Raw genomic sequence first — 55,812 nt, 5'->3', positions numbered from 1 at the left:
TTGCTTCAATTGTTATTGGACTAATTCGCCCTGACGGTCTTTCCTTAGCGTCCCACGCCCCGGAGAGCCCCGCCATGCATCTCACCCGCCGGACCCTGATCGGCATCAGCCTCTCGCTTACGATTGCCCTCACGCCGTCGACCATTGCCTTCGCCGCATCGCCCGCCCCCGCCAAGGGCGAGCACGGCATGGTGGTGACCGCGCAGCATCTCGCCACCGAGGTCGGTGTCGAGGTGCTGAAGAAGGGCGGCAACGCGGTCGATGCCGCTGTCGCGGTCGGCTACGCGCTGGCTGTCGTCTATCCCAATGCCGGCAATATCGGCGGCGGCGGCTTCATGACCGTGCGCATGAAGGACGGCCGCACGACCTTCATCGATTTCCGCGAGCGCGCGCCGCTCGCCGCGACCAAGACCATGTATCTCGACAAGGATGGCAACCCGGTGAAGGGCGCCAGCCTCGACGGCTATCTGGCTGTCGGCGTGCCGGGCTCGGTCGCCGGTTTCGAGGTGGCGCGCGAAAAATACGGCACGCTCTCCAGACAGGATCTGATGGCGCCGGCAATTGGCTATGCCAAAGACGGCTTCGTGCTCAACCAGGGCGACGCCGCCTCTTTCGCCGGCAGCGCCGACCGGCTGGCGAAGGACCCGGCTGCGGCCGCCATCTTCCTGAAGAAAGACGGCAAGCCCTACGGCATCGGCGAGAAGCTGGTTCAGCCGGACCTCGCAGCCTCGCTGTCGGCGATCTCGGAAAAGGGCCCGGACGCCTTCTACAAGGGCGCCATCGCCGATGAGATCGTCAAGGCGAGCGGCGCCAAGGGCGGCATCCTCGCCAAGGGCGATTTCGAGCAATATGCGGTGCGCGAGCTGAAACCGGTAACTTGCGACTACCGCGGCTATGAGATCATCTCCTCGCCGCCGCCAAGCTCGGGCGGCGTCATCATCTGCGAGATCCTCAACGTGCTCGAAGGCTATCCGCTGTCCTATCTCGGCTCCGGTTCTGCCGAGACGGTGCATGTCATGGCGGAAGCCATGCGCCATGCCTATGTCGATCGCAATTCCGCGCTCGGCGATCCCGATTTCGTCGACAATCCGGTCTCGAAGCTGCTCGACAAGAATTACGCGAAAGGCATCCGCGACAAGATCGATCCGTTCCGCGCCGGCGTCTCGAAGGATCTGATGCCGAAAGGTTTCGGCGAGTCGAAGGAAACAACCCATTATTCGATCATCGACAATGACGGCAACGCGGTCGCCGTCACCTATACGCTGAACGGCTCCTTCGGCGCCGGCGTCGTCGCCGATGGCACCGGCATCCTGCTCAACAACGAGATGGACGATTTCACCCAGAAGCCCGGCGTGCCCAACCTCTACGGGCTGGTCCAGGGCGAGGCGAACGCCATCCAGCCGAAGAAGACGCCTCTATCCTCGATGAGCCCGACGATCGTCACCAGGGACGGCAAGCCGTTCATGGTCATCGGCAGTCCAGGCGGCTCGCGCATCATCACCATCACGCTGGAGGCGATCGTCAACGTCATCGATCACGGCATGAACATCCAGCAGGCGATCGACGCGCCGCGCATCCACCATCAATGGCTGCCGGACACGGTCTATGTCGAGCCGTTCGGGCTTTCCCCAGACACCGAGAGGCTGCTCGCCGGCATGGGCTACCATCTCGACTTGAGCGATCAGACCTGGGGCCAGGCGGCCGGCATTCTGGTCGGCGGCAAGAGCCTCAGCGAGATCGAGAAGGGCGGCGGTGCGCGCTACAACGGCGCCATCGACAGCCGCGCGGCCGCCGGCGAAGCGTTGGGATATTGATGGATTACACGACCAGCGTGATGGTCGAGGCGATCAGCATGACGGCGGCGATCGCGACGAACAGCGCATAAATGCGCGGCCGGTCGAGCAGCAGCGCATTGCCGGAAATCCAGGCCGCCGTGGCGCCGCCAAGAGCGAACAGGAAGCCGTTGCGGTGGCCGAACGACAAGGAGGCGGCCATCAGGCCGCCGATGATCAGCGCGCCGAAGACGATGATGACGGCGACCGCGTATTTCTCGAAATCATTGCCGCCGCCCATCGCCGGCCCCATCGCATTGAGATTGGACAGGTCGTCGGGGTCGAAAGGGCTGGTCGATCCGTATTCGTCTTGACCGAGGGATTCGCGCATCATTCGTTCTCCGCTGAGCGGCAACAAACCATCAACGCCTGCCGAGCGCAACCCGGCAACGCCGCCACGGCGATGCGTTCGCCGCCCGGCTGATGCCCGCTTGCCACGGTTTCCCGGCCGGTCTTAACGGCATAGGGGCATTGCGGTTCCCAGAGCATGATGCCGAAAAGTGAAAGCGGTTTTCGGGCGACATCATGCTCTATCTCTTTGATTTTAGAGCCGGATGATTTCAGGTCGATTCGACCTGAAATCATCTCGGCTCTAGGCTTGTTCTATCTGGAAAAATCGCTGCGCACGATGCCGTGCCGCTGCAGCTTGTCGTAGAAAGTCTTGCGTGGAATGCCTAGCGCCTCGATGGTGCGGCGAACGTCGCCGTCATTGCGACCAAGTGTCTCGCGGATGATCTCGGCCTCGTAGCGATCGAGCCGTTCCGGCAAGGGCGCGGAGGCGTCGCTTGCCGCTGCCGCAGGGGAATGCGCTTCGGCAATGTCCTCCAGCCCGAGCACGAAGCGCTCGGCGAAATGGGCGAGCTCGCGCACATTGCCCGGCCAGTCATGTTCCCTCAGATGGCGCTGGACTACGGCCGATGTTGCCGGCACGGCGCGCCGGAAGCGGGATGCGGCGCGCTCGGCGAAATAGCCGAACAGCAGCGGCACGTCGGCCCGCCTTTCGCGCAGCGGCGGGATCGAAAGCGTCACCACATTGAGCCGGTAATAGAGGTCCTCGCGGAAATTGCCGCGCTGGCTGGCATTGCCGAGATCGACCTTGGCGGCGGCGACGACGCGCAGGTCGACCGGTCGGATTTCATTGGTGCCGAGCGGCGTCACCTCGCGCATTTCCAGCACCCGTAGCATCTGCACCTGCGTCGAGGCCGGCATGCTTTCGATCTCGTCGAGGAACAGCGTGCCGCCGCTCGAATGCTCGATGCGGCCGACGCGCTTTTTCTGCGCGCCGGTGAAGGCGCCGGCCTCATGGCCGAACAGCTCGCTTTCGATGACCGTCTCCGGCAACGTGCCGCAGTTGAGAGCAACGAAATTGCCCTTGGCGCGCCGGCTCCAGCGGTGCAGCAGGCTTGCAACCACCTCCTTGCCCGAGCCGGTCTCGCCGGTCACCAGCACGTCGACATCGGTGTCGGCGATCTGCCGCAGAGTCCGGCGCAGCCGCTCCATGGCCGGCGTCTGGCCGATCAGCGGCAGCCCTTCCTGCGCCTGCTCCGCCGCCTCGCGCAAGGCGCGGTTTTCCATCACCAGCCGGCGTTTTTCGGCGGCGCGGGCAACGCTCTGCGCCAGCCTGTCGGCGGCAAAAGGCTTGGTGATGAAGTCGTAGGCGCCATCCTTGATCGCCTTGACGGCCATCGCGATGTCGCCATGGCCGGTGACGAGGATGACGGGGATGTCCGGATCGAGCCGCAGCACGCGGTCGAAAAGCTGCAGCCCGTCGATCTCCGGCATGCGGATGTCGGACACCACCACGCCGCCGAAATTTCTGTCGAGCGCCGCCAGCGCTTCTCTGGCGATAGAAAAGGCCGATACCGCAAAGCCGGCAAGCTCCAACGTCTGCCTTGTCGCCTTGAGCAGATCGCTGTCGTCATCGATCAGGATGACCGGCGCGGGATCGTCCTTCGTCATGCCGCGCCAGCTTTCGACAGATGGATGGTGAAGCGCGTGCCCTGGCCGCTACTCGACACTTCGATGCGTCCGCCATAATCGGCGACGATGTCCTTGGAGATGACGAGCCCGAGCCCAAGGCCCTTTTCCTTCGAGGTGTTGAAGGGCGTGAACAGGGATTTCAGGATTGCGGGCGGGATGCCCGGGCCGTTGTCGGAAACGATCAGCGCCACGTCCTCGGCGGTTTCAGCGGCGGTCACTTCCACCCGCGCGTCGTCGCGGCCATCAAGCGCCTCCAGCGCATTCTGGAACAGGTTGATCAGCACCTGTTCCAACCGCAGCCGATTGCCCATCACCTTGAGCGCCGGCGGCGGCAGCGTGATCGCCAGCGCGTCCAGCCGGCCGGCGAAGCGGCTCCTGAGCAGCACGACGGCGCCCTCGATCACGCTGCGCAATTCGACGGGCTCGGCCGCGGTGCGGCCCTTGCGGGCGAAGGCTTTCAGCTCCTCGGTGATGGAGCCGATGCGCTCGGTCAGCGCGGCGATCGCGCCGAGGTTTTCCTCGGCTGAGGAGTTCTGCCTGCGCTCCAGGAAGACGCGCGCATTGTCGGCATAGGCGCGGATCGTCGCCACCGGCTGGTTGATCTCATGCGCGACGCCGGCGGCGACCTGGCCAAGCGTCGCAAGGCGGTTGGCCTGCACCAGCTCCTGCTGCATCACCTGCAGCTTCGTCTCGGTGCTGCGATGGTCGGCGATCTCGGCCTGCAGCCGGTCGCGCGCCAGGCTCAGATCCTGCGTGCGCTCGACGACGCGGCGCTCGAGCTCGGCGCGCGCGGCCTGTTCGGCGGCAATCCGCATCTGGCCGGATTGCCGGCGCCACAAAAGATAGGCGGCCAAGGCGATGAGCGGGACGACGACGCCAAGCGCCAGCAGCCGCATTTCGCGCTGGGCCGAGGCAATAGGAACTTCGGCCGGAACGAGATAATCGAGCCGCCACGGCGTCGACGGCACCGCCGTCGAAAGCCGCAGATACTCCGCGTCGCTGCCTCCAGGCGTAAGGGCATGAACCAGCGCGACATCGGCGGAAAGCGCCTCCGGCTTCGTGATCGGCAAGGGCACCAGCGGCGCATCGCCGAATTGCTGGCTGGCGCGGATCTCGGCGAGCACTGGCCGGCTGAGCGGCTCCGTCGTCAGGAAGCGCCAGGAGGGCACGCTGGTGATCAGCACCACGCCATGCGCGTCGCTGACATAGGCCGGGCGGTTGGCCTCGCTCCAGTCCGCCTCGAGCTGGTCGAACTCCATCTTGACCACGACGACGCCGAGCGGTGCCGCAGCACTGCCCACGCGGCGGGAGATGTAGAGGCCAGGACGCTTGCTGACATTGCCGAGCGCGAAATACTCGGCGGTGCCCGACTGCATCGCGCCCGAGAAATAGGCACGAAAACCGTAGTCGTTGCCGACGAAGCTCACCGGCTCTCGCCAATTGCTGGAAGCGATCGCCAGCCCGTCGGTGCCGGTGACGTAGAGCACCGAGGCCTTCGTGCCCGACACCAGCCCTTCGAGCTTGCGGTTGAGCACGTCGATCGACGCGGGGCTGCGCTCGGTCAGCGCGTCATGTACCTGCTGGTCCTCCGACAGCAGCAGCGGCAGCGCGCGCGGATTTTCCAGCACCGCGCGCAGCAGCGCGACCTTGAGGTTTGCGTCGGTGCGGCCTTGCGTGGCTAAAGCCTCGACCTCGGTCGAACGGCCATAGAGGCCGGCGCCATAGAGCGCTGCGAGCACGATAAGCAGCGCCACCGCCGCGAACAGCAACCATGCGCGCCGTGCCCGCCCGGCAAGCAGTTCGGGCGTCGAGGCGAGGGCAGCGGCAGGGCGTTGCAGCATGCCGCATTTGTGCATGATTTCGCACAAAGCACAATTCGCCCTATGCGGATAACCGCACCTGTGGCCTGCAAGATGCATGTGTCGAGTTCGAAAAAGTCAGCAAAATCAACGACGCGAGGCCCCGGGCGCAATCTGGCACGCCCGTTGCAGATGCCTCTGCAGCAGCCGCAAGGCTGTGGAGGTCAACTGCCCCGGGAGGTCGAGTTTCTCGATCGGGGCCGAACGGAGGACATCATGCAGACAGCAATCGCTGCCGCCGAACCGCGCGGCAAGGTTCCCCTTTACCGGCATCTCTATGTACAGGTCCTGGCGGCGATCGCCGCCGGCATCGTGCTTGGCCATTTCTATCCCGATGTCGGCGCGTCGCTGAAGCCGCTTGGCGATGCCTTCATCAAACTGGTCAAGATGGTGATCGCGCCGGTGATCTTTCTGACGGTGGCGACCGGCATCGCCGGCGTCTCCGACCTGCACAAGGTCGGCCGCGTCGCCGGCAAGGCGATGATCTACTTCCTTATCTTTTCGACGCTGGCGCTCGTCGTCGGCCTTGTCGTGTCGAACGTCATCCAGCCCGGCGCCGGCATGCACATCAACCCGGCGACGCTCGATCCCTCGAAGGTGGCGACGTTCACCGAGAAGGCGCATGACACGACCATCGTCGGCTTCCTGATGAACATCATCCCCGACACCATCACCGGTGCCTTCGCGCAAGGCGACATCCTGCAGGTGCTGTTCTTCTCGGTGCTGTTTGGCATTGCGCTGGCGCTGGTCGGCGAACGCGGCCGCCCGGTGGTCGATTTCCTGCAAGCGCTGACGTCGCCGATCTTCCGCCTCGTCGCCATCCTGATGAAGGCAGCCCCGATCGGCGCTTTCGGCGCCATGGCCTTCACCGTCGGCAAATACGGCATCGGCGCGATCGCCAACCTCGCCTTCCTGATCGGCACCTTCTACCTGACCTCGCTGCTCTTCGTGCTCGTCGTGCTGGGCGCCGTCGCATGGTACAACGGCTTCTCCATCCTGGCGCTGATCCGCTACATCAAGGAAGAGCTGCTGCTTGTGCTCGGCACCTCGTCTTCGGAGGCCGCACTTCCTGGCCTGATGGCCAAGATGGAGCGCGCCGGCTGCAACCGCTCGGTGGTCGGCCTGGTCATCCCGACCGGCTATTCCTTCAACCTCGACGGCACCAATATCTATATGACGCTGGCCGCGCTGTTCATCGCCCAGGCGACCGACACGCCGCTCACCTTCGGCGATCAGATCCTGCTTCTGCTCGTCGCCATGCTGAGCTCGAAAGGTGCTGCCGGCATCACCGGCGCCGGCTTCATCACTTTGGCCGCGACGCTGTCGGTGGTGCCTTCGGTGCCGGTCGCCGGCATGGCGCTGATCCTCGGCGTCGACCGCTTCATGTCGGAATGCCGCGCGCTCACCAACTTCGTCGGCAACGCGGTCGCGACAATCGTCGTGGCGCGCTGGGAAGGCGAGCTCGACCAGAAGCAATTTGCCGCCGCCATGGCCGGTCAATTGCCGGAAGAGGCGGATCTCGCCCTGTCCGGCGGCTTGCAGCCCGCCTGACGGACCAAGCATCCTCCCAAGCTCGTGCAGGTCGCGGCTTTCGCCGCGGCCTGTTCTTTTTGCCGGACGCCGCATAGGGTGGCGCGCCGGCCCGGCGCTCCCGCCGGTGCAACCATTCAGCCGTGAGGGCGGTCGATGAGCAGTGCGTTTCCCGAAATCTACCTGGTTCGCCATGGCGAGACGGAGTGGAGCGCCTCGGGCAGGCACACCGGCCGCACCGACATTCCCTTGACCGCCAAGGGCGAAGAGGCCGCGCGCGGCCTGGCCGATCGTCTCAAGGGCCTGACTTTCCAGGCGGTCTGGTCGAGCCCGTCGCAGCGCGCCTTCGACACATGCCGCCTCGCCGGCTTCGGCGAGCGCGCGGTGAAAATGGCCGATCTGCAGGAATGGGATTATGGCGCCTATGAAGGCGTGACGACAAACGAGATACTGTCCAGGCGTCCTGGCTGGCAATTGTTTCGCGACGGTTGCCCGGACGGCGAGACGGTGGCAGATGTCGGCGCCCGGGCGGATACCATCATCGCCGGGCTGCGCGCGGTTGCCGGCAATGTGCTCGTCTTCTCCAGCTCGCATTTCCTGCGGGTGTTCGCCGCACGCTGGGTCGCTCTGCCGCCGGAAGGCGGCCAACATTTCGTGCTCGATACCGCCAGCCTCAGCATCCTTGGCTACGAGCATGATCTGACCGAGCCGGTGATCCGCAGGTGGAATCAGAAGTAGCGAGCGCGACTCCCCCTTATCCGGCCGCTTCGCGGCCACCTTCTCCCCGAGGGGAGAAGAGATTGGCGCCGCGCTGGCGAACTCCTCTCCCCTCGGGGAGAGGTCGGATTGCCCCGAATTGCCCTTCGCAATTCGGCTGGCAATCCGGGTGAGGGGCAGTCGCTGGCGCGTCAAGTCGCCAGGGTAGCCAGTTCTTCGGCCGTCAAATGCCGCGCCTTGCCCTTGGCGAGCTCGCCGAGCTGAAGGCCGCCGATCGCCACCCTGATCAGCCTCAGCACCTCGATATCGAAAGCGCCGAGCAGCCTGCGGATCTGCCGGTTGCGTCCCTCGTCGAGCACGATCTCCAGCCAGGCGGTGCGGCCACCGCTGCGCAGCAACTTGACGGAGCTTGCCGTCAGCAGCTCGCCATCCACCTCGGCGCCCTGGCCAAACCGCTCCAGCAGCGCCTCGTCGGGCGCGGAGGCGATCTGCACATGATAGGTCTTGGCAACATGCGAAGCGGGATCGAGCAGGCTGTTCGCCCAGCGCGTGTCGTTGCTCATCAGGAGCAGCCCTTCGCTCGCTTTGTCGAGCCGGCCGACCGGAGACACGAAAGGCAGGTCGAGCCCTGCCAGGCAATCATAGACCGTGCCGCGCCCCTCTGGATCGTCGCGGGTGGTGACCAGCCCGCGCGGCTTGTTGAGCATCAGATAGACCTTGCGCTCGGCAACGACGCGCTCGCCGTCGACGAAGATGCGGTCGCGGTCGGGATCGATGCGCAGCAAGGCATCGCGCACCGTCTTGCCGTTTACCTGCACACGTCCCTCGGCGACCAGACGCTCGGCCTGCGTGCGCGAGCAGAAGCCAAGTTTGGAAAGCGTTCGGGCGAGGCCAACCTTGGTGGCGGCAGATCGTCTGTCGGGTTGGCGTGCCAAGATACTGCTCTCGAACGAATGCCACGCGACTTGCGCCGCCATGTCGGCACAAGCTGGCTTGCGGCGACCTCTTATCCGCTGCAGTCACGGTCGTCCAATGTCACTGCTTTGGCGCGCTCAATCGCCGGTAGGAAACGCCGTCGAATGTGGCCGTCACGAAGCTCTTGACCGACATTTTGCGCTTGCGCCCGTCGCTGCAGGCGTAGAGCGGCCAGCCGGCTTCGCTGCACTCGTTGGCCATGCAGATGCGGCCCACGCAGTTCCCGACGGTCAACCGAAAACCACCCTTGCCGGCAAAGCCCTGCAGCAGGCTGCCATCCGAGGAGCGCCACGTCCGTTGCTGGAATTCAGGCCGCAAAGTCAGGGGTTCGAGCGGGGCAGCCAAGCCGGCTTCGGCCGGTTGGCTCGAATGCTGAAGCCGGTAGCGCGCCATGGCGGTCGCGTATGCGGTGACGAGGTCGGATCCGCCCGAATATGCCGTTGCCAGGTCGGAGCGGTCGAAAAGATGGGACACGCCTATGTCCGCCTCCGACGGCCTCGTCAGGGCAGCGACGGCGACAAGGGCCAGGCAGACGCGCAGCATCTCGATTTCCAGCAGCCATACCGATCCGGCGTGCCGGATTGCCCGGCTGCCTGGGCCTACAATCTTTCCAATTGGATTTTCGCGCAAGCCACCCGTTGTTCAGGGACGCGGCACGGACGGCCTCGCTTTCGTCAGCCGCTGGCGGCCGGCGGCAGCTCGAATAGGGTGGCGCCGTTCTCCCGCCCTCGGTCGATATAGCCGATCACGCGGAACCATTTCGCGACGTCGGGCGTGTCTAGCCAGCTGCGCGAATGGATGGGAAGGTTGCCGGCAAGCGCCTGGACGTGGCGGATGTGCCGCCCGCAGAAGCGGACCGTCGCGGCGTTGAAGAAATCCTCCTGCGCGGCAAACAGCGTATCGGCGGCATCCGCGTGCTCATGCCAGGCGATGATCGCGACGGTCGTGTCGCCTTGCACGAGCGCATGGGCTCGGCCTTCTTTCAAATTCATCATCAGATTGTCATAGGCGCTTTTGCTGTCCTTGCCGGCCGCCACATATTCGTCCGACATTCGCTTGGACAGGCCGCGGAAAACATCTTCCAGGTCTCCGACCGTCGCCGCGCGTGCTCTCATTTCGCCTCCTGACAGCCCGTTAGCAGTTTGCCCCAACGAAGGGGGATCACCAAGAAAAACAAATCCTCAATCTGGCCAATGCGGGCAATCTCATTACAAGTGGGCAGATCCGGCCCCTGCCAGGCTCGCACATAAGCGTTGGCTTGAGGTCGAGCTTCCGGTGTCGGATACTGGTGCCTCGGGGGCCCACCCGGCTCGCACCGCTCCTGTGGCAGCAATGATCGACCTGATTGAAACCATATACGAGGCGGCCTTCGTTCCTGAGCGTTGGAATGCAGTGCTGCAGAAGGCGAGCGGCTTGTCGAACTCGGCCAGCGCTCAGGTCTTCTTCTTCAGCGACGACGGCCCGCCGCGCGGGACGACGCTCGACAATCTGCGGCCGCTGTTCGACGAGTTCATCAAGGGCGATTTCTGGAAGTTCTGCGACAGCGTGCAGAAGATGTGCGGTTTGCAGCCGGCGAGCTTCGTGCGCGTCGATGACTTTATGAGCCCCGATGAGATCGAGCGCGATCCAGCCCGCATCATGCTGAGACAATTCGGCATAGGCGCGCATCTGTGCACGGCGATCCCGATGCCCACAGGAGAGCTGGCGACCTTCGTCTTCCAGAAATGGATCCGGGATGGCGGCTTTGCGCAAGGCGAGGTCGACGGGCTCGATGCGCTGCGGCCTCATCTTGCCCGCGCCAGCCTTGTCGCCGGCCGGCTGCGGGTGGAGCGGGCGGCCGCCGCCACCTCGGCGCTCGACCTGCTTGGGCTGCCGGCAGCGGTGCTGTCGGCGAACGGGCGTGTCGTGGCGACCAACCGGCATTTGGATCGGCTCGATACCGCTTTCCTGCCCGTGGCCTATGGCGGATTGGCAATAGCCGATCGCGACGCCAACCGGCTGTTCCAGCTGGCCGTGACCGGCATGAGCCGCGCCGAGGAGGCGGTCGGATCCATTCCTGTTCCGGGGATCGGCGGCGAGGCGCCTTTCGTCGTCCACCTGTTGCCGCTGCGGCGCTCCGCGCACGACATCTTCGGCAACGCCGACATCCTTGTCATGGCCACGCCCGTCAAGCCGAGCGCGCTTGTGCCTTCGGCAAGCCTGCTCAACGCCTTGTTCGATCTGACGCCGGCGGAAGCGCGGCTGGCAGCCGATCTTGCCGCTGGCCTCACCTTGGCGGAAACGGCCGCCCGGGGTGGCATCACCGTCAAGTCCGCCCGCACCTATCTCGAGCGCGTCTTCCAGAAAACCGGCACCCACCAGCAGAGCCAATTGGTCGCCATGTTGAAGACGTTGCAACCGCTGGCCCCAGTGCCTGCGCGATGACCGGGAGCTGCTTTGGAACGGCGGAAAACAGCGTATCGTTGAATTTATCGGCCGCCTGCCATAAAAGGCGCAAGTTTTTCGACCGGCCTGAGGAAAATCCGGACTTGCCCGAGCCTATCGCCATGATCGGCCTTGGCTGCGTTGGTCCGCGGGCTGTCGGTGAGCGGCAGGTCGGTGAACGGTTTGGCTACAACGTTAGGGGCATGCATTGACATCGAGCAGGCCGATCCTGATCACCGGCGCAGCCGGCTTCATAGGTTTTCACCTCTGCCACAGGCTGCTTGCCGAAGGCCGGCAGGTTGTAGGCCTCGATTCCATGAGCGAGTATTACGACATCGCGCTGAAGCAGGCGCGGCTCGAGCGGCTGAAGGTGTTCCCCAACTTTCGCTTCGAGCATGTCGATCTCACCGACCGCGACCGCATCTCGGCGCTCTTTGCGTCGGCCGCGCCGGAGATCGTCGTCAATCTCGCCGCGCAGGCGGGCGTTCGCTATTCGCTGATCAATCCGCACGTCTACGCGCAAAGCAATATCAACGGCTTCCTCAACATCCTGGAAGGGTGCCGGCAGGGCTCGGTCGGCCATCTCGTCTATGCATCGTCGAGCTCAATCTACGGCGGCAGCACGCGCATGCCGTACTCGGTGCATGATTCCGCCGACCATCCGCTCAGCCTCTATGCCGCCAGCAAGAAGGCAAACGAGTTGATGGCCCACACCTACAGCCATTTGTTCGGGCTGCCGACGACGGGCTTGCGTTTCTTCACCGTCTACGGTCCGTGGGGACGGCCCGACATGGCCTTGTTCATCTTCACCAAGGCCATCCTCGCCGGCCAGCCGATCGACGTCTTCAACCATGGAAATATGCAGCGGGATTTCACCTATATCGACGATATCGTCGAGGGGATGGTCCGTGTCATGCAGCATCCGGCGACGCCCAACCCCGATTGGACAAGTGCGGCGCCGGATCCCGCGACAAGCAATGCGCCGTTCAGCATCCACAACATCGGCGACAGTTCACCCGTTCAGCTGAACCGGCTGATCGACGTGCTGGAAGACGCGCTTGGACGCAAGGCAATCCGCAACATGATGCCCCTCCAGCCGGGCGACGTGCCGGCGACCTTCGCCGATGTCTCATCGCTCGAAGAGGTGACCGGCTTCAAGCCCGGGATCCCGGTCGAGATCGGCGTCCCGCGTTTCGTGGAATGGTATCGGGATTTCTATCAGGTCTGATTGGACGTTTGCGGCAAGCCTGCGTGAAGTGCTCGTGGCCCGTGCTGTTGACTTATCGGTCGCTCGCCGACGACCGCCTGTCGATCCAGAGCGCGATCAGCGTGCAGGCGGCGCCCGACAGCAGATAGGCGCCGGCGGCGATGAGGCCGAAATTGCCGGCCAGAAGCAGCGCGGCAAGCGGGGCGAAACCGGCGCCGAACATCCAGGCCAGGTCCGACGTCACAGCCGAGCCGGTATAGCGGTGCTGGCGCGAGAAGCTCGACGCCACGACGCCCGAGGATTGCCCGAAGCTCAGGCCGAGCAGGATGAAACCCAGCACCATGAACAGCGCCTCGCCGACGGTGCCGCCATTGAGAAGCTGCGGGGCAAAGCCGCTGAATGCGGCTATGGCGACGGCGGAGCCGCCGAGCAGGGCGCGACGTCCGACGCGGTCGGCCAGCGGACCCGATGCGACGATTGCGGCAATGCCAAACAGCGCGCTCACCGCCTCGATGACCAGGAAGCGCTCCGGACCCTCATTGGTGAACAGGAACACCCAGGACAGCGGAAACACCGTCACCATATGGAACAGGGCGAAGCTTGCCAGCGGCGCGAAGGCACCGACGACGACGTTGCGGCCTTCCGTCCTGACCATCTCCCTGATGCGCGTCGGCTGCAGATCGCCGCTCTCGTAGAGTTTCGAGAATTCGGGCGTGACGACGATGCGCAGCCTGGCAAACAGCGCCACGACATTGATGGCGAAGGCGACGAAGAAGGGGTAGCGCCAGCCCCAGGAGAAGAAATCGTCGGCCGAGAGGTTGGCGACGAAGAAGGCAAACAGCGAGCTTGCCACGATGAGCCCGATCGGCGCGCCGAGTTGCGGGATCATCGCGTAGATGCCGCGCCGGTTGTCCGGCGCATTCAGCGCCAGCAAAGAGGGCAGCCCATCCCATGTCCCGCCGAGCGCCAGGCCCTGCAGAAAGCGGGTAAGCGCGAGCAGCCAGGCAGCGACCACGCCAACATCGCCATAGGAAGGCAGGAAGGCCATGGCGACCGTCGAGGTGCCGAGCAGGAACAGCGCGATCGTCAGCTTGGCGCCGCGGCCATAGGCGCGGTCGACCGCCATGAACAGCACGGTGCCGAACGGGCGCGCGATGAAGGCTAGCGCGAAGATGGCGAAGGAATAAAGCGTCCCGGCCAGCGGATCATGCGTCGGAAAGACAAGCTTGGGGAAGACGATCACGGAAGCGATCGCGTAGACGAAGAAATCGAAGAATTCCGACGTCCTGCCGATGATCACGCCGACAGCGATATCGCCGGCGCTGACCTGGCCGTGATGCGAGCCGATCAGCCTGCTGTCAGTTTCGGCAGTCGAAGTTTCAGCCATCTTGTCCGTCGCCACCGCGCTCGGTTCGGGACGCGCCCGATCCGAGATGCGATTGTCGTCCCATTATGCGTGCGCAGTTTCGCCAAAGCCACCCCAGCTGGGCATTGGACAAATTGTCCAATGTCGTCGCGCTGCCAGCGGCAGTAGCCGTTGGTCCGTATCGCACCGCAACCTGCAAAGACCTGCTGCAGCGCCACCCGAGGGCCGCGTTTGATGAAACGATCCGGAGCCTTGCTTCTCTTTCCGCTGGCCGTGCTGCTGAGCGGCTGCGACCTGGTCGTGCTGGCTCCCGCGGGCGATGTCGCGGCGCAGCAGCGCGACCTGCTCGTCGTTTCGACCCTGCTGATGCTGCTCATCATCGTGCCCGTCATGGCGCTGACCGTGTTCTTTGCCTGGCGTTACCGGCAATCCAGCACCACGGCGACCTACACGCCCGACTGGGACCATTCGACCAAGCTCGAGCTGGTGATCTGGGCGGCACCCCTGCTCGTCATCATCTGCCTCGGCGCGCTCACCTGGCTCGGCACGCATCTGCTCGACCCTTATCGGCGCATCGACCGGATCGAACCCGGACAGCCGGTCACGCAAGACCACAAACCGCTCAAGGTCGAGGTCGTCGCGCTCGATTGGAAATGGCTCTTCATCTATCCGGATTACGGCATTGCCTCCGTCAATGAGCTCGCGGCGCCGGTCAACCAGCCGATCGACTTCCGCATCACATCGTCCACGGTGATGAACTCCTTCTACATTCCGGCCCTTGCCGGGCAGATCTACGCCATGCCGGGCATGGAGACGAAACTGCACGCCGTCATCAACCGGCCGGGGACCTATACAGGCTTCTCGGCCAATTACAGCGGCGCCGGCTTCTCCGGCATGCGCTTCGCTTTCCACGGCCTCTCCGACCAGGCCTTCGCCGACTGGGTGGCGCAGACCGGAAGCGCGCAGGCCACGCTAAGCCGCGAGACCTATCTCGAGCTCGAACGTCCGAGCGAGAACGAGCCGGTCCGCCACTATGCCTCCGTCGATCCCGACCTCTATGGCGCCATCCTCAATTTGTGCGTCGAGCGCGGCAAGATGTGCATGAACGAGATGATGTCGATCGACGCCAAGGGCGGCCTTGGTCTTGCCGGCGTGCGCAACACCCTGCCGCTGCAATATGACAAGCTTGCCCGGCGCGGGGCGGTGTTCGGCAACGACCCGTCCTATGTCGCAAGCATCTGCACGGCGGAGGAGGCGGCTGCAGCTTCGCGCGCGGCCAGCGATGCCGACGCGAAACATTGGCCGCTGCGCGATCTTTCCCCGTTGCGCGGGGCAGGGCTGCTCAGCCCCGGAACCGGCAGCCGCCGCGCCGACGCCGAGACGCCGTCGCTCGGCCTGCTGCGCTTCGAATTGTGAGGAATGGCGGATGCCTGAGACGCTGACCAAATTCATCTTCGGCCGCCTCACTCTGGAGTCGCTGCCGCTGCACGAGCCGATCGTCGTCGGCACCTTCATCGCGGTGGCGCTCGGCGGCGTCGCGGTTCTCGCCGCCATCACCTATTTCCGGCTCTGGGCCTATCTGTGGCGCGAGTGGTTCACCAGCGTCGACCACAAGAAGATCGGCATCATGTATATGGCGCTCGGCCTCGTCATGCTTTTGCGCGGCTTCTCCGACGCCATCATGATGCGCCTGCAGCAGGCCATCGCCTTCAACGGCTCCGAGGGCTATCTCAACGCCCATCACTACGACCAGATCTTCACCGCCCATGGCGTGATCATGATCTTCTTCGTGGCGATGCCCTTCGTCACCGGGCTGATGAACTTCGTCGTGCCGCTGCAGATCGGCGCGCGCGACGTCTCCTTCCCCTTCCTCAACAATTTCAGCTTCTGGATGACGGTCGGCGGCGCCATCCTGGTCATGGCCTCGCTCTTCGTCGGCGAATTCGCCCGCACCGGCTGGCTCGCTTATCCGCCGCTCTCAGGCATCAATTACAGTCCCGATGTCGGAGTCGATTACTACATCTGGGCGCTGCAGGTCGCCGGCGTCGGCACGACACTGTCCGGCATCAACCTGATCTGCACCATCGTCAAGATGCGTGCGCCCGGCATGACGATGATGCGCATGCCCGTCTTCACCTGGACCTCGCTCTGCACCAACGTGCTGATCGTGGCGTCCTTCCCGGTGCTGACGGCGGTGCTCACGCTGCTCGCGCTCGACCGCTATGTCGGCACCAACTTCTTCACCAACGACTTCGGCGGCAACCCGATGATGTATGTGAACCTCATCTGGATATGGGGTCACCCGGAGGTCTACATCCTCATCCTGCCGCTGTTCGGCGTGTTCTCCGAGGTCACCTCGACCTTCTCCGGCAAGCGCCTGTTCGGCTACACCTCGATGGTCTACGCCACGGTGGTCATCACCATCCTGTCCTATCTGGTCTGGCTGCACCACTTCTTCACCATGGGCTCCGGCGCCAGCGTGAACTCCTTCTTCGGCATCACCACGATGATCATCTCGATCCCGACCGGGGCGAAGATGTTCAACTGGCTTTTCACCATGTATCGCGGCCGCATCCGCTTCGAACTGCCGATGATGTGGACGCTGGCCTTCATGCTCACATTCGTCGTCGGCGGCATGACCGGCGTGCTGCTCGCCGTGCCGCCGGCCGACTTCGTGCTGCACAACAGCCTGTTCCTGATCGCGCATTTCCATAACGTCATCATCGGCGGCGTGCTGTTCGGCCTGTTCGCCGGCATCGCCTACTGGTGGCCCAAGGCCTTCGGCTTCAAGCTCGATCCGTTCTGGGGCAAGGTTTCGTTCTGGTGCTGGGTGCTCGGCTTCTGGTTCGCCTTCATGCCGCTCTACATCCTCGGCCTGATGGGCGTGACGCGCCGCATGCGGGTCTTCGACGATCCGTCGCTGCAGATCTGGTTCGTGATCGCCGCCTTCGGCGCGGTGCTGATCGCCTGCGGCATCGCCGCCTTCCTGGTCCAGATATTCGTCTCCATCCGCAAGCGCGCGGAGCTTGTCGACCTCACCGGCGATCCCTGGGACGGCCGCACGCTCGAATGGTCGACCTCCTCCCCGCCGCCGGCCTACAACTTCGCCTTCACGCCGGTCATCCGCGACAATGACGCCTGGTGGGATATGAAGAAGGCCGGCTACCGGCGCCCGCTCACCGGCTACAAGCCGATCCACATGCCGAGCAACACCGGCACCGGGGTCATCCTCGCAGCCTTCAGCGTCGCGCTCGGCTTCGGCCTGATCTGGTACATATGGTGGCTGGCGGCGCTGAGCTTCATCTGCCTGATCGCAACCGCGATCGGCCACACCTTCAACTATCACCGCGACTTCGACATTCCGGCGGCCGAAGTCGCGCAAACGGAAGAGGCGAGGACGACGCTCCTCGCCGCCCAGGGTTAGGGTTTGAGCATGGCATCGACGGCAATCACGGCCGGCGCCAAGCCGGTCTTCCACCTGGAAGAAGAGCACGCGCACGCCGAAGGCGGCAGCACCATGCTCGGCTTCTGGCTCTATCTGATGAGCGACTGCCTGATCTTCGCCATGCTGTTCGCCGCCTATGGCGTGCTCGGCGGCAATTACGCCGCGGGTCCGGCGCCGAAGGATCTGTTCGATCTCGGCCTGGTGGCGGTCAACACCACCCTGCTGCTACTCTCCTCGATCACCTACGGCTTTGCCATGCTGACCACGGACAAGGGCCGCGTCGCGGCAACGCAAGGCTGGCTCGTTGTGACCATGCTGTTCGGCCTCGGGTTCCTGTCCATCGAGCTCTACGAATTCGCGCACATGATCCATGAGGGCGCGACGCCGCAACGCAGCGCCTTCCTGTCGTCCTTCTTCACGCTGGTCGGCACGCACGGCCTGCACGTCACCTTCGGCATCGTCTGGATGGTGACGCTGATGGTGCAGGTCGCGAGACACGGGCTTATCGAGGCCAACCGCCGCCGGCTGATGTGCCTCTCGATGTTCTGGCATTTCCTCGACGTCGTCTGGATCGGCGTCTTCACCTTCGTCTATCTGATGGGGATGCTGCGATGAGCGCTCATGATCATGCCGATCACGGCCATACGCATGGCGGCGCCGCGCACGGGTCGTTGAAGGGCTACCTGATCGGCTTCGTCCTGTCGGTAATCCTGACCGCCATTCCGTTCTGGATGGTCATGACCGGCGCCATCGACAACAAGCAGGCCACGGCCGTCATCGTCATGGCCTTCGCGGCGGTGCAGATCGTGGTGCACATGGTCTTCTTCCTGCACATGAACCCCGCCTCGGAGGGCGGATGGTCGATGCTGGCGCTCATCTTCACGGTGATCCTCGTCGTCATCGTGCTGAGCGGCTCGCTCTGGGTGATGTACCATCTCAACGCCAACATGATGCCGGGGCTCCACGAGATGCGACAGATGCCATGAGCCTTGTGTCGGGCGTGAGAGTGTCGGGCGTGGGGCGGGCCAATTTCGAGGCAAAAGACATGATCGGCCGGGCAGATATTGGCTCCCACGCCGCGCCGTCGAAGGGCTCAACGTCGCGACTGTTCCTTGTCCTGCTTGGCCTTCTTGGCGTTCTGGTGTTTGTCGGCCTCGGCATCTGGCAGCTGGAAAGGCGGATCTGGAAGCTCGACCTGATTGCCCGCGTCGACCAGCGCATCCATGCTCCCGTCGTCGATGCGCCCGGCTCCCAAAGCTGGAGCGGCTTCAGCGCGCCTGAGTATGAATATCGCCATGTGCGCCTGACCGGTCGCTTTCAAGCTGGCGCCAACACGCTGGTGCAAGCGGTGACCGAGCTCGGCGGCGGCTATTGGGTGCTGACGCCGATGCGCAGCGACAGCGGTTTCACTGTGCTCGTCAACCGTGGCTTCGTTCCGCAGGAGCGCAAGGCGGAGTTCGAGCGCGAGAATGGCGGGTTCACCGCACCGTCGACGGTTGACGGGCTGCTGCGCATCAGCGAGCCCGGCGGCGGCTTCCTGCGCAGCAACGACCCAGCGGCCAATCGCTGGTATTCGCGCGACGTCGATGCGATCGCAAGGGCGCGCGGGCTAACGGATGTCGCGCCCTATTTCATCGACGCCGAAGCGTCCGGCGCGGATAGCTGGCCGCGTGGCGGGCTGACCGTCGTCAACTTCCGCAACAGCCACCTTGTCTATGCTTTGACCTGGTTTGCCCTGGCAGTGATGCTGGCAATCGCTCTCGGCGGCCCAATCCTCGCCGGCCGGCGGCAGCAGGGCGCCGCAAGATGAACATCCCGATCGCGCGGTTTCATCACGACAAGTCGTTCCTGACGGCTTCTCCTCCCGGCGTCGGAGGCACCGCCTCGAATTCCGACGTGACGAACAGGAAGAACCTGCTCCTGCTCATCCAACTTCGCTGGCTGGCGGTGGCGGGGCAGGTGCTGACCATCCTGGTGACGCAATACTGGTTCGCCATCCCGTTACCCTTGACCGAGATGGCCGGTGTGGTGCTGTTCCTCGTCGGGCTGAACATCTTCAGCCTGCTGGCCTTGCGCGGCAATCGCCGCATCTCCAACGCGCAGCTGTTCGTCGCGCTGATCTTCGACATGGCGGCGCTGACCACGCAGCTCTACTTGAGCGGCGGCGCCTCGAACCCGTTCGTGTCGCTCTATCTGCTGCAGATCACGCTGGGCGCCGCGCTGCTGGCGCCATGGTCGACCTGGATCCTCGTGGTGGCTGCCTCGGCCTGCTTCGTCTTCCTCATCTTCGTTTTCCAGCCGATCGCGCTCCCGCATCACGGTGGCAGCGATCTTCTGGCCTTGCATCTGCGCGGCATGTTCATCTGCTTCGTGCTGGCGGCCGGCCTGATCGTGATCTTCATGACGCGCATCAACCGCAACCTGCGCGAACGCGATGCCTATCTCGCCGATCTGCGTCAGCGGTCGGCCGAGGAGGACCACATTGTGCGCATGGGCCTGCTGGCCTCCGGCGCTGCGCATGAGCTGGGCACGCCGCTCTCGACCATCTCGGTCATCCTGTCCGACTGGCGCCAGATGCGCGGCGTCAAGCGCAACCGCGAGCTTTCCGAGGACGTGGCTGAAATGCAGGCGCAGATCGAGCGCTGCAAGAGCATCGTGACCGGCATTCTCATGTCCTCCGGCCAGGCGCGGGGCGAGGGCACGATCCGCACCACGATCCGTCACTTCCTCGACGATCTCGTCCAGGAGTGGCGTGGCATTCGCCAGCCTTTCAAACTGGACTACAGCAACGGTTTCGAGCCGGACGAGCAGATCGTGTCCGATACCGCGCTGAAGCAGGTGATCTTCAATGTGCTCGACAATGCGCAGGAAGCATCGCACGATTGGGTCGGCATCACTGCCGAGCGGCAGGATGAGAAGCTGGTGTTGACCGTCCAGGATCGCGGACCCGGTTTCGACAAGGATATTCTGGCCGCGCTCGGCCAGCCCTATATGTCGAGCAAGGGGCGGCCTGGCGGCGGCCTGGGCCTCTTCCTGGTGTTCAATGTGGTGCGCAAGCTCGGCGGCGACGTTTCGGCGCGCAACATGGCCGAGGGCGCCTGCGTTACCCTTTCGCTGCCGCTGGCGGCGCTGACCGATGGAGGCGATCGTGAAGCCTGATCGATCCTTGTTCGTCGTCGAGGACGACGCGACTTTCGCGCGCACGCTCAAACGCTCGTTTGAAAAGCGCGACTACGACGTCGTGGTCTGCCATGACCGCGACGCGCTGCTGGTCGCCCTGGAAACGGCCGTTCCGGCATACGCCGTCGTCGATCTCAAGCTCGGAGCGGGATCGGGGCTCGAATGCGTCAAGCTGCTGGGGGCCCGCAATCCGTCGATGCGGATCGTCGTATTGACGGGATTTGCCAGCATCGCCACGGCGGTCGAGGCGATCAAGCTCGGCGCCTGCCACTATCTGGCCAAGCCCGCCAACACCGACGACATCGAAGCCGCCTTCGGCCGCGCCGAGGGCGACGTTTCGGTGCCGCTCACCGGCCGCCCCACCTCGATCAAGAACCTCGAATGGGAGCGCATCCACGAAACGCTGGTCGAGACCGGCTTCAACATCTCCGAAACCGCGCGCCGGCTCGGCCTGCACCGGCGCACGCTTGCCCGCAAGCTCGAGAAGCGCGTCGTGCAGTAGGCAGGTGCGCCGGGTTTGACTACCGGACGGCCACGGCCAGCACCGAGACGCAATCCCCCGCCTTGACCAGGCCTGGAAAGTGACGCGCGGCGAGCAGCCCCGACATCCTGGCCTTGATCTCCTGCGGCGCCGGGCCGGTACGCCCGACCGGATGGATGCGCGCCACCACCTGGCCGTCTTCCACAGGCTCGCCGAGATCGACCATGGTCTCGATCATGCCGTCATCCTCGGCGAAGGCGAAGCAGTCGCCCGACGGCATGTCCAGCCACTGGGTTCTGCTCTTCTCGACCGCACCATCGACCATGCCGGCATGACGAAGCACGTTGAGGATGCCGCGCCGCGCAATCCGCACCGTTTCGGCGCGCGAAGTTCCGCCGCCGCCGAGCTCGGTGGTGACAAACACTTTGCCCATCTCCTCGGCCGCGGTGTCATACATGCCGACCGCGTCGATCTCGGTCATGCGCATCGAGAACGGCGCCGAGAATGCCTCGACCGCGTCGAAGGCTTTTTTCTCCCGCGCCTTGTCGGGCAGCGTATGCGCCGCGCAGAAGGGCACGAAGTCCAGCGTCTTGCCGCCGGAATGGAAGTCGAAGACGATATCCGCTCGCGGCAGCAATTCGCGCTGGAAATAGTCGGCGATCTTCTGTGTCACCGTGCCGTCCGGTCGGCCGGGGAAGGAGCGGTTCATGTTGCCCATGTCGATCGGCGAGGTGCGCGTGCCGGCGCGGAAGGCTGGATAGTTCATCGCCGGCACGATGATGACCGTGCCGGAGACGTTTTTCGGATCGAGCGTGCGGGCGAGCTCGTAGAGCGCCAATGGTCCTTCATACTCGTCGCCGTGATTGCCGCCGGTGAGCAGCGCCGTCGACCCCTTGCCGTTGCGCACGACGCAGACCGGGATCATCACCGAGCCCCAGGCGGAATCGTCGCGGCTGTAAGGCAGGCGCAGGAAGCCGTGCTGGACGCCGTCGCGCTCGAAGTCGACGGTCGGCGCGATCGGCGACGGACGCAAAGCTGACATCGGCCTCAGTCCTTCACGAACAGCTTGCGCGGCACATTGGCGAGGCACTCGACGCCGGTGTCGGTGATCAGGATGGACTCGGTGATCTCCAGCCCCATCGTCTCCAGCCACAGTCCGGTCATGAAATGGAAGGTCATGCCGGGCTTGAGCTCGGTGCGGTCGCCGGGGCGCAGGCTCATCGTGCGCTCGCCCCAGTCCGGCGGATAGGAAATGCCGATCGGGTAGCCGGTGCGGTTGTCCTTGACGATACCGTATTTCTTCAGGACGGCGAAGAAGGCGTTGGCGATGTCCTCGCATGTGTTGCCTGGCTTTGCGGCAGCAAGGCCTGCCTCCATGCCTTCCAGCGTCGCCTTCTCGGCGTCGAGGAAGGCCTGCGTCGGTTTGCCGAGGAAGACGGTGCGCGACAGCGGGCAATGATAGCGGTTGTAGCAGCCGGCGATCTCGAAGAACGTGCCTTCGTTCACCTTCATCGGCTTGTCGTCCCAGGTGAGATGCGGCGCCGAGGCATCCGCTCCCGACGGCAGCAGCGGCACGATCGCTGGATAATCGCCGCCTATACCGGCGACGCCGCGCGTGCCTGCATCGTAGATCTCGGCGACCAGATCGCATTTGCGCATACCGACCTCGATCTTGTCGACGATGCGCTGGTGCATCGCCTCGACGATGCGGGCGGCGTTGCGCATATATTCGATTTCGGTTGGGCTCTTCACCGCGCGCTGCCAGTTCACCAGCGCGGTGGCGTCGGTGAAACGGGCGTTGGGCAGGTGCTTCTGCAGCGCGGCGAAAGCAGCGGCCGAGAACCAGTAATTGTCCATCTCGACGCCGATGGTGAGCTTGTCCCAGCCGCGCTCGGCAAGCACGCCGGCAAGGTAGTCCATCGGGTGCCGTTCGGTCGACTGTACGTAGTTGTCGGCGTAGCCGACGATGTTGTCATGCGCGAGATAGGCCGTGCGCTTGGCCCCGTTGGCGTCTTGCCCGCGGCCATACCAGACCGGCTCGCCCGAAGGCGGCACGATGACCGCCTGATGCACATAGAAGGACCAGCCGTCATAGCCCGTCAGCCAGGCCATGTTGGAAGGATCGCTGACGATCAGAAGATCGACGCCCTTGACCTCCATGGCTTTGCGCGTCTTGGCGAGGCGATCGGCAAATTCGCTTCGCGAGAATTTCAGGTTTGGCTGCATTTTGTTGTCCTCGTTTGTTGGGCCAAGAGCCTGTTTCAGCGTCGTTGAATCCGGCTCGTCGTCTGTTTCTTGTTTGAGCGTGATCCTTTCGGAAAACCGGTTCCCACTTTTTCCAATCACGCTCTGGCCAGCATCAGCTTTCAAAGACGGTTCCGGCATCGGCTGCTCGGGCACGGTCGCGGGCTAAAGTGGCGATCGCGGTGTCCTGCACGCCGGTGCCGGTGAGGTCGGCGATGGTGATGTCGCTTGCCGTGCGCCGGCCGTGCCTGTCGCCGGCAATGATCTGGCCGAGTTCGGTGACCTCCGCGTCGGCGGCAAAGACCGCCGCTTCGATGGCGTGGTGGAGTTCGCCGAGGCGCCGCGTCTGCTTCGCGCTGTCGGCGACATAGAGGTCGGCCATGCGCAGGATCGCCGGCGCGATCTCGTTCTTGTGCTCGGCATCCGAGCCCATGGCGGTGATATGCTGGCCGGCGGAGACGAAGCCAGGCTTGATCAGCGGCTCGGTCGAGGGCGTCGTGGTGACGATGATGTCGGCGCCGGCTGCCGCGTTCGCCGCATCCGGCTCGGCTCGCACCATGATGCCCAGCTTCTCGCGCAGACGCGCGGCGGTTGCCTCGGCCTTGGCGGCATCGCGCGCCCAGATGCGCGCCTCCGCGATCGGCCTGACCAGGCGCAGGGCTTCCAATTGCAGGCCCGCCTGCAAACCGGCACCGAAGATCGCCGCTACGGTGGAGTCTTCGCGCGACAAATGCCTGGCCGCGACCGCGCCGGCGGCGGCAGTGCGGATATCGGTCAGATAGCCATTGTCGAGCAGCAGCGCTTCGACCACGCCGGTTTTTGCCGAAAGCAGCACCATCATGCCGCCGCCGCTCGGCAGGCCGAGTTTCGGATTGTCGAAGAAGCCGGAGCTTATCTTGACGGCGAAACCGTCGATGCCGGGCACATAGGCGGATTTCACGTCGACCTCGCCGCGATGCTCGGGAATGTCGAGCCGCAGAATCGGCGGCATCGCCACCGGCAGCGTGGCCAAAGCGCGAAAAGCGTTCTCGATGCAGGCGACGGCGTCCAGATCGAGCGTCACGATCCTGCGCAGTTCCGCTTCGGTGAGGATGGTCATGCGGCTCATGCGACGCGCTCCGTCTGTGCGGCATCGCCGCAGACGATGCGACGGTGCAACTCCATGTCTATGTTGCGGCCAGACAGGATGGCCACCATCGGTCCGTTCGCCTTGACCTTGCCGGCAAGCAGCGCGCCGATGCCGACGGCGCCGGCGCCTTCGACGATCTCGCGCTCCCGCTCATAGGCATGGCGGATGCCGGCGGCGATCTCATCCTCGGAAAGCAGGATGACGTCGTCGAGCAGGCACCGGCACATGGCAAAGGTCAGCCGGTTGTCGAGGCCGATGCCGCCGCCGAGCGAGTCCGCCAGCGTCGGCAGTTCCTCGACCTGCACGGGCCGACCCGCATCGAGGCTGGCTTTCATCGCGGCACCGCGCGCCATCGAGATGCCGATGACTTTCGTGCTTGGGCTCACGCCTTTGACCGCTGCCGCCACACCGGACGCCAGCCCGCCGCCGGAGAGCGGCACCAGCACTGCCGAGGCATCCGGAACCTGCTCCATGATCTCAAGTCCGAGCGTGCCTTGCCCGGCGATGATGTCGGGGTGGTCGAAGGGCGGCAGCATGACCAGCCCTTCTTCCGCCACCAGCCTGTCGACTTCCTGCTGGGCGTCGTCCTGGCTGTTGCCGACAATGCGGACATCCGCGCCGAGGCGGCGGATGGCGTCGAGCTTGTTTTGCGGCACCAGCTTCGACATGCAGATCACCGCGCGTATACCTTCGAGCTTGGCCGCATGTGCCAGCGCACGGCCGTGATTGCCGGTCGAGGCGGCGACGACGCCGCGCGCTTTCTCCTGCGGGCTCAACGTCGCGACGGCGTTGGAAGCGCCGCGCAGCTTGAACGCGCCGGTGGCCTGGTGATGTTCCAGCTTGAGGTGGACGGGATGGCCGGCACGATCAGAGAGGCTTTGCGACACCACAGCGGGTGTCCGCTCGACCTTGCCGGCAATGCGTTCGCGCGCGGCCCGGATATGCTGAAGCGTGACTGGTATTTCGTTCGCGGGCATTTCGATCACGCAGCCAGCGGCTTCGTCATCAGCCGGCCGAACTCTGGCCGCGATGTGTCGTCGCCGCAGAGCCGCAGGCAATTCCAGGCGCTGGCCTGGTTGCTGGTGACGACCGGGCGCCCGATCGCCTCTTCCATGCCGGGAACCGCGAGCGCGGCGCGCAGTGCCGTGCACGAGACGAACAGCGCATCGGCCTGTGGATGCGTGACCTTGCGCGCCATCTCGACAAGGGACGCCGGCGTGATGCGCGCCATCTCGCGGTCGTCCTCGAAGCCGAGGCAGGTGAAGCTCCGGATGTCGAAGCCATGCGCCGCGAAATAGGCGGCCATCGGGCGGCTGGTCTCGACGGTATAGGGGGTGAGAATGCTGATGCGCTTGACGCCGAAGGCATTCAGGCCGCGCATACCGGCCATTGGCGGGGTGACCACTGGCACGCCGGGCTTGGCCGCCTGGATCGCAGCTTCGATCTCGGCGTCGCCGATCACCACCGAAGCAGACGTGCAGGAATAGCAGACGGCGTCGAGCGGCTCGTCTGGCAGGATCAGCGCCGCGCCCGCCGAAAGCGACGGCTGCATCTTGCGCAGGTTTTCCGGCGTCGTCGGATTGGCGTAGGGGATGCGCGCGACATAGACGCCGATCCGCTCGCTCGCCACCATGCGGCGGAAGTCTATCTCGCTGGTATGGTCGGTCGCCAGAGCGATCAGCCCAACGCGTTTTTCCAGCGGACGCGCGTCAAGTGTCAAGCGCGCCGTTTCGAGGCGGATCTCGGGCAATGCTTTCATGACTTTCATCTTTCGATCCTGCCGTAACGGTGCTCCAGCCAGCGCAACAGCACGACGGAGCAGAGGCTGATGACGAGGAAGAAGGCGCCAACCAGCGTCATCGGCTCGATGTAGCGGTAGTAGGTGTTGGCGACGCTCTTGGCCTGGTTCATCAGCTCCAGCACGGTGATCGCCGAGAGCAGCGGCGTCTCCTTGAACATGGCGATGAAGTAGTTGGCCAAAGCCGGGATCATCGGCGGTATCGCCTGCGGCAGGATGATGTGCGTCCAGGTATGGTGGCCGCTCAGATTGCACGCCTTGGCCGCCTCCCACTGGCCGCGCGGCACGTTATCGATGCCGGCGCGGTAGACCTCGGCCGTGTAGGTGCCGTAGTGCATGCCAAGCCCGATGACGCCCGCCACTAGCGGCGGCAACAGGATGCCGATGTCGGGTAGTACGTAGAAGATGAAATAGAGCTGCACCAGAAGCGGCGTGCCGCGAATGAATTCGGCGAACCAGCCGACGCTGCGCGACACGAGCCGATTCTCCGAGCGCCGCGCCAATGCGATGGCCAGTCCCACGATCGCCGCCATCACCGAGCCGAGCATTGTCGCCAGGATGGTGATCTTCACGCCCTGGAGCAGGGTCGGCATGATCTCCCGGACGAAGTTCCAATCCCAATCCATTACTTGGCCCAACCCATCAGACACGCACTCCGTCGAGGCCGCGCGCCATGCGGCGCTCCAGCGTGCGCACGCCCCACGAAATGGTCAACGCGAGCGCGAAATAGATCACCAGCACGGAGACGAAGGGCATCAGCGTGCTGCCCGTCTGCGAGCGCACCACCTGCGCCTGGAAGGTGAGGTCGGCGAGCGAGATCAGCGAAACGACCGACGTCGCCTTGAGCAGCTCGATGGCGTTGTTGCCGAAGGTCGGCAGCATGACGAGCAGCGCCTGCGGTAGGATGACGTGGCGCATGCCTTGCCAACGGCCGAGATTGAGCGCCGTGCAGGCTTCGTATTGCTCGCGGCCGACCGACAGGATGGCGCCGCGCACGACTTCCGCCGCGTAGGCGCCGACATTCAAGCCCAACGCCAGCACGCCAGCCTGCAATGGTGTCAGCGACAGGCCGGCGAAGGGCAGCACGAAATAGGCCCAGAACAATTGGACAAAGATCGACGTGCCGCGGAAGAATTCGATGTAGACCGTGGCCAGCGACCGTACGATGAAGAAGCGCGACAGTCGCCCCATGCCGGCAAGGAAGGCCATGATCAGCGCGAGCACCGACCCCATCAGCGTCAGCTCGATGGTGACAAGCGCTCCCTGCAATATCAGGCCGAGATAGCCGGACCACTGGGTCATTGGGTTCCAACGTTTGCGGTTTAGTTCCTTCTCCCCGTTCAACGGGGAGAAGTTGCCGGTTTATCCTCCGTAGCTGCAGCGCAGCTGCTGCGGAGGACGGGCAGGCAGATGAGGGGCGGAGCCAGCTTTGCAAAACTTGGCGCTGCCCCTCATCCGGCCCTTTGGGCCACCTTCTCCCCGTGAACGGGGAGAAGGAAAAGCCGCGCCTTACTTGGCCGCGCAGAGCTTCTCGCGCGTCGTCGACATCGCCGCCTTGGCGGAGAAGCCGTAGGGCTCGATGATCTTGGCGAACTCGCCGGACTTCTTCATCTTGGCGAGCTCGACGTCATAGGCATCGCGCAGCGCCTCGTCGCCTTTCTTGAAGGCCGCGACATCGCAATAGACCGGCGCGCCCTGCACCGGCGCGATCACTTCGAGGTTCGGGTCATTGGCCTTCTTCATCAGGTCGTTGATCGACAGGACCGGCAGCGAATAGGCGTCGATGCGGCCGTCTTGCACCATCTTCAGGCCGCTCTGGCCATCCGGCACGACGATGACGCGATCACGCGGCACGCCGGCATTGAGCGCCAGCTTCTCCTCGGTGCCGCCGCCCGGCGCGCCGACGGTCGCCGACGTGTCCTTGGCGATGTCCTCATAGCTCTTGAAGCCCTTCGGATTGCCCTTCTTCACCAGCATCGCTTCGGCATCGCACAGCACCGGCTCGGAGTAGGCGACCGCCGCGCAGCGCTCCGGCTTCATGAACAGGCCGGCGGTGACGACGTCGAAGCGGCCGGCCTGCAGGCCCGGGATCATGGCGCCATATTCGGAGATGGATGCGACGATGTCGTTGACTCCGAGGCGCTTGAAGATTTCGCGCGCCACGTCCGGCGCCGCGCCCGAGACCTTGCCGTCGGCGGCCACCGCCGTATAGGGCGGCTCGTTCGCGATGGCGACGCGGGCGAAGCCTTGCCCCTTGAGCTGCTCCAGCTTGGCGTCGTCGGCCGAACGCGCACCGGAGGCAAGCAGCATTGCGCTCACTGCGAGGCCGGCGGCGCCAGCCAGAATGCCAAGTTTCTTCATTGTTCCCAACTCCTTGTTTCTCTTCTTTGGTTCGCTCGGTTTGGGCGGTCAGGCCCGAGGGCGGGTTCGCCGCCCGGGACGGCTTCGCCGCCCATTGAGGACGACTACGTCGTCTTGCATTGCGGTCAGACGCGATGTCCGGCCGCGATGATCTTCTTCAGGAAGCTCTGTGTTCTTTCCTGCTTGGGATGGCGGAAAATCTCATCGGGCTTGCCTTCCTCGACGATCCGGCCGCGGTCGAAGAACAGCACGCGGTCGGCAAAGTCGTGGGCGAAGCCCATCTCGTGAGTGACTAAAAGCATCGTCATGTCGGTCTCGGCGGCGAGCTTGCGCATGACGTTGAGCACTTCCTCGACGAGCTCAGGATCGAGCGCCGAGGTGACCTCGTCGAACAGCATGATCTTGGGCGACAGGGCGAGAGCACGGGCAATCGCCACGCGCTGCTTCTGGCCGCCGGAAAGCTGCGCCGGCATGCTCTTGGCCTTGTCGGCCAGGCCGACCATGTCGAGCAGTTCCATCGCCCGCTTCTCGGCGGCGGCGCGCGCGACCCCCTTGGTCAGCATTGGCGCCAGGGTCACGTTGTCCATGACGCATTTGTGCGGAAACAGATTGAAGAGCTGGAAGACCATGCCGATCTTCTGGCGCATCCTGGCCAGGTGTCGTTCGTTGGCCGGCAGCAGCTGGCCGTTGCGCTCCATGTGGTAGAGCTGCTCGCCGTCGACCTGGATGTGGCCGCCGTCGATCTTCTCCAGCGTCATCAGGATACGCAGGATCGTCGTCTTGCCGGAGCCGGAGGGACCGATCAGTGCCAGCTTCTCGCCGGGCATGACTTGCATCGACAGGCCGTCCAGCACCTTGAAAGCGCCGAAGCTCTTCGAAATCGCATCAACCTTGATGATGGGCGCGGGCAATCCATTTCCCCGTTCTGGAGAAGCTTCTGCCCTTAACGATGCGGAACGCGTCAAATCATGTCAATTAGGAAAATAATATCATGACAATATTTCCGGCGTGGCGCAAATTTCAGGGCAATCTAGGGCATCAGATGGCGAGCAGGAGATGCTCCGGATCGCCGAGCAGCAGCTTGGCGACAACGCTCAAGCCGGCGCGCAGTTCCCCCTCGGTGGTCGATCCAAGCGAGATACGCACGGCCGGATGCCAGGGCGTGTCGGCGATACGAAACGAGGTCCCCGGCGCGATTGCCACCCCGCGCAGGCGCGCCTGTGCGACAAAACTTTCCTCCGAGCGGTCGCCTGGCAGCTCGAGCCACAGATGCAGCCCATCGCGGTGGACGCGGTAGTCGACGCCCGCCAGCATTTCGGCGGCAATCTCCTGGCGCCGCTTCAACGCTATGCGCTGCCAGTTGACCAGTTCCATTGCGGTGCCGTCGGTCACCCAGCGGGTGGCGATTTCCGCCACCATCGGCGTCGCCATCCAGTTTGAGACGAGATGGCGATTGGCGACGGCGGCCACATAGCGATCCGGCACCGCCAGATAACCGATGCGCAGTCCGGGTACGGTGATCTTGGTGAAGGAGGTGACGTAAAGCGTGCGCTCCGGCGCAAAGGCAGCAACCGCGGCCGGCCGGCCTTCGACCAGCGGTCCAAGCACGTCGTTCTCGATGATCGCGATGTCGTGCTTGCGGGCAACCGCGGCAATCTGCTCGCGACGGGTGGCATCCATCAAGGTCGCAGTCGGATTGATCACCGACGGCTGGACGAAGACGGCGCGGATATCCGACAGGCGGCAAGCCTCGTCGAGCGCTTCGGGGATCAGCCCGTTGCCGTCGATCGGCAGGCCTTCGAGGTTGAAGCCGAGATAACGCGCAAGCGGCACCAGCGTGTGGTGGCCGATCGCCTCGGTGGCGACGGTCGAGCCGGGCGGTGCCACGCTCATCAGCGCCACCGTCATGCCGGCGGTGGCGCCGTTGGTCAGGCTGACATTCTGCGGCGACGCTTCGAGGCCGCAGAGCTTCAGCCATTCGACCGCGACCGCGCGGTGGCGCGGGAACACCATGTTCGGCCGGAACGATAGCGCCGAGCTCGACGGCAAGTTCTCGGCCAGCCAGCCCAGCGCCTGCTTCAATTTCTCCAGATGCATCGGCTCGCAGACCGGCTTCAGGATCGAGAGGTCGATGACCTCGCCCAGCCGTTCCGGAATATAGGGCGGCTCCGGCTCGCGGCGCTGCGTCTGCACGAAGCTGCCACGGCCGACCTCGCCGGAAATCAGCCCGCGGCGGATCAATTCCTCGTAGGCGCGGCTGACGGTCTGCACCGAAAGTTTGAGATCGTCCGCCAGCCGGCGATGGGTCGGTAACTGCGCGCCATTGGCCAGCCGCCCGTCATGGATGGCGCGCGCGAACTGGTCGGCCAGCGAGAGGTAGGCCGGCCGGCGGATGAGAGCAGGATCTGGCTGCCATAATGTCATGACTTATTAGAGATCGAAATCAGTGCAATTGACAATCGAAATAATGCATCGTCATGGTGTCCGCAACGAAAGGCGACACCGCATGGCGGCAGGCAAACTCGACCCGATCGACCTCAGGATTCTCGACGCCATCCAGCGCGATGGGCGCATCACCAAGCTGGCGCTGGCCGAGAAGGTCGGCCTGTCGCCGACGCCATGCTGGATGCGGCTGCGCAAGCTGGAGAAAGCCGGCATCGTCTCCGGCTACCACGCCACGATCGCCATGCGCGTCATCGCGCCGGTGGCGACGGTGCTGATGGAGGTGACCCTGGCCAACCACCGCCAGGCCGACTTCGACCGTTTCGAGCGGGTGGTGCGCGATGTCCCGGAAATCGTCGCCTGCTGGTCGGTAGGCGGCGGCGTCGACTACGTGCTCAAAGTGATGGCCCGCGACATCGACGCCTATCAGCGGCTGGTCGACAGCCTGCTCGATCGCGAGATCGGCATCGACCGTTATTTCACGTACATCGTCACCAAGACGGTCAAGGACGAGACCGTGCTGCCAGTCGCCGGTCTGCTGCCGGAGCAATGAACGCCATCGTCATCCACGGGCGAAGCAAGGAGCGAAGCGACGCGGGATCCATGCCGCGACCTTGAGGCGCCGCTACGGCGCAGAATTCTGCTCGGCCAATTTTCAAGGTTCGCCGCCGCCTGCTGGCCGGTCAGCTAGAGAGATCGTCTACGTCCATGCGCCTATAGAGAGAATCTCTCCACCGACAGGGGTCGAAACAGCCTCATTCTTTGCGCGGCCTGGCTCATGCTCCGACATCGAATGGAGATGCCGATGTCCGCGCATTTTGCCCGCACCAACCACCATGAAGCGCTCGACCGGCTTGCCGATCGCCGGCTGTTGCGCGCGCTCGCCTATGTCGACGGCCACTGGACAGCGAGTGAAGCGGCGGCAAGCTTTGAAGTTACCGATCCGGCGACCGGGGCCACCGTCGCCTTCGTGGCCGCGCTCGATGCCGCCCAGACGACGAAGGCAATCAACGCCGCGGCGCGCGCCCTGTCGGCCTGGCGCTCGGCCCTGCCGCAGGAACACTCCAAAACCTTAAGAAAATGGTTCGAGCTGATCATCGCGGCCAAGGACGACCTGGCGCTGCTGATGACGCTGGAACAGGGCAAGCCGCTGAAGGAATCGCTTGGCGAGATCGACTACGCCGCGTCCTTCGTCGAGTGGTATGCCGAGGAAGCAAAGCGCCTCAATGCCGAAAGCGTCACCAGCCATCTGCCGAATGCTCAGATGAGCGTGCGCCGCGAGCCGCTCGGCGTTGTCGGCGTCGTCACGCCGTGGAATTTTCCGTCCGCCATGCTCACCCGCAAGGCCGCGGCCGCCCTTGCCGCCGGCTGCACGGTGGTGGCGCATCCGTCCTCGGAAACGCCGCTGTCGGCACTGGCGCTGGCTGAGCTCGGCGAGCGCGCCGGACTGCCGGCCGGCGTCTTCAACGTCGTCACCGGCGACGCGCGCACCATCGTCGGCGCGATGTGCGCCGACGCGCGGGTGCGCGCCATGAGCTTCACCGGCTCGACTGAAGTCGGCCGGTTGATTGCCGCGCAGAGCGCGCCGACGATGAAGCGGCTGGTGATGGAGCTCGGCGGCCACGCGCCGCTGATCGTGTTCGACGATGCCGATATCGACAAGGCGGTGGCGATCGCGCTCGATGCCAAATTCGCCACCTCCGGCCAGGACTGTCTTGCCGCCAACCGCATCTATGTGCAGCGGCCGATCTATGATCGCTTCTGCGCCGACTTCGCCCGTCGCATCGAGCAGCTGCGCACCGGCAACGGGTTATCCGCGGACGCGGAGATCGGGCCGCTGATGCATGAGCGAGCGGTCAAGAAGGTGGAGGAGCAGGTCGCCGACGCCGTCGCGCTCGGCGCGCGCTGCCTGACCGGCGGCAAGCGCCATGCGGCCGGCCCGCTGTTCTACCAGCCGACGTTGCTCATCGATGTGCCGGACGAGGCGCTGATCATGCATGAGGAAACGTTTGGTCCGGTCGCTGCCGTGACGCCGTTCGATGATGAAGCTGAAGTCGTCGACCGCGCCAACGCCACCGAATATGGCCTCGTCGCCTATGTCGTCACCGAGAACGGCGCTCGCCAGGCGCGCATGGGCCGGGCCCTGGAGTACGGCATGGTCGCGATCAACCGGGTGAAGATCACCGGCGCACCGATCCCGTTCGGCGGCGTCAAGCAGTCCGGCATCGGCCGCGAAGGCTCGCGCCACGGCCTCGAAGCCTTCACCGATCTGAAATACCTTTGTCTCGACGTAGCCTAGCGCACGCCGGAAGAATTCCCTGCAAGGAGAAAAAAATGCTCGAACAATCCAACGAACTTTCGGCCTGGGACCGCGACCACTTCTTCCATCCCTCGACGCATATGGGCACGCATGCGCGCGGTGAGAGCCCGACGCGCATCATGGCCGGCGGCGAAGGCGTCACCGTCTGGGACAACACCGGCAAGAAGAGCATCGATGCCTTTGCCGGTCTCTATTGCGTCAATGTCGGCTATGGCCGCCAGAAGATCGCCGATGCCATCGCAAGCCAAGCGAAGAACCTCGCTTACTACCATGCCTATGTCGGGCATGGCACCGAGGCCTCGATCCGGCTTTCCAAGATGATTATCGACCGCGCGCCTAAGGGCATGTCGCGGGTCTATTTCGGCCTCTCCGGTTCCGACGCCAACGAGACCAACATCAAGCTGATCTGGTACTACAACAATGTTCTCGGCCGGCCCGAGAAGAAGAAGATAATCTCGCGCTGGCGCGGCTATCATGGCTCGGGCGTCATGACCGGATCGCTGACCGGGCTCGACCTGTTCCACAACGCCTTCGACCTGCCGCGCGCGCCGATCCTGCACACCGAGGCGCCTTATTATTTCCGCCGCGCCGACCGCTCGATGAGCGAGGAGCAGTTCTCGCAACATTGCGCCGACAAGCTGGAGGAGATGATCCTTGCCGAAGGCCCGGACACGGTCGCGGCCTTCATCGGCGAGCCGATCCTCGGCACCGGCGGCATCGTGCCGCCGCCGGCCGGCTATTGGGAAAAAATCCAGAGCGTGCTGACCAAGTACGATGTGCTGCTCGTCGCCGACGAGGTGGTGACCGGCTTCGGCCGTCTCGGCACCATGTTCGGCTCCGACCATTACGGCATCAAGCCGGACCTGATCACCATCGCCAAGGGCCTGACCTCGGCCTATGCGCCGCTCTCCGGCGTCATCGTCTCCGACAAGGTCTGGCAGGTGCTGGTCAAGGGTTCCGACAAGCTCGGTTCGCTTGGCCATGGCTGGACCTATTCGGCTCATCCGATCTGCGTTGCCGCGGGTGTCGCCAATCTCGAGCTGATCGACGAGATGGATCTGGTGCGGAATGCGGGTGAGACCGGCGCCTATTTCCGCGCCGAGCTCGCCAAGGCTGTCGGCGACCACAGGAACGTCGGCGAGGTGCGCGGCGACGGCATGCTGGCCGCGGTGGAGTTCGTAAAGGATCGCGACGATCGTGCCTTCTTCGATCCGGCGCTGAAGGTCGGGCCGCAGATCGCCACCGCGCTAGCGGCAAGCGGCGTCATCGGCCGCGCCATGCCGCAAGGCGACATCCTTGGCTTCGCGCCGCCGCTCTGCCTGACGCGCGAGGAGGCCGACATCGTGGTGGCCAAGACCGCTGATGCCGTGAACGGCGTGTTTGCAAGCCTCTAAAGCAATTCCAGGACAAGTGTGAAACGGTTTTCCGTCCGGAATTGCGTGGAAACAAGTGACAGAAGCGATATGAATGCCATGACCAGAACCGTTCCAGCAACGATGGCCGCCGTGCAGCTTACGGGCCATGGCGGCCTGGAGAAGCTCGTCTACCGCACCGACGTGAAGGTGCCCGCGCCGGCCGCCGGCGAGGTGCTGGTCAAGGTCAGCGCCTGCGGCATGAACAACACCGATGTCTGGGTGCGCCAGGGCGCCTATGGCACGGAAGAGGATGCGGCGGCTGTGTCGACCTGGCGCCGTCAAGGCAACACGCTGACCTTTCCGCGCATCCAGGGCACCGACACGGTGGGCACCATTGTTGCCGTCGGCGAAGGGGTTTTCGCCGACCGCATCGGCGAACGCGTCATGGTCGACTTCTCGATCTATAACCGCGACGACGATTCGCTGGCCGACATCGACTATATGGGCCACGGCCGCGACGGCGGTTATGCCGAGTATCAGGCGCTGCCTGCCGAAAACGCGCATGTCGTCGACACTGATCTCAGCGATGTCGAGCTCGCCACCTTTTGCTGTGCCTATCTTACCGGCGAGCAGATGCTGGAGCGCGCGGGCTTGAAGGCTGGCGAGCGGGTTCTGGTCACCGGCGCGTCCGGCGGCGTCGGCTCGGGCATCGTGCAGCTGGCAAGGGCGCGCGGCGCCATCCCCTATGCCGTCGTCGGCAAGGGCAAGGAACAGGCCGTGCTCGACATCGGCGCCGAGAACGTGATCACGCGCGGCGTGGCCGACCTGCTCACCGCTGTCAACGAAGCGACGGGCGGCGAGCCCATCGATGTGGTCGCCGACCTGGTCGGTGGCGCCATCTTCAACGACCTCTTGCGCATCCTGCGGCCCGAAGGCTGCTACACCACGGCGGGCGCCATTGCCGGCCCGGTCGTGCAGCTCGATCTTCGCACCATGTATCTGAAGCAGCTCCAGCTCCACGGCTCGAGCCAGGGCACGCGCGCGGACTTCCGCCGCATCGTGCGCTACATCGAGGAAGGGAAGATCAAGCCGCTGGTCGGCGGCGTCTATAAACTGTCGGACTTCCACCGCGCCCAGACCGACTTCATGGGCAAGGACTTCGTCGGCAAGCTGGTGGTGGTGCCGGATGCGATGTGGAGCGGCGCCTGACCGCGCAAGGGGCGCAAGCAAGCGCCCTGTTGGCCTTGCCGTCGTCGGCATCGGCCCGGTCGCCTCATAGCGCTTAGCCTGCCGAACCCGCGCCGGAGGCGCCGATCACAGGTCGAGATGCTTGTAGACGGTGGTTCGCGAAAGGCCGAGTCGGCGCGCCGTTTCCGAAATATTTTCGGACGCATCGCGATAGGTCCGGCGAATTTCGCGGCACCTGCTCTCGTCGAGCGGGTGTCCGCGGCAGGCCGCGCAGCTGTCCGTTTGTTCCGGGTACGAGCAATCATCGAAGGATCCTTCGTCGACGAAATCCACGCCGCGGACAAGCGCGCGCTGCAGTGCCGCCTGCAGCTCGCGGATGTTGCCGGGCCACTTCCGCAGCGAAAGCGCCGTGATGGCGGCGTCGGTGATCGCCGCGTCCGGCGCGAGCTTGCGCATCAGGTGCCGCACGATCGAGGCGAAATCGGAACGCGCCTCCAGGGGCGGCAGATGCAGCGTGAAGGCGTTGAGGCGATAGAGCAGATCGGCGCGGAAGCTTCGCGCGGCGACCATTTCCGCAAGATCGCGGTTCGTGGCGGAGACGATCTGCACATCCACCCTGTGCGTGTGCTGGCCGCCGATCGCGCGGACTTCCATGGAATCGAGGAAGCGCAGCAGCGCGGTCTGGGCGGGCAGGGGGATGTCGGCGACCTCGTCGAGGAACAACGTGCCTCGGTCGGCGAGGCGCGCAAGGCCGGGCGATCCCTCGCTCCGGGCATTGGTATAGGCGCCGCGCTCATGTCCGAAGATCTCGGCTATGAAGAGCTGCTCCGGCACCGCGCCGCAGTTCACGGCGACGAATTCGCCTTTCCTGCCACTGACGGTGTGGACATGACGCGCCATCAATTCCTTGCCTGTTCCCGTCTCGCCCGTGATGTGGATCGGCATGCGCAGCGCGGCGGCCCGGCCGATCTCGGCCACGGCGCGCTTCAGGCTGCGATCCTCGCACACGAAATCGGGCGCGCGGTCATCATAAGCCGCGGGCGCGCCGCCGGACCGCCGCGCCGGTGCTACACGCCCGCCCGGGGCTATCTGGCGGCACACCATGAAGACGCCGCTGCCCGCCCGGTCGCGGATAGTGGTGATGCCGCCATTGAGCAGGCCGCTGATCGTGGCGCCGAAGCTTGCCTCGAACAACTGGTCGAAATGGCTGCCCGCGGCCACCGGGAGGCCCGCGAGCAGGGAGGTGCCGGGTCTGTTGAGCGAGATCACCTCGCCGTCGCGCGAGACGGCGACCAGCCCGGCCGAAAGCGTGTCCAGATATTCGGCGCGTGGGTGAAAGGCGAGGATGAAGCACTCCGTGCGTTCCTGGAAGATCAGGCCGTTTTCGATCTGCGCGGCCGCCATGCGCACCAGCGCGTGGGTATGCTGCTGGCGTGCCTCGTTGGAGCAGGATGCGTCGAGGAGGCCGAGGATCCGGCCGTTCGAATCGAGGATGGGAGCGGCCATGCAGCTCAAATGGCCGTGGCAGGCGAAATAGTGCTCGCGCCCGTAGACGGCGACGGCCTCCTTGCCGGCCGCGGCCAGCCCAAGCGCATTGGTCCCATACCACGCCTCGCTCCATATGCTGCCGGGGATGACGGATCGGCCGGCGGTGCTGTCGGCGAAGTGCTGATCGCTGATCGTGTCCAGCACCATGCCTTCGGCATCGCCGAGCGCGATGATAAAATTCGACCCGGCGATCTGGGAATGCAGCAGCTTCATCTCCGCCAGCGCCAGGCGGCGCAATGCCGCGACCTGCTCGCGCTTGCGGGTCACCTCGGCAAAGGCGATCACCTCGCCGTTCGGGACCGAGCGGGGATCGAGCCCGAGATCGCGGCAGCGCTGCCAGCTCTCGGCGATCACCGCCGGCAGCGTACCGCCCGGCAGCCGGTCTCCGCGTTCCAGCGCCTGGCGCGCGCGGTCAATTCCGGACAGGTGCAACATGGTTCCTCCGCAGCGCGGCGCGCCTGCGTGACGCGCCGCGACATCGACTTGAGCTTGGCTGGAAACTGAACAGCTTGCGCCGGGAACTGTTCAGCCGATGGACGGACGCGCCCCCGGTCCGGAATATCAAGCCATTGATTCTATTTGAATTTGTGATCTGGCATGCGGGTTGCTGATCTCTTGGTCGAAGGCCGGCGCAATGCCCGGGCCCGCGGAGGAGACAACAATGAAAGCCCAGGTTCTCACCAGATACGACGACAGCCTGACCGGGAGCGAATGGGTCTCCCAGCAGGAGGTCCCGGACCCGAAGATCACCAGGTCCACTGACGTGATCGTGCGCATCGGCGGCGCCGGCGTTTGCCGCACGGACCTGCACATCATCGAGGGTGTATGGCGCCCGCACATGGATCCGACCGGGGACGCCCTGCTGCCGCTGATCATGGGCCACGAGAATGCCGGCTGGGTCGAGGCGATCGGCAAGGAAGTCGAAGGCATCAAGGTCGGGGACCCGGTCATCGTCCATCCGAAGATCTCCGGCGGCACCTGCCTTGCGTGCCGCCGCGGCTTCGACATGCATGGTCCTGGAAAGTTTCCGGGGCTCGACTGCAATGGCGGCTACGCCGAATATCTTTGCACGTCCGAGCGCAACATCGTGGCGCTGCCGAAGACGCTGGCGCCGAAGGACGTCGCGCCCTACGCGGATGCGGGCCTGACGGCCTATCGTGCCGCCAAGAAGGCGAGCCGCCACCTGCTGCCGGGCGAAAGCTGCGTGGTGATCGGCGCGGGCGGCCTGGGGCACATCGGCATCCAGTGCCTCAAGGCGATGTGCGCGGCGGACGTGATCGTTGTCGACAAATCGGACGACTCGCTGACACTCGCCGGACGCATCGGCGCCGACAAGCTGGTCAAGGCGGACGGCAACGAGGTCGAGGCCGTTCTGGCGCTGACGGATGGCCAGGGCGCCGAGGCCGTCATCGATTTCGTCGGCGAGAAAGGCACCACCGCCAGGGGCCTGGCAATGACCCGGCCGATGGGCAGCTACTATGTCGTCGGCTATGGCGAGGACATCAAGGTTCCGACCGTCGACATGGTCATCACCGAGAAGAACATCATCGGCAATCTGGTCGGCACCTGGGCTGAACTCGTCGAGCTCATGGCGCTGGCCGATCGCGGCCTGGTCGACCTGACGACGGTCGAATACCGGCTCACCGACGCCAACAGGGCGCTGCATGATCTCCACCACGGCAAGATCCACGGCCGCGCGGTGCTCATTCCCTGACGGGGGGAATGCAATCCCGGGCCCGGTCGCGCGATCGACGCGCGGCCGGGTCCAAAACGCCGAACCCTGTCGCGGGGCAGCGCATGGTTGCCTCGCGTCGCTTCCGCGCATCAGGAGGCTGTCATGCCGTCCGTTGGCATCAATGAAAGCTGGAGCCGCGCAAACAAGGCCTGGGCAGGTCGCGCCCGGATCGGCGCCGCTCCCCGAAGCATACCGGGAGGAGACATGTGCAAGCTCCTGGCCAGGCACGATCCGCGTCGCTTCAGGCAGACCAGCCGGTCCCTGCGCATCTCGGGACAATCGACCAGCATCAGGCTGGAAACGGCGTTCTGGGAGATACTGGATGCCATCGCGGTCGGCGAAGGCATATCGGTATCGCGTCTCGTCGCCTCGCTTTACGACGAGGCCATGGACCTGCACGGCGAGGTCGCGAACTTCGCGTCGCTCCTGCGCACGATCTGCCTCATCTATCAGGGCGAGCGCGCCGAGATGGCAATCCGCCGGCATCCGCCGGCGTGATGCCTTTCCGGCTGTGGTCGCCACGGCGCCGCCGCCGCGGCAGGGCGCTGTCACGATGGCGTTCCCGCGCGCGCTTCGCCGCCGATGCGGTTTTCCGCGATCCAGCGGGCCGCGAGCACCAGCGCGCCCATCGAAAAGTCCTTGCCGTGCTTGGCCACCATCTCTTCCGACAGCCTGGCAAGCTGCTGGAAGAAAGCGTCCTTGCTCAGTTCTTCCGGGGTCAACTGTGTCTGCATCGTTTCCTCCTGATCGTTGTCGGCTGTCATTTGAACATCTGGGCGGGGAAAGTGATGAGGCTGGCGCCTCCGTCAGCGGTGCCCGCCGCCAGGTGGCGGCCGTCGGCGGACCAGGCCAGGGCCGTGACAGCTCCGCCGGAGGGCCTGACCAGCAGTTCGTCGCGCTCGCCGATCTGGGCGACGACGATCTGACCATTGGCGAAACCGGCGGCCGCGATCGGCCGGGTCGGGTGGCCCGCCACCGCCTCGACCACCACCAGGCCGGGACGTCCGGTGACGATCGCGCCCCTGGTCTCGCCCTCGAGCGGCGGCAGCTTCATCGACCAGGCGGCGATGCGGAAGGCGCCGGAGGCAACCAGCGCATCGGCGCGTTCGCTCCAGGACACGGTGCGCACCTTGGCAGGAAAATCGCTGACGGCGCCCGCCTTCCCGTCGGCGAGACGGGCGACGCCGAATCCGCCGGATGCCAGCGGGCAGGCGATCCATTCGCTGTCGGCGCTCCACCGCACCGCCGCCGGCGGCTGAGGGAAACTGATCGTTCGCGCCAGGGCGGGTTCCCCCACGAGCGTCCAGATCGAAATCTCGTTGCCGTGGCATACGGCAAGCTGCCGTCCGGAGGGAGAAAAGCCGAGCGCCGCGACGTCGCCGCCGTGCCGCGCCAACGAGCGGACGATGCCGCCCGGAGCGTTTGCAAGAAGGACTTCCGCCCCGTCGCTGACGGCCGTCAACCCTTGCCCGCGAGCGTGATCGAGGGCCATGATCGCGCCGTCCAGCCGGATTTGCGTATTGCTGATCTCTCCGGTCACGGTCACGCGCACGATTCTGCCGTCCGACGCGCCGGCGAGAAATTCCGATTTTCCGGACACGGCCATCAAAGGCGCGCCGTCGCAAAGGCGTTCGGTGACGATGACCGGCGCCGTGGGCTTCTCACGGGGCCGGATGGTCGTCTGGCCGAGATCGGCGCTTACCCTGACGCGCGACTCCGGCGGCTCGGGATCGGAGAGCGAGGCAAGGGCAATCGTGCCGTTCGCGCAGGCGAAGGCCGCCGCGGAACTGTCAGTGCTGAAGTGCAGGGCCTCGACGGACGACGGCAGCGCCCAGCTTCTGGCGAGCAGGTCGAACAATGTCAGGTTGCGTATATTCTGCTGGTTCACGCTTCAAGCTCCCTTCATTCATGTCAGGCCGTAGCCAGCAGGCGGTCGACCTCGTCCACCTGCCGCTCGGCGGCGGCGATGCGCTCCTCGCAGTCCGACAGCGCGGTGCGGATGGAGGCGATGCTCGTTTCCGCGCCATGCAAGTCCCGCACCAGTTGCTCAGGGGCACCGCTTCGGCCGAGCTCGAGCTCCATGCGCTGGATGTCCATTTCGATCGCGCCCAGGAGCTGGGTCCATTTCAAGGCCTCCGCGTTCAGCCCCGACAAGGCCCCCACGAGCGACAGGCGCCTCTCCAGCAATTCCACGCGCATAGATGAGGCGTCCGTCATCGCGGTTCTCCTGGCTGCAGGCTGGGCTCTGGGGGAAATCTGAGATGTTCGAGACCACCGGCAGGACTTTCTTCCAGGCGCTGCACGCGGCCGCCGAAAAGCGGCTGGGCCAACAGCATCCATGCTGCCGGGCGATCGCCGAAGCCGCGCGGGACCCGGAAGCGGCGGCGGTTCGCGCGGCCCAAGCGGCCCTGAACGGCCTGCCGAAAGAGGTGCTGGTCGCGCTCATGGCCGACGCGCACAAGGCGCTGCGCGAGGACCCGTCCGCGATCCTGGGGGCGTGGGGAGACTTTGCTTCGCGGCATTGACGACATCCTCAACGATCGTCCGGCGGGGTCTCCGGCACCGGTGCCGCCCAGCCCGACAAGAGCTGGGGCAGACCGGGAACCTGGCTCCGGAATTGCCGTTCGGCCATCGCGATATGGCCCTTGAGCTGATCCCAAATGTCGACGCGCAGCAGCGAGGTGCTGTCGCCGATCAGGCGCTCGATTTCCTCGATCCGGAACTGGCGGGTGAGCGCGACGCCCGAGAAGACGAAATCGCGCAACAGCAGCGCGTGCCGCTCGATGAAGGCATGGATCATCGGGTGCGTCTCCTGAGTCATGCCGGCCGCCGCCATCTCGGCTTCCATGAAGCTCTGGAAATGTCGTTGCAGCAGATGCTGGCTCTCGCCAAGGAAGCGCATGGTGAACACCAGGTCGCGCGGCATCAGGCGGACCAGATCGGTTGTGACGTCGTCTTGCTCTTGGCGCCCCGGCAGGGGGCGATCTTCCTTCCCAGGCATGGTCGTTCCGTTGGCTGCTCTTCGTCTGCACGTATATTAAAGGATAGAGTCGCCGTAGAAGGTTGTCGATAAATGATTGTGCTGCAATAGCTAAGTAATATTTCGCAAATGCGAATATGTGATAAATATTACAAATGTAAATTGCGAATGTAACGATTCTTTACAGTTGTACTTCTGCAGGCTGTCGGCGCCGACATCTCAGACCGGGAACAAGTTGATTTGCCGGCGGTTGACCGGGGATTTCGGCGTTAACTAAAACTGGCACGGCCCTTGCTTCACTGATTTGCATAAGAAGCCCATCGCGCCTGGCGCGGTGCCACAAGAACGAAGGAGCGGAGGAGGAGACCGGAAACCGCGCATGCGGGTCGCAGTGGCGCCTGGCGCCAGGGCATTCCGGAGATCTCGTCGCACACCTTTGCCGTGATCCACTTGAACGGTTGGCCGGGCGCCCGACTGTGCCCTGTCCGCCTGCCGTTCGATCTGCAACTGGCGGCGATGGTGTGTGCCGCTCATGCCCGGGCCATGGGGTCCGGGACCCTAATCTGGTGGAGGCTTATGGCTATGACGTCTTTGACGCTCAATAAGATCACCTCGCAACGCGGCATCTCCGTGGGCGAGGCGACCAAGAAGATTTCCGACCTCGGTTGGAACCCGACCTACGTCCAGGAAGCGATGACCTTCCCGACGGACTACAAGATCACCAAGGCGCCGCGCGACCCGATGAAGCAGGTGCTGCGCTCCTATTTCCCGATGCAGGAAGAGAAGGACAACCGCGTTTACGGCGCTCTCGATGCGGCGCTGCGCGGCGACATGTTCCGCAATGTCGAGCCGCGCTGGGTGGAGTGGATGAAGCTGTTCCTGGCGATCATCCCGTTCCCGGAAATCTCGGCGGCGCGCTCGATGGCGATGGTGGCCCGCCTTGCTCCCGGCGAGGATTTGCGCACCGGCTTCACCATGCAGATGGTCGACGAGTTCCGTCACTCCACGATTCAGATGAATCTGAAGAAGTGGTACATGGAAAACTACATCGATCCGGCTGGCTTCGACATCACCGAAGAAGCCTTCGGCAAGTGCTACGCAACCACCATCGGCCGGCAGTTCGCCGAAGGGTTCATCACCGGCGACACCATGACCGCTGCCTGCATGTACCTGACCGTCGTGGCTGAGACCGCCTTCACCAATACGCTGTTCGTCGCCATGCCCTCGGAAGCCGCCCGCAACGGCGACTATGCGCTGCCGACCGTCTTCTTGTCGGTGCAGTCGGACGAGAGCCGCCACATCGGCAACGGTCACTCGCTGCTGATGGCCGCGCTGAAGGAGCCGGAAAACCATCTGCTGCTCGAGCGCGACCTGCGTTATGCCTTCTGGCAGAACCATGCCATCGTCGATGCGGCTATCGGCACCTTCATCGAATACGGCACCACCAACCGCGACAAGAACAAGGAGTCTTACGCGGAAATGTGGCACCGCTGGATCTATGAAGACTACTACCGCACGTACATGCTGCCGCTCGAGAAATACGGCATCAAGGTCCATCACGACGACGTCCAGTTGGCCTGGGAACGCCTCACCAAGAAGAACTACGTCCATAAGGTGGGCCAGTTCTTCGCCGTTGGCTGGCCGGTGAACTTCTGGCGTATCGAGGCCCAGAACGAAAAGGACTTCGAGTGGTTCGAGCACAAGTATCCGGGCTGGTATGCCGAGTTCGGCGACTTCTGGAAATGGTATGCCAAGCTCAGCCACAAGGGCGAGAAGGTGCTGCTGTTCAACAGTGACGTCGGCTACGTCTATCCGCATCGCTGCTGGTCGTGCTTGGTGCCTTGCCTCATCCGCGAGGACATGGTCACCGACGAGATCGACGGGAAGCTCTACACATTCGCCCACGAGCTCGACCGCTGGACCGCAGTCGAGGCCTTCGCTGACGAATACCAGGGCCGGCCGACGCCCGCGATGGGCCGCTTCAGCGGCAAGCGCGAGTGGGAGACCCTGTACGACGGTTGGGACCTGGCCGACGCCATCAAGGACCTGAACTTCGTCCGCAGTGACGGCAAGACGCTTATCCCGCAGCCGCATATGCGCTTCGACGACAAGGAAATGTGGACGCTGGACGACGTGCGCGGCAACACGCTGGGCTCGCCGCTCAACGCGCTGCGCGCGATGTCGCCGGCCGAGCGCGAGAAGCATCTGGCGGAGTATCGGGCAGGCTTCACCATCAACCCCTGCCACTAAGACCCTCGATCCCGCGGAGGCCGGTTTCCGGCCTCCGCGACAACAAACTTAAGCCCTTTCGTCTCGCGCGGAAGGAACGGCGAAGCTTTGGGAGGAAAAGGCATATGAGCGGCGCTCACACAGTGCGTCTGGAGCCGGTCGGCGTAGAATTCGAGGTCGAGACCGGAGAGACGGTCCTGAACGCGGCATTCCGCCAGGGCATCGCGTTGCCGCACGGCTGCAAGGAAGGGCAGTGCTCGGCCTGCAAATGCATCCTCAACGAGGGTGAGGTCGACATGCTGAAATATTCGACCTTTGCGCTCAACGACATGGAAAAGGACAGCGGCCACATCCTTCTGTGCCGGGCGATCGCCTATTCCGACATGCAAGTCGAACTCCTCAACTACGACGAGGAACTGCTCGCTAAGGCCATTGCGGTGAAGACCTTCCAGGGTCGCATCGCCGCGATCGAACACCTCACGCACGACATCCGAGGGATCCAAATCGACCTCAGCACCCCGATCAAATTCTGGGCCGGACAATATGTCGACATCACGGTCACCACGGAAAAAGGGGAGACGATTACGCGCTCGTTCTCCATGGCAAATACGCCGGACGAAGCCCAAAGGCTCTCCTTCATCATCAAGAAATACCCCGAAGGAAAATTCTCAGGAGAGCTCGATTCAGGAGGAATCAAGGTCGGAGCCGACGTCAAGCTCGTCGGACCTTACGGAGCCTGCTTCCGACGGGAAAACCGGCACGGACCCATGATCCTGGTCGGCGCAGGTTCCGGCATGTCGCCCGTCTGGTCGATCCTCAACGACCACCTCAACAGCGGCGAGCAGCGCCCGGTCTATTTCTTCTATGGCGCGCGCACGCAGCAGGATCTGTTCTACCTGGACCGCATCGCCGCGCTGGTCGAGAAACATCCCGATCTGAACTTCATCCCGGTGCTGTCGCATGTGAACGGCGATGCCTCCTGGGACGGCGAGCGCGGCTTCGTGCACGAGCGAGCCGACGCCAAGCTCAAGGAACTCGCGGTGGACGGCCAGGGCGACGTCTATGCCTGCGGCCCGCCGCCCATGATCGATGCGCTGCAGCCGGTTCTGTTCATGAACGGCTTCGAGAACGAACGCATCTTCTTCGATAGATTCACCACCTCTTCGGCCGGAAGCGCCGGCCATTAGGAACCGCCTGCGCGGGACTTCGAGAGCAACTGAAAAGGGAGAGAGAAAATGGCAGCAGTATCAAGTTCAGTCGGATCCGGAGCCGCAGGCGCCGCGATCTTCGCCGACTCCGACAGCCGGAAGTATCGGTATTTCCAACCCAGAGGCCAGCGCGCCACGCATTACGAGGACGTCACCGTCGACGTCCAGCCGGATCCGGAGCGCTACCTCATCCAGGACTGGATTATTTCCTTCGCCAACGGCAAGGGCGCCTACGTCAAGGACGCCACGGCGGTGCAGAGTTCCAACTGGCACGCCTTCCGCGCGCCGGATCAGGAATGGGAGCGCACCCACTACCAGCGCCAGTCGAAGATCGAAACGATGGTGCAGAGCGTCATCGCCAACGGCCGCAAGTCCGGCGCGCCAAAGAGCTTCGACAAGGCCTGGGTGAAGATCCTGCAGACGCATCTCGGCGCTTGGAAACACGCCGAGTTCGGCCTGGGCACCTCGCTCATGCAGGCCCAGCGCTACGGCTACACCCAGATGATCAACAACGCCACGCTGACTAATTCCTCCTACAAGCTTCGCCTGGCGCAGGACATCACGCTCTACCTCGCCGAGATCGGCATGGACATTCCCGGCTGGAACGACGAGCTCGGCAAGAAGGCCTGGCTCGAGGACGGCATCTGGCAGGGCACTCGCGAGGCGATCGAGACCATCATGGGCACGAGCGACTACCTCGAGCAGTATTTCGCCACCAACATCGTCTTCGAGCCGCTGGTGGGTGAATTGTTCCGCTCCGGCTTCCTGATGCAGGTGGCGGCGGCCAACCACGACTTCATCACGCCGCCGGTGATCTCGGCCGCCGAGGCCGACTACGAGCGCAACCTCGCGAACACGATCGACCTGATCTACCTGCTCGCGCATGACGAGAAGCACGCGGCCGCGAACCAGAAGCTCTTCAAGGGCTGGCTGAAGAAGCACCGCGCACTTGCCGAGAAGGCCGCGCAGGGCCTGCAGCCGATCTGGTCGGCGCCGCACTCCAAGCCGGTCTCGTTCGACGACGTGCGTGCCGCCTCGCAGGAGCGCATCGGCCAGATCATCGGCGAACTCGGCCTCTAATCGCAATCGCAATCAGGAGACACCACATGTCAACAGTAGCCCGCGATGCCTCACACGACAATATTTTCAAGTCGATGAAGGACATCACCTTCGAGCAAACCATCTCCGACCAATGCGGGGTGACCATGAACGACTCGGTCGAGGCACGCGCCATCGCCGAATTCATGAGCTCGAAGCCCAATGTGACCGTCACCTATCAGCCGGCGCTCATCCGTATCGACGGCCATGGCAAGCTGATCTTCAAGATGGACGAGATCGGCAACTATCTGGGCCGCGAGATGACCGCCGAGATCTTCGAGGTCAACACGTCCACCCACTACGGCCGCATGGTCCGTGTCGACGACAACACGGTGATCCTCTTCGGCAATATGGACGACGTTTTCGAGTACATCTGAGCAGGTCTCGATACGGGCGCGCCGCGCTTCCGCGGCGCGCCGACAAACCAATAATTCCGACTTGCGGAGCAGAAACATGTTCATCACACCGGAAGGCAAGGAAATCTTCGTGGTCGACGGCCATACCCATTTCTGGGACGGCAGCCCCGCGAACCAGCGCAACATCCATGGCAAGCAGTTCATCGACTGCTTCTACGGCTATCACACGTTCCTCAGCCCGAAAGAGGAATACTGGCCAAAGGAGAAGTTCGAGAAATACAGCGCCGACGACCTTTATAGCGACCTTTTCATCAACGGACCGGATGACGTGGCGATCATCCAGTCGACCTATCTGAAGGATTTCTACAAGAACGGCTTCAACACGATCGAGCGCAACGCGGAAGTGGCGAAACGCTATCCCGAGCGATTCATCGTCAACGGCTCCTTCGATCCCCGCGACGGCGAGAAGGCGATCGAATACATCCACTACATGAAGGAGACCTACGACATTCAGGGCGTGAAGATGTACACGGCCGAATGGAATGGAGCCTCCAAGGGCTGGCGCCTGAACGATCCGGACGCCTACCGGTGTTTCGATCTCTGCGAGAAGCTCGGCATCAAGAATATCCATGTCCATAAGGGGCCGACGATCATTCCGCTGGCCAAGGATTCCTTCGACGTTCATGACGTCGACCATGCCGCCACGGATTTCCAGAACCTCAACTGGATCATCGAGCATTGCGGCCTGCCCAGGCTCGACGATTTCTGCTGGGTCGCCGTGCAGGAAACCAACGTCTACGGCGGATTGGCGGTCGCTTTGCCGTTCATTCACAACCGGCCGCGATATTTCGGCGAGGTGATCGCGGAACTGCTCTACTGGCTCGGCCCGGACAAGCTCCTGTTCGGTTCTGACTACGGCATCTGGACGCCGCGCTGGCTCGTCGAGAAGCTCTGGGCCTATCAGATTCCCGAGGACATCGCGGCCGAGCGGGGCGTTCAACTGACCGACGAGATCAAGGAGAAGATCCTCGGCCTCAACGCGGCACGGCTCTACGACATCGACGTGGAGGCCAAGAAGGCGGCGCTCGCGAAATCGCCGCTGCGGATCGCGGCGGAGTGACGGCGATGAGCGTGCTGGCCGACCCGCGAGGCAACCGCCAGGGCGAGCTCCGGCGGCGCCTGGAAGGCGTCAACGATCCCGAACTCGACGAGCCCGTGACCGACATGGGCTTCGTCGAGGGGGCCGAGGTTCTGGCCGACGGGTCCGTGGCGGTCGATTTTCGCTTGCCGACCTATTGGTGCTCACCGAACTTCGCCTTCCTGATGTTGGACGGGATGCGCCAGGCGCTCGAAGCGCTGTCCTGGTCGCCCGCCTACCGGATCCGGCTGCACGACCACATGTTCGCCGAGGAGGTAAACCGCGGCGTCGAAGCCGGAAAGACATTCGGCCAGATATTCGGCGAATTGGCCGGCGACGAAGACATCGCCGGCCTGCGCGGGATCTTTGCGCGAAAGGCCTATCTGAGGCGCCAGGAGGCGATGCTTCTCGGACTGCGGCGGCAAGGCCTGACCGATCGCGAGATCCTGGGCATGGACTTGCTTGCCTACGACACCGCAAGGCTCGAAGGCGAAGAGGCTGTCAAACAGAAGCCGCGATACCGTGAAGCGCTGCTGCTGCGGTGGCCCGGCCGGCGGCCGACCGAGCCTGTGTTCGTCACCTGGGAGGGGTCGCCAATCCCGACGGAAGCGCTTGGTGCCCATCTCGCCGAGCTCAGATGCGTGCGCATCAACATGGAGTTCAACGGCGCGCTGTGCCGTGGACTGAAGACCACACGGTACAAGGAACTGGAGGTGGTGGACGGCGAACCGACGCTGGTCGACTTCATCCTGGACCGCGTGCCGCCCCGGGACTGCGCAAGCCGTCCGGCACATAGCTGAAAAAGCCTCCTCGAGGAGGCCGCAACAAAGCGCCGTCCCTACGGCGAAGGAGGAGCCATGCCCAAATTACTGATCCACAACTCACATGCTCGCCGCGCGCTCGCCAGGGGCGTCCACCAACTCGCCGCCGCCGTCGAGCCGACGCTCGGGCCACGGGGCATGAACGCCATGATCGACCGCCCGATCGGCACGCCCATCGTCACCCGTGACGGCGTGTCGATCGCCGCATCGATCGAGCTGCATGACCGGTTCGAGAACATGGGCGCGCAGGTCGTGCGCGAGGTTTCCATGCAGACCAACGAAGTCGCCGGCGACGGCACCACGACCGCGATCGTGCTTGCCAACGCTCTCGTCCAGAACGGCGTGGAAGCCAACGAGCGCGGCGCCAAATCCGTCGACCTGGTCAGGGGCATCGACCTTGCGGTGGCAAGGGTCGTGGAGGCGCTGAAGGCGTCGGCGAAGCCGGCCAGGTCCAACGGCAATTTGGCCGCCGTCGCCAACATCGCAGCGACCGATCCAAAGCTCGGCACCCTGGTCGCGGAGGCCTATGAGCGGGTCGGCGCCGATGGCGTCATCACCACCGACTTCAGTGTGACGAGGGACACGACGCTGGACGTGGTCGAAGGCATGTCTTTCGATCGCGGCTACCTCTCCCACCACATGGTCACCGACCAGGAGAAGATGGAGGTGGTGCTGGAGCGGCCGCTGATCCTGATGAGCGACCTCAAGATCAAGGAGCCGAAGGCGCTCGATGCAGCCAGGGCCATCGCCGAAAAGCAGAACAGGCCGCTGCTTATCATTGCCGAGGAGATGTCGCCGGACGTCGTGGTCACGCTGCTCGGCAAGAATGGGCCTGGCAGATACCTTGTGGTGCACCCGCCGGAATACGGCCACTGGCGCAAGGCCATGATGGAGGACCTGGCGATCCTCACCGGCGGCCGCGTGATCGCGCGCGATCTCGGCGGGCGGCTCGAGGACATCCAGGAGGAGGATCTCGGCTCGGCCGAGCGCGTCCGCACCAGCGCCACCCACACCTCCGTCATCCGCGGCGGCGGCCAGCCCCAGGCGATCGCCGCGCGCCGAGCCCAGGTGCAGCGCCAGTACGAGGTCGCGCCGCCGAATGTCGAGCAGGACAAGCTGCGCGAAAGGCTGGCCAAACTGTCCGGCGGCACGGCGGTTCTCTATGCCGGCGGCGTCACGCCGGTCGAACAGAAGCGCACCATCCAGCTCATCGAAGACTCGCTCTCGGCGGTCCGCGCCGCGTGGGAGGAGGGCGTTGTCGCCGGCGGCGGGGTGGCGCTCGCGCAAATAGCCCCGGTGCTCGACGAGGTGCTGGCCAAGGTCGATGGCGACGTCGCCGAAGGTGTGCGGCTGGTCAAGTCGGTGCTCTCGCGTCCGCTATGGCGCATCGTCACCAATGCCGGCGGCGACGCGGATGCGGTGGTCACCAAGATTTCGAGCGTCAACGGCGGTTACGGCTACAACGCCGACAAGGGCGAATTCCAGAACATGTACGAAGCCGGCATCATCGACCCGGTTCGCGTCACCTGCGCGGCGCTCAGCAATGCCGCGTCGGTCGCCAAGCTCATCCTCACCACCGAAACGCTGGTCGGTGATCTGGCCGAGGACGAGGACCCCACCGAAGGGCCGGCGCGTGGCGGCGGCGCGGAGAAGCTCGGGCGCCAGTGATCCGGAACAACCGGCCGCGGTGCGTCGCGCCGCGGTCATCCACCCTTCAAGCGATTGCTCCGGAGCCTGAGGGCCCGGTTGCTCGCGGTCAATCATCGGAGACACACATGAACAAATATATCTGCGAATTCGTCGGTACCTTCGCGCTGGTCTTCTTCGGCTGCGCGACCGTTCTCTTCATGCGCTCGGAGGTCGGCCTCCTCGGCGTCGCCTTTGCCTTCGGCCTCTCGGTCGTGGCGATGGCCTACGCCATCGGTCCGGTTTCCGGCGCCCATCTCAACCCGGCCGTCAGTCTTGGCTTCCTGGTCTCCGGCCGGCTCGGCTCCGGTGATTTTGTCGGCTACGTCATCGCCCAATGTGCCGGTGCGATCGTTTCGGCCGGGGTGCTCTACCTCATCGCCGCGGGCAAGGCCGGCGGCTACGATGTCGCAGCGAACGGCTTTGCGCAGAACGGCTGGTCGGCCTACTCGGCGACTTCGGCATTCGTGTTCGAGCTGGTGGCGACCTTCCTGTTCGTGACCGTCATCCTCAACTGCACCGCGCCCGGCGGCGCCGGCGCGCTCGCCGGCCTGGCGATCGGGCTGACGCTTGTCGCCATCCACCTCGCGGGGATCGCGGTCTCGGGATCGTCCGTCAATCCGGCCCGTGCGCTGGGTCCGGCACTGTTCGCCGGCAGCGCCGCCCTCTCGCAACTGTGGCTCTACATCCTGGCGCCTTGTCTGGGAGCGGCCGCGGCCGGTCTGCTGCAGCGCAACCGGGCGGTCGATGTCGAAGGCGCCGCACAACCGGCCTGAGCCCAGGCGTCGGACGGCGACGATCTTGGCCCCACGGCATGATGCCGTGAGGCCTTCGCGATCCGGACTCGGGCCGGCAATTCTTCTTCAATCCCATGGCCGACGCCATGGGGTTTTCGGGATCAGGACATCATGCGAAGCGCGATCCTGAAACGAGCTTCATAGCTTCGTCGGAAAAAAGGGAGGACAACATGGATCTGATTACGGGACTGGCCGTCGTCATCGGCATTATGGGTGGCATTGTAACGTGGGCAGCGATCACGATCGGCAACCCCTATCTGTTGATCTGGGCGGTGTTTGTAGGCTGGGGGAGCTTCTACCACTGCGGCGGCAAGGAAGCCGGATTCAAAAATTCAGCTGTTGCGAACCTATGGGGGGCGATCTGCGCCGCTGGCGCGTTGATAGCTCTGACTTCCATTGGCGTGACGGCGATCATGGCCGGCATTTGCGTCGGCATTTCAATTATCGTGCTGATTCTCGCCAGCAAGCTACCGTTGCTAAGCGCCATTCCGTCAGCGGTCTATGGCTATGCAACAACCGCCGCGCTTTTTCTACTTGGTGCCGCAGCCTATGGCGAAGGCGCCAGCGGCATCATCAAGGTCGCGCTCGCTGTGGTGCTGTCCTTGATTGTCGGCAACATACTCGGATATATTTCAGAGAAAGTGACCGGGGCTGTCGTGAAGAGCTGATCCTCTTCGAGATCGCTGCCTGAAGATATACGAGCCGACGAACATCCCGAGAGCGGGACGACCTTTCTTCGAGTCGTCGTCTCGCTCTATCCTCTTGTTCGAGCACGATCTTTTCTAAAAACCGCTGCACACTTTTCGGGGGCATGCTCTAAAGCGCGTCGCGCTGAACCGGATTCAGGCGACGCGCTTTAAGTCTTTGTTTTGATGCATGTCGTTGTCCCAGAACCGCTGCACACTTCTGGGCGACATGCATTGAACCTCGCGGCCGCATGCCGCAGGGGTTTTTGCCAGGTCGATAGACGGATTGAAGATGTCTCCCGAATGTGGGAACCGGTTTCGGAAGACATGCTTTAATGTGTACATGATCCCGAAAAGGTGCAGCGCTTTTGGCGTGTGATCCCGAAAAGTCTGTAACTTTCAGGATCATGCTCTATATGAAGCCGCGCCGGATGCCGAACTGATCGAGCTTGCGATAGAGCGTCGGACGCGACACCCCGAGGCGCAGCGCAGCGCGGCTCAAATTGCCGCCTTCCGCAGCCAGCGCGTCCCTGATCACCTGGCGTTCGGCATCCTCGATGCTGCGGACAGGCGCTGCGATAGCGCAAGGCGGCGCGCCGGTCGCGCCTGCCGATGCCGGAGCCGTCACCTGAATTTCCGTGCTCGCGCTCGCCGTTCCGGCACCCAGCATTTCCTCGGGCAGATCGCGCAGGTCGATGACCGCGCCGCGCGACAGCACATGCAGCCGCTCCATCAGGTTCTTCAGCTCGCGCACGTTGCCCGGCCATTGGTAGGCCACGAACGCGTCCATGGCCTGGGTGGAGAATTCAAGCGGCGCCGATCCCAACCGGGCCGAGATCTTGTGGTTGAAGTGCTCGGCAAGCAAAAGCACGTCGCTGCCACGGTCACGCAAGGGCGGCACGCGGATGGAGACGGTCGAGATGCGGTAGTAGAGATCGCGGCGGAACCGTCCGGCTTCCACCTCGCGCTTCAGATCGCGGTTGGTCGAGGCGATCAGGCGCACGTCGACAGGCCGGGCGCGGCTGTCGCCGATGCGATGGACCACGCGCTCTTCCAGCACCCTGAGCAGGAACGGCTGGATCTCGAGCGGCATTTCGCCGATCTCGTCGAGGCTGAGCACACCGCCATTGGCGAGCTCGAACACGCCGGGCTTTCCGTCGCGGCTCGCGCCGGTGAAGGCGCCCGGCACGTGGCCGAACAACTCGCTGCCGAACAGCTCCTTTGTGATCGCGCCGCAGTTCACGGCGATGAACGGGCTGTTCTGCGAGGCGCGGCTGCCGATATGAACGAGCCTTGCGAACAGCTCCTTGCCGACGCCCGTCTCGCCTTCGAGCAGGACCGAGGTGACTTCCTTAGATTCCGCGACCCTGCAGGCGATGTCGACGGCGGCAAGCAGAGGCTCGCTCTCGCCGATGATCAGCGCCGACGCAGCCTCGATCTGCTTGAGCTGCGTTCTGCGGCTGTCCGAGATGATCGTGGTCGATCCCCGTGCCGGGAAGACGAGGGCGGCGCCGCGCAGGCCGTCGTCGAACTCGAGCGCGCTGATGTGGCAGGACCGCAGCGATGCCGGCAGGGCGTCGCCCAGTTCGATGCCGGAGCCGAGCTCGGGCAGCTTGACCAGGAACCTGGCGTTCGGGTTCTTCGCGGACGGCTCGGCCAGCAACTCGCGCGCGGCTTCCTCTGGGAGGTTGTTGCAGTAGATCGGCCGGCCGCGGCGGTCGACGATCATCAATCCGTCGCGCCGGCGATAGTTGGGGGCCGAAGCGATGAAGGCCTCGAGCAGGCGCGCGCGGTCCTCCATCTGCTGCTCGGCGAGCGCCTTCTCGATCTCGCGCGCGGCTGCCGCCACCAGCACGGTATTGTGCGGCCGGAAGATGTCTGGATGGCCTGAAAGGTCGACCACGCCGATGGTGTTTCCATCGATCGGATCGCGAATGGGCGCGCCGGCGCATGTCCATGACTTGATGCCGGCGCAAAAATGCTCCGCCGCATGCACGAAGACCGGCTCGCCCGCCCAAAGTGCTGTGCCGATCCCGTTGGTGCCGACGACGTCCTCGGTCCACTTCCCGCCGACGGCGAGATGGATATCCCTGCCGTCATGGATCGTGCGCTTGTCGCCGATGGCATCGATGAGCACGCCGTCACCGTCGGTCAGCACCAGCATGGCGCCGGTCCCATCGAGAAGGCGGCCGATGGTGAAGAAGGACCGCCGCGCGGCGGCAAGCAATTCGCCGTTGGAGCGCGAAAGCAGCTCTATATGGTCCTTGCCGTTCTCCAGCGGCGCTTCGCTCTGCTGGGCGTTGATGCCGCTTGTGGCGCAGCGGCTCCAGGAGTCGTGGATCAGGGAGCGCACCGGAAAGCCGTTGCCGGCTCGCTCGCTGTCGCCGGCGAGCAACGTCTCCCAGGCTCGCATGGTCGCGCGTTCGTCATAGCTGGGCGCGACAAGCGTGTCGGCACGCATCGGATGGCGGGCGGGATGCGTCATGAGCAGCCTTTCGTCCTGGCCGGTGCTACGCTTCATTTAACCATCGTACGCTCTCGCCCACCTCAGGTCATGCCAAGCCTGTTGCCGATATCCGCGGCAAGCTGCTCTTCGCCGTAATCCGGTCCGAGCCGGCCGCCGTCGAGATCGGCCAAGGCAGCCGCGATGTCCTCGTCGACCGGCGAGAAATACTGATTGACCTTGGTCGCGAGGACAAAGACGTCGGTTCCGTCCCTGCGTCTGAGATCGCCGATATGATGGAGTTGCCGGCCCGAGTTCTCGTCCACCGCGATCACCCGACCGTTGAGGCTGATGCGGATCCTGGAGCTCGCGTCGGCGGTGGGCCTTGCGCTGCCGACGGAATGGATGATGAGGCCTTTTGCTTCCGGCTTCGGCTTTGCCGTCTTGCGCGCCGAATAGCTGCCGCCGCTGATATGATCGGCGAGCCGCGTGATGGTTGCGCGGTTTTGCTCGATCAAACGCTTTATCGCGGCGTCCTCGCGTCGCGAGCCGTCGCGCTTCGATATGATTTCGACCATTACTCCTCCCAGAGTCACTTGGTCAAAAAGCCGCCTGCAACGCCCCCTTTTTCAAACCGTATCGCAGAACCACCTTTCGTGCCAGTAAACTAACATACGATATCCGACGCCGGTGCGGGTGGTAGCCCCATGCCGCATCATGGCCGGCGAAATCGCTCCCTCGATATCAGCATCTGGTTCTCGACTGCTGCTGCGGCGCTTTAATAAACGCGCGGTGCGGCGCGGAGGCAATGGCCGGGTGAGGTCGGCCGATATTCGCTGGGGCCGGCGTGACTCGCTCGTGGCGATCCTGCGTCGACTGAGGGGGATGCGCTTGCCCAGGTCATTGCAGCGCCCGCGCCTCTGGGGTATTTTAGCAGTTTATTGGATACGCGGCCTGCGTTGCCATCGCAGGGCGCGTCCTTGCCGTCTTGGCAGATTGTGAAGTCTTTAACAGACCACGATGCCGCAAGCTGCGTTCTTGCGGCCGACAGGTGATAGCAGTTAGGGATTTTGCCATGCTGCGACGCTGCGCGCTGATTGCAGCCTTGATCCTCGTGGGCCTCACGACAGTGCAGGCCCATGCCGATCGAAGGGTTGCGCTTGTCATCGGCAATTCCGAATACCGCGAGATCCCGGCGCTCAAGAATCCGGACAAGGATGCCGAGGACGTGTCGAACACGTTCCGGCTGGCCGG

The 55,812-nt window shown here is 64.3% G+C and carries 54 protein-coding genes (1 of these 54 cut by a window edge); 29 read left to right on the top strand and 25 right to left on the bottom strand.

Features of this window, described 5'->3' with window-relative positions:
- The first annotated feature begins 74 nt into the window (after positions 1 to 74).
- Positions 75 to 1,814: a gamma-glutamyltransferase gene (gene ggt, locus RFM98_RS23295; RefSeq protein WP_320311026.1), complete on the top strand. Its 1,740-nt coding sequence runs from the start codon at positions 75 to 77 to the stop codon at positions 1,812 to 1,814.
- A 4-nt stretch (positions 1,815 to 1,818) separates the two neighbouring features.
- Here ggt and RFM98_RS23290 read toward each other — a convergent pair whose 3' ends face one another.
- The 4 genes from RFM98_RS23290 to RFM98_RS23275 are packed head-to-tail and all read right to left on the bottom strand — an operon-like array spanning position 1,819 to position 5,653.
- On the bottom strand, positions 1,819 to 2,166 hold the full coding sequence (locus RFM98_RS23290; RefSeq protein WP_430682342.1) for a hypothetical protein: 348 nt from the start codon (positions 2,164 to 2,166) through the stop codon (positions 1,819 to 1,821).
- Positions 2,163 to 2,417, bottom strand: coding sequence for a hypothetical protein (locus RFM98_RS23285; protein ID WP_320311025.1), 255 nt, complete (start codon positions 2,415 to 2,417; stop codon positions 2,163 to 2,165). The genes RFM98_RS23290 and RFM98_RS23285 overlap by 4 nt, the downstream gene beginning before the upstream one ends.
- Before the next feature lie 18 nt (positions 2,418 to 2,435).
- Positions 2,436 to 3,791, bottom strand: coding sequence for a sigma-54-dependent transcriptional regulator (locus RFM98_RS23280; RefSeq protein WP_320311024.1), 1,356 nt, complete (start codon positions 3,789 to 3,791; stop codon positions 2,436 to 2,438).
- On the bottom strand, positions 3,788 to 5,653 hold the full coding sequence (locus RFM98_RS23275) for a sensor histidine kinase (protein ID WP_320311023.1): 1,866 nt from the start codon (positions 5,651 to 5,653) through the stop codon (positions 3,788 to 3,790). Before RFM98_RS23275 ends, RFM98_RS23280 begins: the two co-directional genes overlap by 4 nt.
- 234 nt (positions 5,654 to 5,887) lie before the next feature.
- On the opposite strand from RFM98_RS23275, the gene RFM98_RS23270 reads away from it, so the two are divergent.
- Together RFM98_RS23270 and RFM98_RS23265 are read left to right on the top strand one after the other, a co-directional pair.
- Positions 5,888 to 7,222: a dicarboxylate/amino acid:cation symporter gene (locus tag RFM98_RS23270; protein WP_320311022.1), complete on the top strand. Its 1,335-nt coding sequence runs from the start codon at positions 5,888 to 5,890 to the stop codon at positions 7,220 to 7,222.
- A 135-nt stretch (positions 7,223 to 7,357) separates the two neighbouring features.
- Positions 7,358 to 7,939, top strand: a complete 582-nt coding sequence (locus RFM98_RS23265; RefSeq protein ID WP_320311021.1) for a histidine phosphatase family protein — start codon at positions 7,358 to 7,360, stop codon at positions 7,937 to 7,939.
- Positions 7,940 to 8,109: 170 nt separating this feature from the next.
- Here RFM98_RS23265 and RFM98_RS23260 read toward each other — a convergent pair whose 3' ends face one another.
- From RFM98_RS23260 to RFM98_RS23250, 3 genes are all read right to left on the bottom strand, one after another.
- A complete protein-coding gene (locus tag RFM98_RS23260) occupies positions 8,110 to 8,853 on the bottom strand; it encodes a pseudouridine synthase (RefSeq protein ID WP_320311020.1) in 744 nt (247 codons plus the stop codon).
- A gap of 100 nt (positions 8,854 to 8,953) precedes the next feature.
- Complete coding sequence (locus RFM98_RS23255) at positions 8,954 to 9,436, bottom strand: hypothetical protein (RefSeq protein ID WP_320311019.1); 483 nt, start codon at positions 9,434 to 9,436, stop codon at positions 8,954 to 8,956.
- A gap of 131 nt (positions 9,437 to 9,567) precedes the next feature.
- Positions 9,568 to 10,008, bottom strand: a complete 441-nt coding sequence (locus tag RFM98_RS23250; protein ID WP_320311018.1) for a hypothetical protein — start codon at positions 10,006 to 10,008, stop codon at positions 9,568 to 9,570.
- Between the two features lie 217 nt (positions 10,009 to 10,225).
- Between RFM98_RS23250 and RFM98_RS23245 the strand changes: the two genes are divergently transcribed.
- Positions 10,226 to 11,317 (top strand): helix-turn-helix transcriptional regulator, encoded by a 1,092-nt coding sequence (locus tag RFM98_RS23245; RefSeq protein WP_320311017.1) that lies wholly within the window; start codon positions 10,226 to 10,228, stop codon positions 11,315 to 11,317.
- Between the two features lie 208 nt (positions 11,318 to 11,525).
- Positions 11,526 to 12,545: an NAD-dependent epimerase gene (locus RFM98_RS23240; RefSeq protein ID WP_320311016.1), complete on the top strand. Its 1,020-nt coding sequence runs from the start codon at positions 11,526 to 11,528 to the stop codon at positions 12,543 to 12,545.
- Positions 12,546 to 12,597: 52 nt separating this feature from the next.
- On the opposite strand, the gene RFM98_RS23235 is transcribed toward RFM98_RS23240, so the two are convergent.
- A complete protein-coding gene (locus tag RFM98_RS23235; RefSeq protein ID WP_320311015.1) occupies positions 12,598 to 13,911 on the bottom strand; it encodes an MFS transporter in 1,314 nt (437 codons plus the stop codon).
- A 213-nt stretch (positions 13,912 to 14,124) separates the two neighbouring features.
- Between RFM98_RS23235 and cyoA the strand changes: the two genes are divergently transcribed.
- Genes cyoA through RFM98_RS23200 form a run of 7 tightly spaced genes read left to right on the top strand, consistent with a single transcriptional unit; the run spans position 14,125 to position 21,017 of the window.
- Positions 14,125 to 15,306 (top strand): ubiquinol oxidase subunit II, encoded by a 1,182-nt coding sequence (cyoA, locus tag RFM98_RS23230; protein ID WP_320311014.1) that lies wholly within the window; start codon positions 14,125 to 14,127, stop codon positions 15,304 to 15,306.
- Between the two features lie 10 nt (positions 15,307 to 15,316).
- Entirely contained in the window at positions 15,317 to 17,314 is a 1,998-nt protein-coding gene (cyoB, locus tag RFM98_RS23225; protein WP_320311013.1) for a cytochrome o ubiquinol oxidase subunit I, read from the top strand.
- Positions 17,315 to 17,323: 9 nt separating this feature from the next.
- Positions 17,324 to 17,950: a cytochrome o ubiquinol oxidase subunit III gene (cyoC, locus tag RFM98_RS23220; protein WP_320311012.1), complete on the top strand. Its 627-nt coding sequence runs from the start codon at positions 17,324 to 17,326 to the stop codon at positions 17,948 to 17,950.
- On the top strand, positions 17,947 to 18,321 hold the full coding sequence (gene cyoD / locus RFM98_RS23215) for a cytochrome o ubiquinol oxidase subunit IV (RefSeq protein WP_320311011.1): 375 nt from the start codon (positions 17,947 to 17,949) through the stop codon (positions 18,319 to 18,321). The genes cyoC and cyoD overlap by 4 nt, the downstream gene beginning before the upstream one ends.
- 59 nt (positions 18,322 to 18,380) lie before the next feature.
- Positions 18,381 to 19,145, top strand: coding sequence for an SURF1 family protein (locus RFM98_RS23210; RefSeq protein ID WP_320311041.1), 765 nt, complete (start codon positions 18,381 to 18,383; stop codon positions 19,143 to 19,145).
- Complete coding sequence (locus RFM98_RS23205; protein WP_320311010.1) at positions 19,142 to 20,494, top strand: ATP-binding protein; 1,353 nt, start codon at positions 19,142 to 19,144, stop codon at positions 20,492 to 20,494. Before RFM98_RS23210 ends, RFM98_RS23205 begins: the two co-directional genes overlap by 4 nt.
- Positions 20,484 to 21,017: a response regulator transcription factor gene (locus tag RFM98_RS23200; protein ID WP_320311009.1), complete on the top strand. Its 534-nt coding sequence runs from the start codon at positions 20,484 to 20,486 to the stop codon at positions 21,015 to 21,017. The genes RFM98_RS23205 and RFM98_RS23200 overlap by 11 nt, the downstream gene beginning before the upstream one ends.
- 19 nt (positions 21,018 to 21,036) lie before the next feature.
- Here the strand turns inward: RFM98_RS23200 and doeB are convergent, their stop codons facing one another.
- The 10 genes from doeB to ehuR all read right to left on the bottom strand — a co-directional run bounded on the left by doeB (position 21,037) and on the right by ehuR (position 30,952).
- Entirely contained in the window at positions 21,037 to 22,038 is a 1,002-nt protein-coding gene (gene doeB, locus RFM98_RS23195; protein WP_320311008.1) for a N(2)-acetyl-L-2,4-diaminobutanoate deacetylase DoeB, read from the bottom strand.
- Between the two features lie 5 nt (positions 22,039 to 22,043).
- Complete coding sequence (doeA, locus tag RFM98_RS23190; protein ID WP_320311007.1) at positions 22,044 to 23,222, bottom strand: ectoine hydrolase DoeA; 1,179 nt, start codon at positions 23,220 to 23,222, stop codon at positions 22,044 to 22,046.
- 133 nt (positions 23,223 to 23,355) lie between these two features.
- Entirely contained in the window at positions 23,356 to 24,348 is a 993-nt protein-coding gene (locus RFM98_RS23185) for a cyclodeaminase (RefSeq protein ID WP_320311006.1), read from the bottom strand.
- Entirely contained in the window at positions 24,345 to 25,346 is a 1,002-nt protein-coding gene (gene eutB, locus RFM98_RS23180) for a hydroxyectoine utilization dehydratase EutB (RefSeq protein ID WP_320311005.1), read from the bottom strand. Before eutB ends, RFM98_RS23185 begins: the two co-directional genes overlap by 4 nt.
- A 5-nt stretch (positions 25,347 to 25,351) precedes the next feature.
- Entirely contained in the window at positions 25,352 to 26,128 is a 777-nt protein-coding gene (gene eutA / locus RFM98_RS23175; protein ID WP_320311040.1) for an ectoine utilization protein EutA, read from the bottom strand.
- A 5-nt stretch (positions 26,129 to 26,133) separates the two neighbouring features.
- A complete protein-coding gene (gene ehuD, locus RFM98_RS23170; RefSeq protein WP_320311004.1) occupies positions 26,134 to 26,793 on the bottom strand; it encodes an ectoine/hydroxyectoine ABC transporter permease subunit EhuD in 660 nt (219 codons plus the stop codon).
- 16 nt (positions 26,794 to 26,809) lie between these two features.
- Positions 26,810 to 27,469: an ectoine/hydroxyectoine ABC transporter permease subunit EhuC gene (ehuC, locus tag RFM98_RS23165; protein ID WP_320311003.1), complete on the bottom strand. Its 660-nt coding sequence runs from the start codon at positions 27,467 to 27,469 to the stop codon at positions 26,810 to 26,812.
- Positions 27,470 to 27,676: 207 nt separating this feature from the next.
- Positions 27,677 to 28,528, bottom strand: a complete 852-nt coding sequence (gene ehuB / locus RFM98_RS23160) for an ectoine/hydroxyectoine ABC transporter substrate-binding protein EhuB (RefSeq protein ID WP_320311002.1) — start codon at positions 28,526 to 28,528, stop codon at positions 27,677 to 27,679.
- A gap of 125 nt (positions 28,529 to 28,653) precedes the next feature.
- Positions 28,654 to 29,439 (bottom strand): ectoine/hydroxyectoine ABC transporter ATP-binding protein EhuA, encoded by a 786-nt coding sequence (gene ehuA / locus RFM98_RS23155; protein ID WP_320216093.1) that lies wholly within the window; start codon positions 29,437 to 29,439, stop codon positions 28,654 to 28,656.
- 127 nt (positions 29,440 to 29,566) lie between these two features.
- Complete coding sequence (gene ehuR / locus RFM98_RS23150) at positions 29,567 to 30,952, bottom strand: MocR-like ectoine utilization transcription factor EhuR (protein WP_320311001.1); 1,386 nt, start codon at positions 30,950 to 30,952, stop codon at positions 29,567 to 29,569.
- A gap of 82 nt (positions 30,953 to 31,034) precedes the next feature.
- On the opposite strand from ehuR, the gene RFM98_RS23145 reads away from it, so the two are divergent.
- The 4 genes from RFM98_RS23145 (at position 31,035) to RFM98_RS23130 (ending at position 35,854) form a co-directional block, all read left to right on the top strand.
- Entirely contained in the window at positions 31,035 to 31,523 is a 489-nt protein-coding gene (locus RFM98_RS23145) for an Lrp/AsnC family transcriptional regulator (RefSeq protein ID WP_320311000.1), read from the top strand.
- A gap of 252 nt (positions 31,524 to 31,775) precedes the next feature.
- Positions 31,776 to 33,269, top strand: a complete 1,494-nt coding sequence (locus tag RFM98_RS23140; RefSeq protein WP_320310999.1) for an NAD-dependent succinate-semialdehyde dehydrogenase — start codon at positions 31,776 to 31,778, stop codon at positions 33,267 to 33,269.
- Positions 33,270 to 33,304: 35 nt separating this feature from the next.
- The gene (locus tag RFM98_RS23135) at positions 33,305 to 34,684 is read left to right on the top strand and encodes an aspartate aminotransferase family protein (RefSeq protein WP_320310998.1); all 1,380 of its coding nucleotides are present in this window, start codon (positions 33,305 to 33,307) and stop codon (positions 34,682 to 34,684) included.
- 69 nt (positions 34,685 to 34,753) lie between these two features.
- Positions 34,754 to 35,854, top strand: a complete 1,101-nt coding sequence (locus RFM98_RS23130; RefSeq protein WP_320310997.1) for an alcohol dehydrogenase family protein — start codon at positions 34,754 to 34,756, stop codon at positions 35,852 to 35,854.
- A 105-nt stretch (positions 35,855 to 35,959) separates the two neighbouring features.
- On the opposite strand, the gene RFM98_RS23125 is transcribed toward RFM98_RS23130, so the two are convergent.
- Complete coding sequence (locus RFM98_RS23125) at positions 35,960 to 37,816, bottom strand: sigma-54-dependent Fis family transcriptional regulator (protein WP_320310996.1); 1,857 nt, start codon at positions 37,814 to 37,816, stop codon at positions 35,960 to 35,962.
- A gap of 226 nt (positions 37,817 to 38,042) precedes the next feature.
- On the opposite strand from RFM98_RS23125, the gene RFM98_RS23120 reads away from it, so the two are divergent.
- Positions 38,043 to 39,095, top strand: a complete 1,053-nt coding sequence (locus RFM98_RS23120) for an NAD(P)-dependent alcohol dehydrogenase (protein WP_320310995.1) — start codon at positions 38,043 to 38,045, stop codon at positions 39,093 to 39,095.
- Positions 39,096 to 39,320: 225 nt separating this feature from the next.
- On the top strand, positions 39,321 to 39,614 hold the full coding sequence (locus tag RFM98_RS23115) for a ribbon-helix-helix domain-containing protein (RefSeq protein ID WP_320216085.1): 294 nt from the start codon (positions 39,321 to 39,323) through the stop codon (positions 39,612 to 39,614).
- Positions 39,615 to 39,664: 50 nt separating this feature from the next.
- Here the strand turns inward: RFM98_RS23115 and RFM98_RS23110 are convergent, their stop codons facing one another.
- From RFM98_RS23110 to RFM98_RS23100, 3 genes are read right to left on the bottom strand one after another with little or no spacing between them, the layout of a single operon-like run.
- Positions 39,665 to 39,850, bottom strand: a complete 186-nt coding sequence (locus RFM98_RS23110) for a hypothetical protein (RefSeq protein WP_320310994.1) — start codon at positions 39,848 to 39,850, stop codon at positions 39,665 to 39,667.
- 26 nt (positions 39,851 to 39,876) lie between these two features.
- Positions 39,877 to 40,974: a WD40 repeat domain-containing protein gene (locus RFM98_RS23105; protein ID WP_320310993.1), complete on the bottom strand. Its 1,098-nt coding sequence runs from the start codon at positions 40,972 to 40,974 to the stop codon at positions 39,877 to 39,879.
- Between the two features lie 53 nt (positions 40,975 to 41,027).
- The gene (locus RFM98_RS23100) at positions 41,028 to 41,333 is read right to left on the bottom strand and encodes a hypothetical protein (RefSeq protein ID WP_320216082.1); all 306 of its coding nucleotides are present in this window, start codon (positions 41,331 to 41,333) and stop codon (positions 41,028 to 41,030) included.
- A 44-nt stretch (positions 41,334 to 41,377) separates the two neighbouring features.
- Between RFM98_RS23100 and RFM98_RS23095 the strand changes: the two genes are divergently transcribed.
- Positions 41,378 to 41,641, top strand: coding sequence for a hypothetical protein (locus RFM98_RS23095; protein WP_320310992.1), 264 nt, complete (start codon positions 41,378 to 41,380; stop codon positions 41,639 to 41,641).
- An 8-nt stretch (positions 41,642 to 41,649) separates the two neighbouring features.
- On the opposite strand, the gene RFM98_RS23090 is transcribed toward RFM98_RS23095, so the two are convergent.
- Complete coding sequence (locus RFM98_RS23090; RefSeq protein ID WP_320310991.1) at positions 41,650 to 42,117, bottom strand: hypothetical protein; 468 nt, start codon at positions 42,115 to 42,117, stop codon at positions 41,650 to 41,652.
- A 555-nt stretch (positions 42,118 to 42,672) separates the two neighbouring features.
- Between RFM98_RS23090 and RFM98_RS23085 the strand changes: the two genes are divergently transcribed.
- From RFM98_RS23085 to RFM98_RS23045, 9 genes are all read left to right on the top strand, one after another.
- Entirely contained in the window at positions 42,673 to 44,346 is a 1,674-nt protein-coding gene (locus RFM98_RS23085; protein WP_320216079.1) for an aromatic/alkene/methane monooxygenase hydroxylase/oxygenase subunit alpha, read from the top strand.
- A gap of 104 nt (positions 44,347 to 44,450) precedes the next feature.
- On the top strand, positions 44,451 to 45,512 hold the full coding sequence (locus tag RFM98_RS23080) for an NADH:ubiquinone reductase (Na(+)-transporting) subunit F (protein ID WP_320216078.1): 1,062 nt from the start codon (positions 44,451 to 44,453) through the stop codon (positions 45,510 to 45,512).
- Positions 45,513 to 45,560: 48 nt separating this feature from the next.
- A complete protein-coding gene (locus RFM98_RS23075; RefSeq protein ID WP_320216077.1) occupies positions 45,561 to 46,613 on the top strand; it encodes an aromatic/alkene monooxygenase hydroxylase subunit beta in 1,053 nt (350 codons plus the stop codon).
- Positions 46,614 to 46,639: 26 nt separating this feature from the next.
- The gene (locus RFM98_RS23070; RefSeq protein WP_320216076.1) at positions 46,640 to 47,008 is read left to right on the top strand and encodes an MmoB/DmpM family protein; all 369 of its coding nucleotides are present in this window, start codon (positions 46,640 to 46,642) and stop codon (positions 47,006 to 47,008) included.
- 76 nt (positions 47,009 to 47,084) lie between these two features.
- Positions 47,085 to 48,107, top strand: coding sequence for an amidohydrolase family protein (locus RFM98_RS23065; RefSeq protein WP_320310990.1), 1,023 nt, complete (start codon positions 47,085 to 47,087; stop codon positions 48,105 to 48,107).
- A 5-nt stretch (positions 48,108 to 48,112) separates the two neighbouring features.
- The gene (locus tag RFM98_RS23060; RefSeq protein WP_320310989.1) at positions 48,113 to 48,925 is read left to right on the top strand and encodes an iron-sulfur cluster assembly protein; all 813 of its coding nucleotides are present in this window, start codon (positions 48,113 to 48,115) and stop codon (positions 48,923 to 48,925) included.
- 57 nt (positions 48,926 to 48,982) lie between these two features.
- Positions 48,983 to 50,614 carry a molecular chaperone GroEL gene (locus tag RFM98_RS23055; protein WP_320310988.1) on the top strand — a complete coding sequence of 544 codons (1,632 nt, stop codon included), beginning with the start codon at positions 48,983 to 48,985 and terminating at the stop codon, positions 50,612 to 50,614.
- Positions 50,615 to 50,721: 107 nt separating this feature from the next.
- The gene (locus RFM98_RS23050) at positions 50,722 to 51,408 is read left to right on the top strand and encodes an aquaporin (protein WP_320310987.1); all 687 of its coding nucleotides are present in this window, start codon (positions 50,722 to 50,724) and stop codon (positions 51,406 to 51,408) included.
- A gap of 191 nt (positions 51,409 to 51,599) precedes the next feature.
- A complete protein-coding gene (locus RFM98_RS23045) occupies positions 51,600 to 52,097 on the top strand; it encodes a DUF1097 domain-containing protein (protein WP_320310986.1) in 498 nt (165 codons plus the stop codon).
- Positions 52,098 to 52,527: 430 nt separating this feature from the next.
- On the opposite strand, the gene RFM98_RS23040 is transcribed toward RFM98_RS23045, so the two are convergent.
- Together RFM98_RS23040 and RFM98_RS23035 are read right to left on the bottom strand one after the other, a co-directional pair.
- Positions 52,528 to 54,636 (bottom strand): sigma-54-dependent Fis family transcriptional regulator, encoded by a 2,109-nt coding sequence (locus RFM98_RS23040; RefSeq protein WP_320310985.1) that lies wholly within the window; start codon positions 54,634 to 54,636, stop codon positions 52,528 to 52,530.
- Between the two features lie 26 nt (positions 54,637 to 54,662).
- On the bottom strand, positions 54,663 to 55,136 hold the full coding sequence (locus RFM98_RS23035) for a hypothetical protein (RefSeq protein WP_320310984.1): 474 nt from the start codon (positions 55,134 to 55,136) through the stop codon (positions 54,663 to 54,665).
- Between the two features lie 497 nt (positions 55,137 to 55,633).
- Here RFM98_RS23035 and RFM98_RS23030 point away from each other — a divergent pair, with 497 nt between their 5' ends.
- Positions 55,634 to 55,812: the 5' portion of a caspase family protein gene (locus RFM98_RS23030; protein WP_320310983.1), read on the top strand. The gene runs 2,371 nt beyond the window's last position; 179 of the gene's 2,550 nt are visible here — the first part of the coding sequence; it begins with the start codon at positions 55,634 to 55,636; its stop codon lies beyond the right edge, outside the window.

It is taken from the genome of Mesorhizobium australafricanum (genome assembly GCF_033977265.1).
GTDB lineage: Bacteria > Pseudomonadota > Alphaproteobacteria > Rhizobiales > Rhizobiaceae > Mesorhizobium > Mesorhizobium australafricanum.
This window is presented reverse-complemented; position numbering and strand designations above follow the sequence as displayed.

What these genes read in the sequence shown, in the direction of transcription:
- RFM98_RS23250 (WP_320311018.1), bottom strand. Translation starts at nt 10,008, where the DNA reads ATGAGAGCACGCGCGGCGACGGTCGGAGACCTGGAAGATGTTTTCCGC.
- RFM98_RS23035 (WP_320310984.1), bottom strand. Translation starts at nt 55,136, where the DNA reads ATGGTCGAAATCATATCGAAGCGCGACGGCTCGCGACGCGAGGACGCC.
- RFM98_RS23055 (WP_320310988.1), top strand. Translation starts at nt 48,983, where the DNA reads ATGCCCAAATTACTGATCCACAACTCACATGCTCGCCGCGCGCTCGCC.
- RFM98_RS23110 (WP_320310994.1), bottom strand. Translation starts at nt 39,850, where the DNA reads ATGCAGACACAGTTGACCCCGGAAGAACTGAGCAAGGACGCTTTCTTC.
- cyoD (WP_320311011.1), top strand. Translation starts at nt 17,947, where the DNA reads ATGAGCGCTCATGATCATGCCGATCACGGCCATACGCATGGCGGCGCC.
- RFM98_RS23290 (WP_430682342.1), bottom strand. Translation starts at nt 2,166, where the DNA reads ATGATGCGCGAATCCCTCGGTCAAGACGAATACGGATCGACCAGCCCT.
- cyoB (WP_320311013.1), top strand. Translation starts at nt 15,317, where the DNA reads ATGCCTGAGACGCTGACCAAATTCATCTTCGGCCGCCTCACTCTGGAG.
- RFM98_RS23135 (WP_320310998.1), top strand. Translation starts at nt 33,305, where the DNA reads ATGCTCGAACAATCCAACGAACTTTCGGCCTGGGACCGCGACCACTTC.
- RFM98_RS23245 (WP_320311017.1), top strand. Translation starts at nt 10,226, where the DNA reads ATGATCGACCTGATTGAAACCATATACGAGGCGGCCTTCGTTCCTGAG.
- RFM98_RS23095 (WP_320310992.1), top strand. Translation starts at nt 41,378, where the DNA reads ATGTTCGAGACCACCGGCAGGACTTTCTTCCAGGCGCTGCACGCGGCC.
- ehuB (WP_320311002.1), bottom strand. Translation starts at nt 28,528, where the DNA reads ATGAAGAAACTTGGCATTCTGGCTGGCGCCGCCGGCCTCGCAGTGAGC.
- ggt (WP_320311026.1), top strand. Translation starts at nt 75, where the DNA reads ATGCATCTCACCCGCCGGACCCTGATCGGCATCAGCCTCTCGCTTACG.
- RFM98_RS23125 (WP_320310996.1), bottom strand. Translation starts at nt 37,816, where the DNA reads ATGTTGCACCTGTCCGGAATTGACCGCGCGCGCCAGGCGCTGGAACGC.
- RFM98_RS23100 (WP_320216082.1), bottom strand. Translation starts at nt 41,333, where the DNA reads ATGACGGACGCCTCATCTATGCGCGTGGAATTGCTGGAGAGGCGCCTG.
- RFM98_RS23115 (WP_320216085.1), top strand. Translation starts at nt 39,321, where the DNA reads ATGTGCAAGCTCCTGGCCAGGCACGATCCGCGTCGCTTCAGGCAGACC.
- RFM98_RS23085 (WP_320216079.1), top strand. Translation starts at nt 42,673, where the DNA reads ATGGCTATGACGTCTTTGACGCTCAATAAGATCACCTCGCAACGCGGC.
- eutB (WP_320311005.1), bottom strand. Translation starts at nt 25,346, where the DNA reads ATGCCCGCGAACGAAATACCAGTCACGCTTCAGCATATCCGGGCCGCG.
- RFM98_RS23050 (WP_320310987.1), top strand. Translation starts at nt 50,722, where the DNA reads ATGAACAAATATATCTGCGAATTCGTCGGTACCTTCGCGCTGGTCTTC.
- RFM98_RS23235 (WP_320311015.1), bottom strand. Translation starts at nt 13,911, where the DNA reads ATGGCTGAAACTTCGACTGCCGAAACTGACAGCAGGCTGATCGGCTCG.
- RFM98_RS23270 (WP_320311022.1), top strand. Translation starts at nt 5,888, where the DNA reads ATGCAGACAGCAATCGCTGCCGCCGAACCGCGCGGCAAGGTTCCCCTT.
- doeA (WP_320311007.1), bottom strand. Translation starts at nt 23,222, where the DNA reads ATGCAGCCAAACCTGAAATTCTCGCGAAGCGAATTTGCCGATCGCCTC.
- RFM98_RS23285 (WP_320311025.1), bottom strand. Translation starts at nt 2,417, where the DNA reads ATGATTTCAGGTCGAATCGACCTGAAATCATCCGGCTCTAAAATCAAA.
- doeB (WP_320311008.1), bottom strand. Translation starts at nt 22,038, where the DNA reads ATGTCAGCTTTGCGTCCGTCGCCGATCGCGCCGACCGTCGACTTCGAG.
- eutA (WP_320311040.1), bottom strand. Translation starts at nt 26,128, where the DNA reads ATGAAAGCATTGCCCGAGATCCGCCTCGAAACGGCGCGCTTGACACTT.
- RFM98_RS23145 (WP_320311000.1), top strand. Translation starts at nt 31,035, where the DNA reads ATGGCGGCAGGCAAACTCGACCCGATCGACCTCAGGATTCTCGACGCC.
- RFM98_RS23205 (WP_320311010.1), top strand. Translation starts at nt 19,142, where the DNA reads ATGAACATCCCGATCGCGCGGTTTCATCACGACAAGTCGTTCCTGACG.
- RFM98_RS23090 (WP_320310991.1), bottom strand. Translation starts at nt 42,117, where the DNA reads ATGCCTGGGAAGGAAGATCGCCCCCTGCCGGGGCGCCAAGAGCAAGAC.
- RFM98_RS23280 (WP_320311024.1), bottom strand. Translation starts at nt 3,791, where the DNA reads ATGACGAAGGACGATCCCGCGCCGGTCATCCTGATCGATGACGACAGC.
- RFM98_RS23140 (WP_320310999.1), top strand. Translation starts at nt 31,776, where the DNA reads ATGTCCGCGCATTTTGCCCGCACCAACCACCATGAAGCGCTCGACCGG.
- RFM98_RS23065 (WP_320310990.1), top strand. Translation starts at nt 47,085, where the DNA reads ATGTTCATCACACCGGAAGGCAAGGAAATCTTCGTGGTCGACGGCCAT.
- cyoC (WP_320311012.1), top strand. Translation starts at nt 17,324, where the DNA reads ATGGCATCGACGGCAATCACGGCCGGCGCCAAGCCGGTCTTCCACCTG.
- RFM98_RS23130 (WP_320310997.1), top strand. Translation starts at nt 34,754, where the DNA reads ATGAATGCCATGACCAGAACCGTTCCAGCAACGATGGCCGCCGTGCAG.
- RFM98_RS23210 (WP_320311041.1), top strand. Translation starts at nt 18,381, where the DNA reads ATGATCGGCCGGGCAGATATTGGCTCCCACGCCGCGCCGTCGAAGGGC.
- cyoA (WP_320311014.1), top strand. Translation starts at nt 14,125, where the DNA reads ATGAAACGATCCGGAGCCTTGCTTCTCTTTCCGCTGGCCGTGCTGCTG.
- RFM98_RS23040 (WP_320310985.1), bottom strand. Translation starts at nt 54,636, where the DNA reads ATGAAGCGTAGCACCGGCCAGGACGAAAGGCTGCTCATGACGCATCCC.
- RFM98_RS23265 (WP_320311021.1), top strand. Translation starts at nt 7,358, where the DNA reads ATGAGCAGTGCGTTTCCCGAAATCTACCTGGTTCGCCATGGCGAGACG.
- RFM98_RS23255 (WP_320311019.1), bottom strand. Translation starts at nt 9,436, where the DNA reads ATGCTGCGCGTCTGCCTGGCCCTTGTCGCCGTCGCTGCCCTGACGAGG.
- ehuC (WP_320311003.1), bottom strand. Translation starts at nt 27,469, where the DNA reads ATGACCCAGTGGTCCGGCTATCTCGGCCTGATATTGCAGGGAGCGCTT.
- RFM98_RS23060 (WP_320310989.1), top strand. Translation starts at nt 48,113, where the DNA reads ATGAGCGTGCTGGCCGACCCGCGAGGCAACCGCCAGGGCGAGCTCCGG.
- RFM98_RS23080 (WP_320216078.1), top strand. Translation starts at nt 44,451, where the DNA reads ATGAGCGGCGCTCACACAGTGCGTCTGGAGCCGGTCGGCGTAGAATTC.
- RFM98_RS23185 (WP_320311006.1), bottom strand. Translation starts at nt 24,348, where the DNA reads ATGAGCCGCATGACCATCCTCACCGAAGCGGAACTGCGCAGGATCGTG.
- ehuR (WP_320311001.1), bottom strand. Translation starts at nt 30,952, where the DNA reads ATGACATTATGGCAGCCAGATCCTGCTCTCATCCGCCGGCCGGCCTAC.
- RFM98_RS23120 (WP_320310995.1), top strand. Translation starts at nt 38,043, where the DNA reads ATGAAAGCCCAGGTTCTCACCAGATACGACGACAGCCTGACCGGGAGC.
- RFM98_RS23070 (WP_320216076.1), top strand. Translation starts at nt 46,640, where the DNA reads ATGTCAACAGTAGCCCGCGATGCCTCACACGACAATATTTTCAAGTCG.
- RFM98_RS23075 (WP_320216077.1), top strand. Translation starts at nt 45,561, where the DNA reads ATGGCAGCAGTATCAAGTTCAGTCGGATCCGGAGCCGCAGGCGCCGCG.
- RFM98_RS23045 (WP_320310986.1), top strand. Translation starts at nt 51,600, where the DNA reads ATGGATCTGATTACGGGACTGGCCGTCGTCATCGGCATTATGGGTGGC.
- RFM98_RS23275 (WP_320311023.1), bottom strand. Translation starts at nt 5,653, where the DNA reads ATGCTGCAACGCCCTGCCGCTGCCCTCGCCTCGACGCCCGAACTGCTT.
- ehuD (WP_320311004.1), bottom strand. Translation starts at nt 26,793, where the DNA reads ATGGATTGGGATTGGAACTTCGTCCGGGAGATCATGCCGACCCTGCTC.